Source organism: Agrobacterium vacciniicorymbosi (assembly GCF_040427045.1).
In the GTDB taxonomy this organism is placed as follows: domain Bacteria; phylum Pseudomonadota; class Alphaproteobacteria; order Rhizobiales; family Rhizobiaceae; genus Agrobacterium.
Map to the genome: position 1 here is coordinate 499,358 of NZ_JBETMF010000002.1, position 45,295 is coordinate 544,652.

Sequence of the window (45,295 nt, forward strand, 5' to 3'; positions counted from 1 at the left end):
ATGAAGAAGGCGTGCGCCGTGCCCTGACCGCGCTGCGCCGTTTTCACGCGCTGTCCGAGCAGGCGCAGGCACATAAGCTATATGTGCTGGCCACCGCTGCCGCGCGTGAGGCTGAAAACGGACCCGATTTCATTCGTGAAGCAGAAGCCATTCTCGGCTGCGAGATCGAGGTTCTCTCCGGTGAAAAGGAAGCGCTTTATTCCGCATATGGCGTTATCAGCGGTTTTCACGATCCTGATGGCATTGCGGGCGATCTGGGTGGCGGCTCGCTGGAACTCATCGACGTGAAGGGCGGCGATTGCGGCACCGGCATAACCTTGCCGCTTGGAGGCCTTCGCCTTTTCGAGCAATCCGGCGGCTCGCTGGACAAGGCCACGAGCTACACGAAGAAACAGGTCAAAGGCGCTAAGCTTCTATCGAAGGGCGAGGGCCGCACCTTCTATGCCGTGGGCGGCACATGGCGCAACATCGCCAAGCTGCACATGGAAATCACCAATTACCCCTTGCATATGATGCAGGGTTACGAGGTCCCGCTCGCGGAAATGCTGAGCTTCCTCGAAGAGGTCATCGCCTCGAAGGACAGCAAGGACCCGGCCTGGCAGGCCGTTTCCAAAAACCGCCGCTCACTGCTTCCCTTCGGCGCCATCGCTTTGCGCGAAGTGCTGGAAGTCATGAAGCCCGCCCGGATCGCCTTTTCGGCGCAGGGCGTTCGTGAAGGCTATCTCTACTCCCTTCTGTCGGAAACCGAACGTGAGAGCGATCCGTTGTTGGTCGCTGCCGATGAACTGGCGATTCTGCGCGCTCGCTCGCCGGAGCATGCACGCGAGCTTGCCGATTGGAGCGGTCGTGTTTTCCCGGTCTTTGGTATCGAGGAAACACCGGAAGAGAGCCGTTACCGGCAGGCAGCCTGCCTCGTGGCAGATATCAGCTGGCGCGCTCATCCCGATTATCGCGGCTTGCAGGCGCTCAACATCATCGCCCACTCGTCCTTCGTGGCCATCACCCATCCGGGCCGTGCCTATATTGCGCTGGCCAATTATTATCGCTTCGAAGGTCTGAACGATAACGGCATGACGGACGGTCTGGCCAAGATCGCCACGCCGCGCATGATGGAGCTTGCGAAACTTCTGGGTGGCCTTTTGCGCGTGGCCTATCTGTTCTCGGCATCCATGCCGGGCGTGGTGGATCACCTGCGCTTCCGCAAGTCCGAAAATCCCGATTACGATCTGGAATTCGTGGTGCCGCACGACTATTGCGATTTCGCCGGTGAACGCCTTGAAGGGCGGCTTCAGCAGTTGTCGAAGCTGACGGGCAAGAAGCTGGCTTTCGTGTTCGAATAACAAGCGCTTGCTATACCGTTTGTGAAAACCGCCATGGCGTAAACCATGGCGGTTTTTGTTTGTCGGACGTTTACTTCGCGTCCAGCAGGTCCTTCACCTCAAGCAGAACGAATTCATTGTCGTCTGCCTTGTCCAGTGCGCGGCCAGCGGAGAAGGGCAGGTTGTTGTCGTTGCCGACGATGATATGCGTGGCATCGACGCGATCGACATTTTCGATGGTGACGAATGGCATCGTGTAGACGCCATTATCGCTGCCCTGCTTTGCCTTCTTGTCGGGGTCCGCAATCTTCATCAGGTCGATGTAGCCGATCTTGCGGGCGGCCTTGCCGACATTGGCATCGTTGATTTCGATCTTGTAGATGCGCTTCAGCTTGGCGGGAACGGCAAAGCAATTGGCTTCCGGCTTCTTCGGGTCGGCGCAGGCCTTGTCGGCGGTTCCGGCGCCATTGTCGCGCTCGATGACCAGAGCGGTGCTGTCATCCAGCATGTTGAAGTCACCAATGGCTTCGCCGGTTTCCGCCAGCGGGTAGAGCCATGTGCGGCCTGTCCAGCTCTTGGAGGCAACATCGAGCTCAATGATGCGCAGGCCGGTTGCGCCGTCTTCGGTCTTTTCGACTTGACCTTCGGCATTATAGAGCGGGCCTTCCAGAAGACCGTAAAGCTTGGAGCCATCCTTGGACATTGCCAGGCCTTCATAGCCGCCGGAGCGCTTCAGGTTGAAGGCAGGCAGTTTCTGCGTCGGGTTGCCGGGCAGCGTCAGAGCCGGATGGTCAGGCGACTTGACGTCGATCTCGCCAGCCTTTGTTGCGACCACATCCGTCAGCTTGCCGTCACGGGTGAATTTGAGGATGTAGGGGCCGAATTCTTCGCCGACCCAGAAGCCGTCAGCAACCGGCTGGATGGATTCGACATCGAAATCAGCGCCGGTCAGATAGCGCTTATCGGAACCTTCCATGACGATGGGGAAGGGTGCCTTCTTGTCCGGGTCGGACAGGAACACGGTTTCAAGCGCGTTGACCTTGCCTGCATCCCACTCGAACTTCAGGTGGTGCAGCATCAGCATCGAGTCGCTGGAATTGGTCTTCGAGCCGAAACCATTGTCGGAAAGGCTCCAGAACGTGCCGTCTTCCGTGGTCTTGATGCCGGAAAATCCCTGCATGGCCTGACCTGCGAAAGGCATGGAAAGACCCGTCATGCGGACGCCATCCTTGCCGGGAACGGTGCCGAGGCCTTCGGCCCGCTTGCGATCCGCCGTCGTGAACTTGGCGGATGTCTTGAGGTGTTCCGGTGCGTCTGATGGTGCCGGAATGATGGTGTTTGCCGGAAGCACAGCCTGAGAAACGAGCTTTGCGGGAAACTCCTTTTCCGCGGCAAAAGCTGAAATGGTGCCGAGGGCAAGAATTGCGGCGGAGGCGAGGAGGGTCTTTTTCATGAAACACCTGTCGGTTTGCATCTGTAACGCAGGACCGTTAGGCAGACTTCATGACAGGGGCGTAATGTAGCGTTGACGGTTTGATGAAATCTTTTCAGGCCGCCGCTGGCTGGCGGCTGAGTGCGCAGACGCCGAGCGTTTGCCCGCGACCCTTCACGGCATGTTCGCCCAGATATTCGCTTTTCACACCCTTCGGCAGCAGCAGTTGATGCGCGAGATCGGAAGAGATGAGAACGGGATAGCCTAGCATTTTGCTCAGCGATTCCAGCCGGGCGGTGGTGTTTACCGTATCGCCGAAATAGGTGATCTTGTGGTGGTCGACCCCGATTTCCGCCGTGATGACCGGCCCGCCGTGGATGGCAAAGCGCAGCTTCGGCACGGTGCCGAAGCGCGACAGCCATTCGGCACGGTCGTTTTCTATCGTCGTTAGAATGTCGAAGACACAGTTGATGCAGGCAGCACGGCGAATGGCCTGATGGTAAGGCCATGTGATGATGGCCGCGTCACCGATATAGTCATCGATCACCCCGCCGTGGCGCCGCACGGGCCCGGCATAGGTGGAAAACAACTCGCCGAGATATTCCTGCGCTCTCAAGTCCCCATGGGTTTCGGCAAAGGATGTCGATCCGACCAGATCGATGAAGAGGAACACGCGCTCCTCACTGACCGGGCGGCGGTAACGACCCAGAATGAGGTCGATGAAAATATCGCGGCCCAGAAGTTCGCGCACCCGCATGATGAAGACGATGATGGCACAGACACCGAGTGTGAAGAGAAGCGTCTGCATTTCCGCATGCACGGCGCGCCGCCAGCTGACGGGAAAAATGCCGGTCGCCCACAAAATCGTGCCGCCGAGACCGAAACCGCAAAAGACCAGAATGGCGTAGACGATGAGGCCGATGGAAATATAGGCCGGTGTTGGCAGCATGCTGATGCGGCGCGCAAGACCCGGCATGATGTAACCGCGCTCGAAGGCCAGAATGGGTGCGCAGGCAAACAGGGCGTAGGTCGCGCCAATCAGCGCCCCGCCACCATATTCCAGAAATGCATAGGCCACGCCGCTGCCGGCAACCGCCAGAAACAGCACGACATAGTCCAGCATTGCGAGAATTTTTCTCATGTCTGCTCTTTGCTTGCAATGCGGTTGATAGGACACCGCGATCCACCGGCGAATGCACCGTGATTCCCGCCGGTTGCGACTTTATTGTGGAAGGCGCGGGTCAAAAAGTGATGTTTCGGTAATGTAAGACCAATGGCCGCAGCTGTGGCCGACTTGCATCGGTCACGGTCTGCGGCATCAACTGGTTGATCATAAGGCCGATCTACGGTGCCCGGCCTTTAAAGTAGAGCTAGGCTTGTTGCGGCAGTTCCAGTGCTTCGACCTTCTTGCCAGCAAAACGAAGCGCCACTTCACCGCGGATCAGCTTCAAAGCCGGTTCACCGAAAAGGTCGCGACGCCAGCCGGAAAGGGCAGGGACTTCGGCGCTCTCACCTTCGGAGGCAATCTTGTCGAGATCTTCACTGTTGGCGATGACCTTGGCGGCGACGCCGTGCTTGTCAGCCGTCAGCTTCAGCAAAACCTTGAGGAGTTCGACCGCAGCACCATTGCCTTCCGGAGAATGGCTCTGGCGTGGCGGGTGCGGCATATCGGCTTTCGGCAAAGCGAGCGCTGCATTGACGGTTTCGATAATGGCGGTGCCGGAAGTCGAGCGCTCCCAGCCTTTGGGAATGGTGCGCAGGCGCGACAGCGCGTCGGCATCTTTCGGCTGCTGCTGGGCAATCTCGAAAATCGCATCGTCCTTCAACACGCGTGAGCGCGGCACGTTGCGCGAACGCGCTTCCCGCTCCCGCCACGCGGCGACGAATTTGAGGATGGCAAGTTCGGTCGGCTTGCGCAGGCGCGATTTCAGCCGCAGCCACGCATCATCAGGATGCATGTCGTAGGTTTCAACGGACTCGAGAATGTCCATCTCTTCCTTCAGCCATGAAGAACGGCCTTCGCGCTCCAGCTGGGCTTTCAGCGCAAGATAGACATCGCGCAGATGGGTCACGTCGGCCAGCGCGTAATCCAGCTGCTTTTCAGTCAGCGGACGGCGGCTCCAGTCGGTGAAGCGCGAGGATTTGTCGATCTGGACATTCTTGATCTTCTGCACGAGCTGATCGTAGGAGATCGAGTCACCGAAGCCGCAGACCATCGCTGCAACCTGCGTATCGAAGATGGGGTGTGGGATGAGGCCGCCCAGATGGTGGACGATTTCAATGTCCTGACGCGCGGCATGAAAGACCTTGATGACACTGGTATCGGCCATCAGCTCGAACAGCGGCGTCAGATCGATATCTTTGGCAAGGGGATCGACCAGCACTTCCAGCGTCGGGCTTGCCATTTGAACCAGACAGAGCTGAGGCCAGAAAGTCGTTTCGCGCAGAAATTCCGTATCGATGGTGATGAAATCGGATTTCGCCAGTTCCTTGCAGGCTTCGGCGAGTGCTGTAGTCGTCTCTATCATTGTTTTTTTGCCGCTCATGGAAAGTATCAAACTTACTTTCCCTTTGAAGCGCCCATGTCAATACAATCGCGACTGTTCTTGGGTCTCTGTCCCATCTTTCCAGGGTATATGAGAGTGTTATCAGTCTTTTTTATTCTGATCGGACGGTGGAGGGGCCGCCAGCTTGCTGAAATAGGCTGACGTGCGCAAAAGCGGGCGGAAGCGCCAGTTTCGCTCTTCCGGCGGCACTGCAGCCCGCACGGTCAGCCGGTAAATCGTGTAGATCATGAAGACGACCTGGATCGAAGCCGTGTAGGCAAACAGCGCCTTGGGGCCGAAAATTTGCATGAAGACGGAAGCCAGCAGCGGTCCCACCGTGGCGCCTAGCGACCAGAAGAACAGAAGCCCCGCCGACATCATGGCGTGCTCTCCATCCTTGGCGTGGTCGTTCCCATGGGCGGAACTGAGCGAATAAAGCGGCAGTGCGAAAGCACCGAAGATGAACACGCCGATGACGTTTCGGAGCTCATCGCTTCCGGCAAAGAAGGACAGAAACAGACCCGTGATGACGGAGCCAGCGGTGGTGGCGAGGATGATGATGCGGCGGTCGTAACGATCGGAATAGACGCCCAGCGGATATTGCAGCACGACCCCTCCGATGATGCCTGCGCTCATGAAGGTCGCAATCGAAGTGACGGAGAGGCCGATCTGCTCGGCATAGATGGGGCCGATATTGCGGAAGGCCGACATGCTGAGACCCACCGCGATACAGCCAATGACCGCCAGCGGCGAAATGCGCCACACGGCAAAGAGATCGAACGGCACCTGCTTCGGCGGCGCGGGGTTGGATTTATCCGCAAGCGAGATCGGCACCAGCGAGAGCGTCAGCGCCATTGCGATCAACGAGAAGATCGCAGGCCCCTCGATGCCAACAGCCGGAATGACATATTGCGCCAGCGTCACCGCGCCCAGATCAACAAAGCGATAGATGGATAGCGTCCGTGCCCGGTTGGAATTCGTCACCTGCGCGTTGATCCAGCTTTCGATGGTGGCGAAGAGGCACGCAACGGCGACGCCGATGATGAAGCGCATAGCAAACCAGAAGAAGGGATTGGTGATTAAAACCATGGTGATGGAAGCGGCGGATGCGATGGCCGCCATGGCGGCGAAGACACGGATATGGCCGATCTGCCGAAGAAGGCGCGTGACGTTGACGCAGCCAAGCGCAAAGCCCAGACTATAACCAGCGCTGATAAGGCCAATGGTGCTGGCCGAAAATCCCTCCGACAATCCGCGCAGCGCGATGAATGTGCCTTGCAGGCCATTTCCGCCGATCAGAATGCCTGCCGTCAGCAGCAGCGGAAAAAGGGGTCGTAACTGGCTCATGCGTCACACATCGCGTGTCTGGAGGGCGGTTGAGAAGGCTGCACCATGGATAACCGATTCTTTGCCGTCAAATACGCCTAAAGGCGGCGCAATACGGGACAATATTGCGCTTTGCCTTGACAAATCAGGCAGGCCATGCGCTTTTCCGCCCGATTTAGAATATGCGATCCATGTGCTGATCGCCGCTATGTTTCAGGATAACAAAATGCATCGTTACCGCAGCCACACCTGTGCCGCTCTCCGCAAGTCCGACGTTGGCGCGACTGTCCGCCTCTCTGGCTGGGTCCATCGCGTGCGAGATCACGGCGGCGTTCTCTTCATCGACCTTCGCGACCATTACGGCATCACGCAGGTGGTGGCAGACCCGGATAGCCCGGCGTTCAAGCAGGCGGAACTGGTTCGCGGCGAATGGGTCATCCGTATCGATGGTCTGGTCAAGGCCCGTTCGGAAGACACGGTCAACAAGACTATGGCGACCGGCGAAATCGAGCTTTATGCGCAGGAAATCGAAGTGCTGGCCGCTTCCAAGGAACTGCCGCTGCCGGTCTTCGGTGAGCCTGACTATCCGGAAGACGTGCGCCTGAAGTACCGCTTCCTCGACCTGCGCCGTGATACGCTGCACAAGAACATCATCAAGCGCACGCAGATCATTTCCGACATGCGCCGCCGCATGGGCGATATCGGCTTTGCCGAATATTCCACACCGATCCTGACGGCCTCGTCGCCGGAAGGCGCGCGTGACTTCCTCGTGCCGAGCCGCATTCATGAAGGCAAGTTCTTCGCGCTGCCGCAGGCACCGCAGCAGTACAAGCAGCTTCTGATGGTGGCCGGTTTCGACCGCTACTTCCAGATCGCTCCCTGCTTCCGCGACGAAGACCCGCGTGCAGACCGTCTGCCCGGCGAATTCTACCAGCTCGATCTCGAAATGAGCTTCGTGACGCAAGAAGACGTCTGGGAAACCATGGAGCCTGTCATTCGCGGTGTGTTCGAGCAGTTTGCCGAAGGCAAGCCTGTAACGCAAAACTTCCGCCGCATCGCCTATGACGATTCGATCCGCACCTACGGCTCCGACAAGCCGGACCTGCGTAACCCGATCGAGATGCAGGCTGTGACCGACCATTTCGCCGGTTCCGGCTTCAAGGTCTTCGCAAACATGATCGCGTCCAACCCGAAGGTCGAAGTCTGGGCAATCCCGGCCAAGACCGGCGGTAGCCGCGCATTCTGCGACCGCATGAACGCATGGGCGCAATCGCAGGGCCAGCCGGGCCTCGGTTACATCTTCTGGAAGGAAGAAGACGGCAAGGTTGTCGGTTCCGGCCCGCTCGCCAAGAACATCGGCGAAGAGCGCACGGAAGCCCTGCGCGTTCAGCTTGGTCTGGAAGCAGGCGATGCGTCCTTCTTCGTGGCGGGTGATCCTGCCAAGTTCTACAAGTTTGCAGGCGAAGCCCGCACCCGCGCAGGCGAAGAGCTGAACCTCGTTGACCGCGATCGTTTCGAGCTGTGCTGGATCGTCGACTTCCCGTTCTTCGAATACAACGAAGAAGAAAAGAAGATCGACTTCGCCCACAACCCATTCTCCATGCCGCAGGGCGGAATGGACGCGCTGGAAAATCAGGATCCGCTGACGATCAAGGCCTACCAGTACGACATGGTCTGCAACGGCTACGAAATCGCCTCCGGCTCCATTCGTAACCAGTCGCCTGAACTGATGGTCAAGGCGTTCGAGAAGGTTGGTCTCAGCCAGCAGGACGTGGAAGACCGCTTCGGTGGCCTCTACCGCGCCTTCCAGTACGGCGCACCTCCGCATGGCGGCATGGCTGCCGGTGTGGACCGCGTGGTAATGTTGCTGACCGGCACGAAGAACCTGCGCGAAATCACGCTGTTCCCGATGAACCAGCAGGCACAGGATCTGCTGATGAACGCACCGGCCCCGGCCACGCCAACGCAGCTTCGCGAACTGGCACTGCGCGTCGTTCCGACGCCGAAGAAAGACTGATAGGGATGCTGCAAGGGCTGCTTGATCGCGCTCGTGCAGCCTTCACCCATGTATTGGCGGCGGCTTTGGCTGCCGCCTTTGCTTTTTGGGTGGCTCGCCATCTGCTGGGCCATCCGCAGCCGGTCTTTGCGGCCATCACCGCGCTGATCTGCCTTGCGCCTAACATTCCCAATCATTTCACGCAGGGCATCAACCTGCTCATAGGCGTCACCACCGGCATCGTCATCGGTGAAATCGCGCTGATGTTTCCCTATGAAATGGGTGAGGTGAGAATGGCCGTGGCCATCTTCATCGCCATGATCATCGCCGCTTCCCTCAACAAGGCACCCATGGTGGCGATACAGGCGGGTGCCTCCGCCATGCTCGTTCTTTTGCTGGGGCCACAGAGCGCCGGTTTTGTTAGATTGCTGGATGTTCTGGTGGGCGTGGCAACCGGTATTTCGGTCGCTTTCGTGTTCTTTCGCAGAAAGCCGAATTCATGATGCTTCGCAGAATTGAAAAGACACGGCTGTTTCGTAAAATGCGTTTAAAACACTGTTTTTACGTCATAAAATAATAATATGGTTGTCATCAAAGATTGAGTTTTTCTTAACGTTTGATGGCGATTTGTTGGGGTCCAACAATAGGGATCTCATATGTCTTCAGTTCTTCCCGGTGCGTTGCGGATTTCCCATCGCGTCTTTCTCCTCGCCCTCGTTGCCCTCATGGGGTTGGCCGTGGTCGTCGGCACGTTTCTTTTTCAGCGCCATCTGGAGGCTGGCTACAAGGCATCCGCGACTGCGGTTGCTGAGAGGCAGGCCGCCGTTTCCGCTCTTGCCACGGATTTGCAGCAGGCGCAGCTTCACCAGAAGGATTTCCTTCTCGGCAAGCAGATGGGGGCTGTCGAGCACTTCGATGACGTGGTGGCAGATGCCGCATCACGGCTTGAGACGCTGCGTGCAAATGCCAGCGCAGAAACGGCGGCGAAGCTGGAGGGACTTGCGACTGCGCTTGAAGCTTACGCCCAGTCGGTAAAAAGCCTTGTTGCCAAAAACACCGAGCTTGGTTTGGAAGCGTCGACCGGATTGGCAGGTGCCATGCGGGGCGCAGTCCATAGCATCGAAACTCTTGTTTCCGGTCTGGAAAACGCTGAAATCCGCGCAAGCATGCTGATGATGCGCAGGCATGAGAAGGATTTCATCCTGCGTCGGGATGCGTCTTATGTGGAGAAGCATCGCGGTGAAGTCGAAACCTTCAAGGTGCTTGTGAAGAAGGAGTTCCGGCCCGGTGCAGAGCGTCAGCGCATCATGGATGCGCTGGACGTCTATACGGCGTCCTTCCGGCTTTATGCCGAAGCGGCCATTCAGGAACAACAGTTGCGCAGCACCACCGAGCAGGCTTATGAGGCCATGCAGCCTTTCGTTCAGGATGTGCTGTCCTATTACGACAGCGCTTTGACGCAAAATGCCACAGCCAATGCTGCTGCGGAGCAATGGACCATCCGCATGGTCATCGGCTTCGTTGTGCTGACAGTTTTCAGCCTTGTTATCAGTGTGTATCTGATTGGACGTTCAATCAGCCGCCCTGTTGCGGCCATGACCGGCGCGATGCGCAGTCTGGCCGATGGCAAAACGGCGTTGACGGTACCGGGGCTTTCTCGCCGGGACGAGTTCGGCGCGATGGCGCAGGCGCTCGAGATTTTCCGGCAGGCGGCAATCGCCAAGGACAAACTCGAGGCCGAGGCGACCGAAGCCAGAAGCCGGTCTGAGGCTGAGCGTGAGCGCCTTCAGACGCAGGCACAAGAGCAGGCCCGTGCGCTGATGATGGAGGCCACGGAAGGATTTGCGGGGGCGCTGAAGCGTCTGGCCAGCGGCGACCTGTCCTTCCAGTTGACCGCGCCTTTCTCGCCGGATTTCGAGGCGCTACGACATGATCTCAACCGGACGCTTCAACAGCTGAACGAAGCGATGGGCGGCATTGCCGAGTCGGGATATTCCATCGATGGCGGCGCGCGAGAGATCAGCCAGAGTACCGATGATCTGGCACGCCGGACGGAGCAGCAGGCCGCGTCTCTGGAACAGACCGCAGCGGCTCTTGACGAACTGACCGCCAATGTCCGGCTTTCGGCAGAGCGTGCATCTCAGGCGCGTGATCTGGCGACCAGGGCTGGAAGCGATGCGGAACAGACAACGGCTCTTCTGGATGACACCATTGCCGCAGTCGCACGCATCGAGCGGTCTTCCGAAAAGATAGGCAGCATCATTACCGTGATCGATGAAATTGCGTTCCAGACCAATCTTCTGGCGCTCAATGCCGGCGTCGAGGCTGCCCGTGCGGGCGAAGCCGGTCGCGGCTTTGCGGTCGTAGCGCAGGAGGTTCGCGAACTGGCCCAACGTTCGGCCAAGGCGGCGGGAGAAATCAAGGCCTTGATCAACGTGTCTGGAGCAGAAGTGAAGGAAGGCGGTCGTTTCGTGCGTGAAACCGGCAATGCCCTTTCCCGGATCGGCGGCTCGATGGTCGATATTCGCGAGCACGTCAACGCCATCGCCGCGGCGTCTCGGGAACAGGCGATTGGCCTGGGCGAAGTCAACAGTGCCATCAACATTCTCGATCAGGCCACCCAGAGCAATGCCGCCATGGTGGAAGAGAACAATGCCGCCAGCGCCGTTCTATCGCGCGAAGTGGCACGGCTGTCCGAACTGCTGCAAATGTTTCGCCTCAACTCGCAGGCATCGGCGAGTGGAGACTACCACGACGCGCGACACGCAGCGTGAGTTGTTGATGTCAGAACCCAACAAAAAGCCCCGGAGCATCGCTGCGCCGGGGCTTTTTTAGACCAAAAGACGACTATTCGTTGGCCGTAACCGTTACACCCAGAACCTGGGGAATGGTGTTCGGCGCGCCCATGGCCGCACCCATGATCATGGGGAAGGGGACGGGCTTCGCCGGTTCGGCAGAGATGGTGAAGTTCTTGGGGTCATCGATATAGGCGTTGACGGCTGCGGAAACCGCGTTTTGCAGTTCCGGTACGTTCAGCTGCGCCATCATCAACGGTACCATGCCCTTGATGGTCTGAGACAGCTGCTCGCCCGTCATGTTCTGTTCGCCAGCCGCATAATCGATGGCGCGCTTGGTGATGCTGGCATCTTCGAAGCTGATTTCCGCGCTGATGAAGCTCAACTGCTGGACAAGACCAAGCATGGCCAGACCGGCTGCCTGATCCGCCTGTTCCTTGTTGGGGTTGGCGGCCTGTGCCTTGACGGCTTCCTGCATGGACTTGATGAAGTTCAGCGTATAGCCGGAGAAGCTGAAGGCCATGTTGAGGCGGCCGACATCCTTGAGGTCGATGGCATATTCATCAACCGTCAACGTGCCGGGCGCGAGTTCCCAGGAACCGTTCATCGTCAGGTCGCCGGTCAGCGTCTGCACCTGCAGCTTGTCGATGGCGTCCTTGGTCTTTGGGTCGGTCACGCCGCTGAGATCGGCCTTGAAGCCGTTTGCGTTGAGATCGAAGCTGACGGTGCCTTCATCTTCGCTCTTGCTGATCGTCGTGGTGGTTTCCGCAACGGAGAAGCTTTCCTTCTCACCCATCTTGACGGTGACAGGGCCGCTATGGGCCTCTTCGTAGAACAGCATCGAGTCCAGTTTGCCGGTGGTGGTATCGGCAGGGACGGTGACGCCGGTCATGTAGATGTCGCTGGCATCGACGGCGATGCCTTCCTGCGCGAACTTGATGTTGTCGAAGCTCATCTTTTCAATGGTGTAGCCACCGTTGTTTTCTTCGACGCCATCCAGCGTAACATTACCGACCGGGATTTTCTGCGAAGGATCGGCTGCCGTGCCGAAGGTCACACCGCTCAGCGTGACCGTGCTGCCATCGACAGCAATCGATTTTGCTTCGACAGCCGCGCCCTGTACGCTGTAGGCCGCATTGATCTTCTTCAGCACATCTGCGCCGTCGAGTGCGAATGCCGGTGATGCAAATGCAAACGCCGCGGCGCTGGCAAACAGAAACTGCCGGGTGGATTGAAGTCTCATTCTGTCTCTTCCCTCGTAGGTATGAAAAACTGGCGATCGACAACTGGATTTGTGCATTTATATCCGGGGCATAGCACCCGTATATTCCATTCGTAGTTTGTAACGAATGGCTGAATTGCGGCATAAAAACAAGATTAACGAAAAATATACGTTTGGCCACCGTCATCCACAGCGGAAAAGTCCTGATTCCTTGCTGGAAATCGGCATTTCCGCTAGTCAAGCAGCATGGGAAAAAATCTTCTTCCTCCGTCCGGCGGAGACGACGACCACGTATTGCCGATTGACCTCAAGGCCGCGCTTGAAGAGCGCTATCTGGCCTATGCGCTATCGACCATCATGCACCGTGCGCTGCCGGATGTGCGCGACGGCCTCAAGCCCGTGCATCGCCGCATCATTCATGCCATGAGCGAGATGGGCATTCGCCCCAACTCGGCCTTCAAGAAATGCGCGCGTATCGTCGGTGACGTCATCGGTAAATTCCACCCGCATGGTGACCAGTCGGTCTATGATGCGCTGGTGCGTCTGGCGCAGGATTTCTCGCAGCGTTACCCCATCGTGGACGGCCAGGGCAACTTCGGCAACATCGATGGCGATGGTGCCGCCGCCTATCGTTACACCGAAGCGCGCATGACCGAAGTGGCGGCCCTGCTGCTGGAAGGCATCGAGCAGGACGCCGTCGATTTCCGCCCGACCTATAATGAGGAAGACGAAGAGCCGGTCGTCATGCCCGGCGCGTTTCCCAACCTTCTGGCAAACGGCACCTCCGGCATCGCCGTGGGCATGGCCACCAGCATTCCGCCGCACAACGCCCATGAGCTGTGCGATGCGGCGCTGCGGCTGATCAAGAACCCCGATGCGACCGTCGAGGACTTGATGTTCGACCCGGCGCATCCCGAGCGTGGCGGCATCGAGGGACCGGACCTTCCCACCGGCGGTATCATCACCGAAAGCCGCGAAAGCATGCTGGAGGCCTATCGCACCGGCCGCGGCGGCTTCCGCGTGCGGGCGAAGTGGGTTGTCGAAGACCTCGGCCGTGGCGGATACCAGATCGTCATCACCGAAATTCCCTATCAGGTGCAGAAATCCCGCCTGATCGAAAAGATTGCCGAGCTGCTTCTGGCGCGCAAACTGCCGCTGCTAGAAGATGTGCGCGACGAATCCGCCGAAGACGTTCGCGTCGTGCTGGTTCCCAAAAACCGGACAGTGGATGCCACGCTGCTGATGGAATCGCTGTTCCGCCTGTCGGACCTCGAAAGCCGCATTCCGCTCAACATGAACGTTCTATCCATGGGCCGTATTCCCAAGGTCATGGCGCTGAACGAAGTGTTGAAGGAATGGCTGGACCACCGCCGCGACGTGCTGGTGCGCCGCTCGCGCTTCCGCCTTGCTGCTATCGACAGACGCCTGGAAATTCTGGGCGGCTTGCTGGTTGCCTATCTCAACATTGATGAGGTCATTCGCATCATCCGCGAAGAGGATGAGCCGAAGCCTGTGATGATGGAGAAGTGGGGGCTGACCGATATTCAGGTCGAAGCCATTCTCAACATGCGTCTGCGCGCCTTGCGCAAGCTGGAGGAAATCGAAATCCGCACGGAGTTCGATGGCCTGAGCAGCGAGAAGGCGGAAATCGAATCGCTTCTGGCATCCACTGACAAGCAGTGGCAGACCATCGCCTGGGAAATCGGCGAGACGAAGAAGAAATACGCCAAGGCCACCAAGCTGGGCGAGCGCCGCACGCAGTTTGCCGATGCGCCGACCGCCGATATGGACGCCATTCAGCAGGCGATGATCGAGAAAGAACCTGTCACCATCGTCATCTCGCAAAAGGGCTGGATCAGGGCGCTGAAGGGTCACATGACCGATACCTCGGCGCTGACCTTCAAAGAAGGCGATGGCCCGAAGCTGGCTTTCCCGGCGCAGACGACCGACAAGCTGCTTTTGGTGACGACGGGCGGCAAGGCCTATACGCTGGGTGCGGACAAGCTGCCGGGCGGGCGTGGCCATGGGGAGCCGGTGCGCATCATGGTCGATATGGAAAACGATCAGGATATTCTGACCGCCTTCGTCCACGACCCCTCGCGCAAGCTGCTTCTGGCATCGACCGCCGGCAACGGCTTCGTTGTGGCGGAAACGGAAATGGTGGCCAATACCCGCAAGGGCAAGCAGATCATGAACGTGGCCATGCCAGATGAGATGAAGCTGGTCGTGCCTGTCAGCGGCGACCACATCGCCGTGGTTGGCGAAAACCGCAAGATGCTGACCTTCCCAATGGCACAGGTGCCGGAAATGTCACGCGGCAAGGGCGTGCGCTTGCAACGCTACAAGGATGGCGGCATTTCAGACGTCAAATGCTTTGCACTGGCAACGGGCCTGACATGGGAAGACAGCGCCGGGCGCTCCTTCTCCAAGGTGGGTGACGAGCTGCTGGAATGGATGGCTGACCGCGCCACCGCAGGCCGCACCGTGCCGAAGGGTTTCCCACGCAGTGGTAAGTTCGGCGGGTAAGCATGCATAGGGCGAGGACGGAGGGCTTCGACACTCTCTTCTTCGTCATCCTCGCCATATGCCGAGGATTTGGCCACATCATTCCCAGGCACAACATGGCAACTATCGTCCATAGGCTCTGCGCTGCCATAAAGGCTCAAACAAAAAGCCCACCGACGATTGGACGAACCAACTGTCGGTGGGCTTGAAGACTGGCGGATATTAGCCGCCTATCTGGATGAATCAATCGTCCAGCTTGTCATAGTCCAGCTTCGGAGCGTTCGTAAGCGCGTCCTTCGTTGTGTCTACATAGGCCTTCCATGTGCCGTTATCATTGTTGATGGCAACGGAAGCAGGGTCGAGAACGACATAGCTCTTGTCGATGCCCAGGAAGCCGCCAACGCTGGCAACCAGACCGATCACGGACTTGCCATCGCCAATCACGACATCTTCAATTTCACCGATATTTTCGTTCTGGGCGTTGTAGATATCCAGACCCTCAAGCTGCGAGGCAGTGAGGTCTGTCTTCTGCACGTTGACGAACTTCAAAGGGCCATTTGCCTTGGTGCCCATGGTGATGCCCGGACCCGACAATGTTGCATCCGCGCCAGAAGCCGCAGGGGCGGCTGGAGCCGGTGTCGACGTCTGCGCATAAACAGCGGAGGCGGACAAAACTGCGGCGGCAGCGAGTGCGAAAACCTTGTTTTTCATAATGTTTCTTCCCTTTCAGTATCGGACACGGTGTCCGGGGGAAGAACGGGCTGGGGTGGGTTTGGTTCCTAGATTATTCGGTAGATTTATGCGCTATAAGAATCAACTAACCGTCTTTTTTTCAATGTAGTAAGCAAGAATGAAGATAAGACCAGACACTAACAGTCCGAACAGTGCGCACATTGCCACTTGGTGCATTTTTGTGTCGCTGTTCACAATGTCCATGTAAAAAGAGTTATCCGAAATTTTTATAGAGGAGATTTGAGGCATGCCAAATGCGCTTGCTGACGCAGAAAAAAACAAAATCGCTGTAAGTGTTTTACAGATTCCGGCGGTGACACGCACCGGTTTTAGATCGAAATAAAACCAGTAGATGTAGAGACCTAAAACTAAAAGTAGTAGCCAAGACAAAGTAAATAATACAACTCTCGCTTCTATGCTTCCTATAAGGTTGATCACGCTGTTTGGCATGTATATTGCTACTGCAGCAGATGCGGATGCAGTAAGGATCACAATCCAAAAAATAGTCCGTATCAACTTTCTGCCCCCTGGCTGAGCTTTTTTTCTATAGCGCGTGATATGATGTATAAAGGTATCATTGTGATAGCTATGATGGAGTAGATAGACGCAAAAAAAAGTGAATCTGCCCATTCTGTAAATATTTTATACGATAAAAAAAATATAAAAGATCCTGTCGCTGTCGGTAGAATTTTTGATGCTAAAATTAGGCACTGATCAGGATATGCATTTTTGAATGCAATATTGTCGTTGCTTGAAAGATTTTCTTTGGAAAATGCCTCGTCAAAATCTCTTCTAAGATCAGATAATTTTTTTTCTAGTTCCAAAGTATCTACAGAAGAGATTCTAGAGTTATAAAATATTCTTTCATCTCTTCTTCTATGTGAGACGAATTTAGACGTTCGATTCTTTACGCTTTTTATGTAAGCGAAACCCTCTTCAGTTTCAGAAAGCTGAAACTGCGTTGATGGATTTCGCTTGGGAAACTCGATCGCGTCAAGGTTTGATGACATTATATTTTCACCTCACCTACTACAATGCAGTTTTCATTGGTTCCAATATTTGAATTTGAGCGAATAGATTTTATTTTATTTATTATTTCCCCTAGAATGTCCAATGTAAGCGCTATATCGGATTCATCCATTACTATCGACATATTTTTCATTTCCGAGTTAGCTACATCATAGAATGACAATTTAATGGATGGGAGAATGATACTGCCAATTATATCGCTTTTCTCGTTGTCAAATATAGGCCGAATATCAACCAAAGAGGAGATGGATTGAAATAGCATCCCAGCATCAAACCCGAGGAACGCAGCTTTAGAGATAGCACCCATCAGTCTAGAGTTAACAATACCCAGGATTAGTTTCTTTTTCTCTTCTGAAAAGTCCGCTAGTTCTTCATCCCTTAACAGTAAGTTCTCTAACTGGAATTGGTTATTCTCTCTTTTTGTATGAAGTATAGATATAGAAAAATTAAATAATTCGGAAATATAATCTTCTGATATCTTGTCGGATAAATCTTTTTTTACAGTCTCAATTTTGATCGAGCTTATTTTTTTTTTCGAAAAATAACCGTATATATAGTTAAGATTTTCCTCGCTTTGCTTAAATAGTTTATTAATATTTTTTTTGTGTTGTTTGGTGCCATATCCTTACTCCTGCAAATCACGTATAGCGTGTATAAGCGACGCTTACAATATGTTTTCGCCGTTGATGAGCTCTTCTTTTAACCTTAAAGGTCTGAGAGTTCGCATTTACTAGCACTAGCCGTTCACTTACGTAAAATTTGGCATTCGATTCCTTTAAAAAATGATAAGCGACTTCCAATTAGTCTCTCCATTAAAACAAGTCGATTTTTTCGGCTTCTATGGCGGCGTGGATCAGTATCACAAGTTTTTAACTCTTTTTGATATTCTTTAAAGGTGCTTGCAGATATCTCCCAATCATTCCTGTTCAGATTTGAGACTGCCTAACGCTTATTATTCAACTACGGCATGTTGTTGTCACTTGAATGGGCCAGTTCCCCATCCACAAACTTCAACGCATCAATAATCGACACTTTCCACACGTCCCAAACATGGTCCCCATCCGTAATCCGCAACTCGGATTTACGGTTGTCGGCTTGCAGGGTTTCGTGGAGGGCGACGGCGCCGCGCCATAGGGAGAAACCGTCATCGTCGCCGACGGTGAGATAGGTGGCGGGCAGGTCCTGGGCTTCGGCGACGTGTTGGGCAACTGTCGTGAAGACGTTCTTTTCGTTGAACAGTCTTGCATCGAAGGGAGTGCCGAAGGCGCCCGAGAAGTGGTCGCCGGTGGAGGGCAGGACGATGCCGCTGGTGACGGTGGTGCGGTCGAGGCGGTGGAAGAAGGCGCTGTCCTGAATGAGTTTCAGCTCGGCGGGCGTCTTGTCCAGATCGGGGGCGGGCACGTTCTGCCAGATTGCGCCGGAAAGGCTGGCGAGGGCGGCGTAGAGGTCCTCATGGGAATAGGCCAGATGCAGTGCGCCGAAGCCACCCATGGAAAGGCCGATGATGGCGCGGCCAGCGCGATCCTTGCGGACGGGCATTGTGTTTTCCACCTGCCTGCGCAAATCCACCGTTAGTGCCGTCTCATAATCGCCGGGACCGCCCACCGCGCTCGAATCCACATACCAGCTGTTCTTCACGCCCGGCATCACCACAACCAGTGGGCAGATGGTGCCGGCCGCAATCATCGCGTCCAGTGTCTTTTCGATGTTGCCGAGATCACGCCAACTGTTCTGATCGCCATCATGCCCGTGCAGCAGATACAAAACTGGCCAGCCATTCTCTGGCGGATCGCCATCCGGGCGGTAGATATTGACCGCCAGATCGGCATTCAGGGCATTGCTATGAAAGGTCGCATCCTTGAGAGAACCAGCGACACCGCCGCCAGCCGTCAAGACGAACAACAAGAGCGATGTTGCGATGATCTTTGCGCGCATTGTTTCCTGTCTCCCTCTGCCGGTTGCAATGTTTCGACAACGCGCGTTTTCACGTGAGGTTCCGAACGAATGGGGTCGGATTCGCCGGGAGGTGTTACGCGTTGGTCAAAGGTCGAAGCTCGGTTTGCGCAGAGAGATGACGCCCTGCGGCAAACAAGCGATGAACCAGAGCGCTGGTGTTACCGCCCCGGTCTTCCGGTCTTGCCCTTCGTCCGTCCCTTGCGCTTCTGCTCGCCGGGGTCTTCGTAGGAGCCTACGCCGACCTTGCCGCGTGCGACGGGGCGGGGGTCGTCCTTGCCGCCTGTAGCGCGTTCGGGCTGGCCTTCCAGCAACGGTGAAAAACGTTTGCCGGGTTCCGTTACCGGTTTCGGCGGGACGTTGCCTTTGACGGGCTTTTCGGTGCGGCCAACGGTCATTTCGTCGAGGGAGTTTTTGCGGAACAGGGGCTTGGCGGTATCGGTGCCGGGGCCCATGTTGTCGAGGGTGGGTTTGGCGAAGAGGGATTTGGCGGTGCCGCCCTCGTGGTTCTCGTGGTTCGAGACGGCCCCCTGGGCCTCCTCACCATGAGGTTCTCCGACAGCGCCGTTTTCGTCAGAAGCACCGCCCTCATCCTGAGGCGCGGAGCCCGTAGGGCGGAGCCTCGAAGGATCCTTCTTTGCACCCTTCTTGCCGCTGCCCTCCAGCGACTTCGCCTCTTCCTTGGCGATTGGGTCGTCCATAGCCGCGAGTTCGGCGGCTTTGAGGCGTTTGATTTCGTCGCGGAGGCGGGCGGCTTTTTCGAAGTCGAGGTCGGCGGCGGCGTCGCGCATGGATTTTTCCAGCGCGTTGAGGTGAGCCTGAAGATTGTTGCCGACCATGTGGCCGCCATCCGCAAAGCCCTTGCCGGATGTGCCGGAGATATCGGCGCGGACGTGGTCGCGCTCGTAGACGCTGTCGAGAATATCCGAGATGCGAGCCTTGACGGATTCGGGCGTTATGCCGTGTTCGGTGTTGTAGGCCACCTGCTTTTCGCGGCGGCGGCTGGTTTCTTCCATCGCCCGCTTCATGGAGCCGGTGATGTTATCGGCATAGAGAATGACCTTGCCATCGACGTTACGCGCCGCACGACCGATGGTCTGGATGAGCGAGGTTTCCGATCGCAGGAAGCCTTCCTTATCGGCATCGAGAATGGCGACGAAGCCGCATTCGGGAATGTCGAGACCTTCGCGCAGCAGGTTGATGCCGACGAGAACGTCGAACGCGCCGAGGCGCAGATCGCGGATGATTTCGATGCGTTCCAGCGTGTCGATATCCGAGTGCATGTAGCGCACGCGCACGCCCTGTTCATGCAGATATTCGGTGAGGTCTTCGGCCATGCGCTTGGTCAGCACGGTCACGAGGGTGCGATATCCGGCCTGCGCCGTCTCGCGGATTTCGCCCAGCACGTCATCCACCTGGCTGCGGGCAGAGCGGATTTCGACCGGCGGATCGATGAGGCCCGTAGGGCGGATGACTTGTTCGGCAAAGACGCCGCCGGACTGTTCCATCTCCCAATTGCCCGGCGTGGCCGAAACGGCAACCGTTGGCGGGCGCATCGCATCCCATTCTTCGAAGCGCAATGGTCGGTTGTCCATGCAGGATGGCAGGCGAAAGCCATATTCGGCCAACGTCGCCTTGCGCCTGAAGTCGCCCCGGTACATGCCGCCAATCTGGCTGACGGAAACGTGGCTTTCATCGATGAACAGCAGGGCGTTGTCGGGGATATATTCGAACAGGGTCGGCGGCGGCTCGCCGGGGTTGCGGCCGGTGAGATAGCGTGAATAGTTCTCGATGCCCGCGCAGGAGCCGGTGGCCTCCAGCATTTCGATATCATAGCGAGTGCGCTGCTCCAGCCGCTGGGCTTCCAGCAGGCGTCCGGCCTTTTCCAACTCGGCCAGACGGCCTTTCAGCTCTTCCTTGATGGAGCGGATGGCGCCGTTCAGCGTGGGGCGTGGGGTGACATAGTGCGAGTTGGCGTAAATCTTGACCGATTGCAGGTCACCGGTTTTTTGGCCGGTGAGCGGATCGAACTCGGTGATCGAGTCGATCTCGTCTCCGAACATGGAGATGCGCCATGCGGCATCTTCCAGGTGGGCAGGGAAGATTTCGATGGTATCGCCGCGCACGCGGAAGGAGCCGCGCTGGAAATCCATATCGCGACGTTTATATTGCTGGGCCACGAGGTCGGCCAGAAGCTGGCGCTGATCCAGCCTGTCGCCAATGGCCATCTGGAAGGTCATGGCGGTGTAGGTTTCCACCGAGCCGATACCGTAAATGCACGATACGGAGGCCACGATGATGCAGTCATCCCGCTCCAGCAGCGAGCGGGTGGCGGAGTGGCGCATGCGGTCGATCTGTTCGTTGATCGAGGATTCCTTCTCGATGAAGGTATCCGAGCGCGGCACATAGGCTTCCGGCTGGTAATAATCGTAGTAGGAGACGAAATATTCTACCGCATTGTCGGGGAAGAAGTTCTTGAACTCTGAATAGAGCTGCGCCGCCAAAGTCTTGTTAGGCGCGAGAATGACGGCGGGCCGCTGGGTGGCCTCGATGACCTTCGCCATCGTAAAGGTCTTGCCCGAGCCGGTGACGCCGAGCAGCACCTGAGAGCGCTCGCCGGAATTGATACCCTCGACCAAGTCCTTGATGGCGGTGGGCTGATCGCCCGCCGGTTCGAAATCCGAGGCCATGCGGATGGTAATCCCGCCTTCGGACTTGGCCGGACGGGCAGGGCGGTGCGGCGTCCACATCTTGCCGTCCTTGAACAGCGGATTGCCGCTTTCAATCAGTGCCGACAGCGCCTCGACCGTGGCCGTCACCGCGCCGGTGGCGAGGTTTTCGGCATCCTCAAGGCTGACATCCATGCCCGCAACGGGGTTAAGACCGGCAGCGGCACGGGTCTTCGGATCGTTGGATGCACCGATGGACACGCCGCGCGATGTCTTCTGGGCGGTCGCCTTCTTATTGACGCTGCCGCCGCTCTTGGCCTTCTCGGCCTCTTCGATGGCCTGTTTGCGCGCCTCGATCTCGATCTTCTTGCGGTGCTTGCCCGCCTTCGACGCGACCTCGCGCTGGGTCTCCACCGAAGACGCTTCGGCCTCGGCCTCCAACTGCTTCACCCAATCGGATACGCTGCCGGAGAGCGGCGCGCCTTCGAAAGGGGCTTGCGGCATTTCTGCGAAGCCATCGGAGCGGGAGGTTTTGTCGGAGGGTTTTTTCGGTGATCTGGCCATGGTCGGAATATGGAGAGAGTCCAGTTGAAAGTGAAGGGGCGGGGCCTAAAATATGAGTACAAACAGGAAACGTTGGGCGCGTCGGAACAAGTTGGAAAGTTTTGCGTTCTTCACGCGCCCTCACCACCCGGTAAAGGGCGCGTCAAAATCCTGTTCCTGTTTGCTGCATCCTGCGCTAAGCAATACGTCGCAAGCCGGAACAGGTTCCCTCTTGCACCAACATTCCCTCCCATTTTCAAAGGTCCGTCATGCCTTTTTCCATAACCCCTGCGCACATCTGGCCGGTTGTCATGCTGATTGCCTCGAATGTCTTCATGACCTTCGCCTGGTACGGCCACCTCAAGCACAAGGGCAGCGCGCTTTTCCTCGCCATTCTCGTCAGCTGGGGCATCGCTCTGTTCGAATATTGCCTGGCCGTGCCTGCCAACCGCATGGGTTCCGAAGTCTATTCGACGGCACAGTTGAAGACGATGCAGGAAGTCATCACGCTGACGGTGTTTGCGCTGTTCTCAGTGTTCTGGCTGAAGGAAAGCCTGACGATCAACCATGTGATCGGATTTGCGCTGATCGCGTTCGGGGCTTCGTTCTTGTTCCGGTCTTGATGGTGGATATGCGCCATCTTGAAAGACCTGTTTAGAGTGCTATTATAAGCACGCTAAATAGCGTTCCGAGGTTCAAAGATGACGCATGTTGTTCTGGCTGAAATGACGGCGAGTGTTTCCGAACTCAAGAGAAATCCCATGGGGACTGTTGCCGCCGGCGAAGGCGCCGCGGTTGCGATTCTCAATCGCAATGAGCCTGCTTTCTATTGTGTGCCCGCCAAGGCTTACGAGGCGATGATGGAGCGGCTTGACGATATCGAGCTGAACGCAATAGCCGACGCCCGTTCCAGCGATGCCGTTATTCGCGTCAAGCTCGATGAACTATGAGCTAGGTTTTCTCGATGCCGCGCTGAAGGAATGGCGAAAGCTGGACAGCAACACGCGTGAGCAATTCAAGAAAAAGCTGGCGGAACGTCTGGAAAATCCACGTGTGCCATCGGCCAAGCTTTCCGGACACAACGACCGATACAAGATCAAGCTGCGCGGTGCGGGTTATAGGCTGGTCTATGAGGTGCGCGACGCGCAGATACTTGTCGTGGTGATTGCCGTGGGCAGGCGTGACCGAAGCGAGGTTTATCGGCTCGCGGAGCGGCGATAGGACATTTCCAAATATCACAGGAACTGAACGATGATGATCAGACCCGCCACCCCATCCGATGCCGAAGGCATGAAAGCCGTTCACGACGAGATATTTGCCGCTGGCCTTCGCAAGGTTCCAGGTGATCTTGCGCAGGTGCGGGCAAACTACATCGAGGCGGAGAACCGCATCGATTGTTTCGTGGCTGTGGATGACGAAGGACGGATCCTGGGCTTTCAGTCTCTGCGGCATTCATGGTCCGACAATCCCTACGGTGTAGCAGAGGGCTGGGGCATCATCGGCACCCATGTCAGCCCGCGCGCTGCTCGTCAGGGTGTTGGCTCGGGGCTGTTTCGTGCGACCCTGGCTGCTGCCAAGGCTGTGGGGCTTGAGAATATTGATGCGAGCATCGGTGCGGATAATCCGCTGGGGCAGGCCTATTATGAGGCGATGGGGTTTCGGACCTATCGGACGCCGGATGGACTGGTTTGCAAGGTGTACCGGGTCGATCATACTTAAGGTATGAAATACAAGCCAGCGAACACGGCTATAGGGAGCGCATTAACGCGGCTGAGTAAAGGGCCACGGTGGCTGATGGTCAAAAGCTTCGCTAACATGTGATATGGCAAATAGAGCGCTATGTACCAGCCCAAAAGTGTCGCAAATCCCTCTAATCCGTGAAGCCAGCCGACATCCTCGACAGACGAGCGGCGGATTGTTCCGTTGATTGCCCCAAAGCCCGTTAGAAGGACTACCATAATGGGTACTATGAAGTAGCGTCTATCCGGTGCCGGTCGCTCCGAAGAAGGCATTTGAAAATACCGCCACGCCTCTATTGCGTAAAAGCTTAAGATAGGGGTCACGATAATCAGCGCAATTTTTGCGATTTTCAGTGTTTTTGAATTTGGTAAACGCCAAATGCGGGTTGTGTACTGAATAATCCATAATAGATGCGCGGAGACGAGTACGCCCACCGTCAACAGGACGAAGAGCATGTAAAATATGAAAGATGGAGTGATATTCCAGAACACATCTGCCTCCTGCGCGAAACAGCTTTACCGTTACCGCCTGCAGACATAGGTTTCCATTGAAGTTTTAACAGCTCAGGGCTGTGTTTCTGGAGGAGTATCATGCGTTTGAAAACGATTCCAGTCCTATTGCTGAGCGCAATTGTGTCCGTTTTTCCGGTCAACGGAGGTTTCGCGCAGATGACTGAGACAATCCAGCTTCCGCAATCACGTGACGACCTTACCAGTCGATTGAAGCAGGCAGGGATTTCTGTCGCTGGCACCAAAAGTATCGTGACGCTGGCGAGAGACGCGCAGGTTCTGGATACGACATCCGAAGATGAGAGCCGAATTCCGATTGGTGCGAGCAAATTCGGTGGGCGGCCCGACTTGCCGGACACTATGCCATGGCCGGTGCGACCTGCGTATGAAGATGGTATGGAGATGGCACGTGAACTGGAGACGGATGCCGCCAATCTTTATGCCGATGCAGGCCTCGTACCGCCCTGGATGGGGAAGGAGGGGCAAGCTTTTCTCGAGGCACGAAAGAGATTTAACAAAGAGGTGAATGCAGGGACGTTGGCACTCTTCAAGGAGGCAGACGTTGATCTGAAAGGAGTCGATCTAGACAAGATATTTCAGCGTTCATCCGAAGGTGTAAAAGAGGCAGCAGATGAGTTGCGGGCAAAAGCTGATGCCGTTGCCGAGCCATTCCCACTGACTTTCATCGCGCAGATCGATCTTGAAGTCATGGCGCAGAAGCGGGGGTTCGCCTCAGATCTGCCGAGGAAAGGCAGGTTGCTGTTTTTCTACGACCTGCCGCAGATACCGGCGGGCTTTAAGCCACAGTCTCGGGTCGGATGGCAGATCATTTACGATGAAACCCCGCGCGAAAAGCTCAAACGGGTCGATGTTCCATCCGTGCTGATGGATTTCCCGGCTGTAGCGGCTCTTTATCCCATGTCTGTGACGAGCCGGGCGATCGTCAGCACCATTCCGATTGCCAGTACCTCATGGGACGTTCTGCAACCCGCATCAGGTCATGACGAACAAACCTATCATGAGTGGCTGTATTCTCTGGGGTGGCCCACCGAGGAAGGTGGCGGCAATCATCAACTTGGCGGTTGGCCCCGCGCCATTCAGTCCAGCATGCAATCCCAAAGCCAGCTAGCGTCGAATGGTATCTATGCCGGGACATCTGATGCTTATGATACCGATGCCGCCAAGGCTCTCCTCACACACGCAGACGACTGGCAGCTGGTTCTTCAAATTGGAAGCGATAAAGCCGCAGGAAACGATTTGCCCGGAGCCATCTATGTGCTGATGAAAAAGGACGATCTGAAAAACCGTCACTTTGAGAAGGCATGGGTCGTCTACGAACAGGATTGAGCGTTTTGTCGCTGTATTGAAATGGCCGGGATTGCTCCCGGCCTTTATTTTATGCGGCTTTGTGCCGGCTGAATTTTTGCACCGCTAAATCCAATCCCAGCATTACCACCAAACTCACGCCCACCAGCGGGAAAATCATGCCGCCGATGGCGAGCAAGACGATGAGGCCGTGAAGGACGCGCTTTTCTTGTGGCAGGGGCGGGACGCCTAGCGAGCCTTTTGGGCGGCGTTTCCACCACATGACGCCGCCGGAGACTGCGAGCAGAATGATGCCGAGGCAGGCGAGGGTGAGGATGATCTGGTTGGCAAGGCCGTATTCTTGGCCCATGTGGACGTTGATGCCCCATTCCAGACCTTTGCCCAGCGGGCCGTAATCGGCGTAACTCATGTCGATCAGGGGTGCGCCGCTATATTGGTCGAGATGGACGACGCGCTGCTTTGACAAATCGTCCGGATAGACAGAGCCGCTATAGACGCCGGTTGTTGTCGTGGGCAGGGCTACGGTGTAGCCGGGCTGGAGGCCTAGCTGGTTGAAGCGGGCGATGGCGTTGTCTATGCCGATGGGCGGCATGGTCGGGTCGATATCCATCGGGGCCATGGCATCGCCATGGTCCATATGCTGGCCGTGATCATGGGTGCTGGATTGCGGGATCTGCGCTTGCTCCAGCGACCATGAGGTTTTGGCCACGTCATTCAGATGCTGCCCAGACATGGGGACATCCACCCGCACGCCAGCCGGGTAACCGAAATTATTGCCGTTGGCCCATTCATTGACCTTGGCACCCCAGACGCCGGACCATGGCATGCCTGTTATGGCGAGGAAGACGATGAAGACGCCGACGAAGATGCCTGTGACGGCATGGGTATCGCGCCAGAAGACGCGCTTTTTCGGCGTGCCGCGCACGGTGATGACACCGCCTGTCTGTTTGCGTGGCCACCAGAGATAGATGCCCGTGGCCACAAGAAGAATGGACCAGCCAGCCGCGATTTCGATGAAGTAGCGCGCGAAAGTGCCGAAATATTTGAGGCTGTGGATATAGCGCACCGTCCACATGACGGTGCCGCGATCCGGCAGGGAGCCGAGGGTTTCGCCGGTGTAGGTATTCACATAGACGGCACGCTTGCCATCCGCCGTGTTGACGGTGATCTCGGTCGAAGCGCCAGGGTCGGCAGCTGTCGTATATTTGACGGCTGTGCCGGGAACGGCTGATAGTGCGGATGCGATGATGGCGGATGGGCTGGCTTGCGGGGCGTTCTGCACCATTTCGATGCGTTTCAAATCGGCATGGATGATGCCGTCGATCTCGTCCTTGAAGAGATACAGCGCGCCGGTGATGGCCAGCGAAATCATAAAGGGCAGAACGAAGAGACCGGCATAAAAATGCCAGCGCCAGACGGCGCGGTAGAGGTTGATGGAAGAAGATTGCGCGGCCTGGCGCTCCCCTTCGAAGGAGGTGGTGACGGACATGATATGTCTCCGCTAGACAATGAGGTTTGACGGCCAAACTGCGCAACAGCGGTTGCGTGCGTGCTTCAGGCCGAGGCTTTTCTCAGAGTTGCTAAGCGAAGGGAGGGGCGCGGGGCTGGGATTCGCGGTTGGGCGGCTGCGGCGATAGTTTCGCTTCGGCGTGCTGGAAGCGGCCTTCGATTGCGAGGGCAAAGCTGCTGACCGGCTCAGTCGGCGAATCCGGAAGGATAATGGCAGCGGCGGTTGCAAGGCGACAGAGCGTGCCGCAACAGTTATTGGCGAGTTTGCCAGCGGGGTCCTGCTTGCCAGATGCACCTTCCGGCATGTGGCTGGAACAGATGATATCGCCAGCCGCCAGTGCCACCGAGGCCATATTGCCATTGGCAACACCGTTGACGAGGCCTTGTAGCAAAAACAGCAGAAGCGTCAGCGTGGCGATAGCGCCAGCCGAACTCCTGTCCTGCATGATTTTGCGAATGAACCTCATGATTTTTGACGTGCCACAGTTTTTCCCCATTGTCACTGCGACAAGCTGTGCATCGCGGCTGAATTACAAATTGTCCATGTCGGAAAAACGCCACGATTTTGCAACCTTTTCGCCGGAATTGGCTGTGATTCTCCTGCGCATATTACTGTTGGCAGGAGTGGCGAAGAATGGCTCCTTTTTCTCCAACGATGGCGGCGATCCGCTATGGCTATGGGCTCTCGCCCGGCCAGGTCCTAAACCGAAACGCAGACGATCTTTTAGTCCAGCTGGCTGATGCGCCGCTGAAAGACGCTTTCTTCCCGATGGGCGGTGCATTCGAGGCGCGGCAGCGGGCGGATGATCTGGCCGAGGGGCTGATTGCCATTCGACCCGTCAATAATGACGGCGAGCGGGACCGGGATGCCCGTAAAATCTTGCAGCAAAAAGCCGAGCAGAGCTTTCAGCGCGATAGCATGGCGCGGGTCATGCAAGCGGTGTTTTCTCCCTATGGTTTCCATGAGCGGCTGGCGTCCTTCTGGACCGACCATTTTTCCGTCAATGCCCGCAAAGCCCTGCCCATGCGAGCCATCACGCCGCTTTACGAGGTGGAAGCGATCCGCCCGCATCTGGCCGGGCCATTTCGCGATCTGTTGCAGGCGGCGGTGTTGCACCCGGCCATGCTGATCTATCTGGATCAGAACCGTTCTGCCGGACCGGAATCCGCTGCTGCGGGAAACCGAAAAGCCGGATTGAATGAAAACCTCGGGCGAGAATTGCTGGAGCTGCACACGATGGGTGCGGGCAGTGGTTACACGCAGGACGACGTGCGTTCTGCCGCGCTGGTCTTGACCGGCATGACGGTGGATGACCGCTACGAAATGCTGTTTCGTCCGCGCATGGCCGAGCCCGGCCAGATCAAGGTGCTGGGTGTCTCCTATGGTGGGCGCAAGCGCACGGCGGATGACTGCCTGTCCATGCTGGACGATCTGGCCACGCGGCCTGAAACCGCCATGCATGTCTGTCGCAAACTCGCGACGCATTTCGTGGCCGATGAAGCGCCACCTGAACTGGTGACGGCCATGGTGAACGAGTGGAAGGCGAGTGGCGGACATCTGGTGAAAGTCTATGCCGCCATGCTTGACCACCCGCGCGCATGGGCCGAGCCGGGCCGCAAGATGAAGCTGCCTTTCGACTACGTCGTGTCCGGTCTGAGGGCCTTCGGCATCAACCAGAAGAACTGGCAGGATCGTCTGTCTCCGGCTGGTGACGACGAGGCCGCCCTACCAACTGCTGCTCCGCAATCCGCCATGAAGGATGGAGATGAGCCTGCCGCCATGAAGCCTGATGGCGGAGAGATGGTGATGGAAAAGCCAGCACAGGCAATGACGCCCGATGTCGCTCAGATGCAAAAGCCGAAGAACAAGCAGAGCCTTGCGCGGACGCTGACGCTCGCTTCGTTGCGCCGCATGGGCCAGCCGGTCTGGCAACCGCCAAGTCCGGCGGGTTTCGAGGAAGGCGTGGCCTCCTGGCTCTCCCCCAGCCAGATGAGCGAGCGCATTTTGTGGGCGCGCAAGGCGTCTGATTCACTGGGTGGTGACATGGAGCCGAAACGGCTTCTGGAAGTCGCCATGGCCGATATGGCGCGGGACGATACGATCCGCGTCGTCAGCCAGGCTCCCAACCGTGTGAGCGGCATGACGCTTGCGCTGTCTTCGCCAGAATTCAACAGGAGATAGGATCGATGGCCTTCTCTCAGGATATGCTCATCAGCCGCCGCAGTTTTCTGGCCACCGCGTGCTGTGCGGCGGCGGTGCCTGCTTTCTCGCCAGTCAGTTTCGCCGCAATGCCGGGCGACAACCGCTTCGTGACCATCGTTCTGCGTGGCGCGATGGATGGGCTGGATCTCGTACAACCCTATGGCGACGCCGCCTTTGCGGGCTTTCGTCCGACACTGGCGCTGACGCCGGATACGGGACTAATCGATCTCGACGGTCATTTCGGGCTCAACCCTGCCGCCCAGCCGCTGATGCCGCTTTGGCAGGCAAAAGAGCTTGCCTTCGTGCATGCGGTCTCCACGCCCTATCGTGACCAGCGCAGCCATTTCGATGGTCAGGATATGCTGGAAAGCGGTGCTGAACATGTCCACGCCGAACGCACCGGTTGGTTGAACCGCGCGCTCTCCTCCATTCCGCGTTCGGATGACCGCAAGGCCATCGACATCAACACATCGATGGAGCTGATCCTGTCCGGGCCGAACGAAGCCGATGTCTGGGCATCGACTTCCAATATGACCATGGCGGCGGATGATGTCGGTTTCTTTAAACGCCTTTACGCCAACGATCCGGATTTCAACCGCGTGCTGGCAGAAGCCTTGCGCACGGACATGTCTGCGGAACAGTTGTTTCAGGATGAAAAGCGCGGGCAGGGCATTCGCGATGTTGCCAAGCTCGCTGGTGGTTTGCTGCGGGAAGATTACCGCATCGCCAGTTTCTCCGTCGATGGCTGGGATACGCATGCGGGCCAGAAAGCGCAATTTGCCCGCACGGTCAAAGACCTGACCATTGCGCTGACGACGCTGAAGGACGCGCTGGGACCGGATGTCTGGAAAAAGACCGTGGTGCTGGCCATGACGGAGTTCGGGCGAACCGCGCGTGAAAACGGCACCGGCGGCACGGACCATGGCACCGGCGGCGTGGCCATTCTTGCCGGTGGCGGCATTGCTGGCGGTCGTGTGTTGGGCAACTGGCCGGGGCTAGGTGACGGCAAGCTTCTGGATGACAGAGACTTGATGCCGACCGGCGACGTACGCGAACTCGCCGCCGCCATGCTCTACCGCCAGTTTGATGTGGGCAGTGAAGCGCTGACCAATGGAGTGTTCCCCGGCCTCAGCTTCGACAGGTCATCAACCTATCTGAAAGTGTGATCCGGGGTTTGCGACCCATCAACCCGCAGCGCTGACTTTATGAGCTTCGGTGCGCAGCGCTTCTTCAACGGCAATCTCTGCCATGGCAAGCGCTGCTTCACGGGTTGTGGCGGCGGCAATGAAGCGACCGTTGTGACAGAAGGTTGCGCCCTCCACACCGGATGCCGCTTCCAGATCACCATTCGTCAGACCGGCCCATGCGGCGGGCAGGTCTGCGCGAAGCTCGAAACCATCTTCAGCGCGCCGAATCCCGGTCAGGCACCAGTCCTTGTCGCGAGGATGGACGACGAAGAGCAGGTGATCGGCACCAGCTTTGACGATTGCCGGGCGGAAGGGCATGCCAATCGGCAGTTCCAGAACACGGCCTTCGCCCGTCGCTTCAATGGCCTTCAGCACCAGCGTTTCAGCGCGCAGCTTGGCGGCTTTCTTGCCAATGCTGGCTTCTACGAAACTGCGTGCAATGGCGAGTGCGGCGTGGAATGCGCGATCATCGGCTTCTGGGTCTTTATTATCGAAGGCAGGCTTTAATGTTTCCAGCAGGGCTGGCAAAGTCAGGCCTGCAAGCTGTCCCGCCGTGGAAGGGCTCAGTGCGCCATTGTCCGTGAGGTCAATGGGCAGCACGAAGCTGCTGTCGAAGGACGTATGAATCGCGTCGATATCGGATTGCGGAACGCCATAATCGGCAAGATAGGCGTGCCCGTAATGCTTCCAAACCAGACCGAAAGAGCTGTATGGCTGGCCGTCTTCACGCAGCGGCGCACCGCGCTGGTGGTGGTCGAAAATGCGCGCGTCCGCGTCATAGGCGCCGCCGACATCGTAAATGATGCGGTCGGAGCTTGATGTGATCCACTCGGGCGCACGGCTGCGAACGATTTTCGCTTGCGGGAAAAGGCGGGTGAGGATGACGCTGGACAGCAGTTCATCGGCATGAAAGCCACCGGAATGGGTGACGAGGAAATCCGCTGTCATGGAAGGACGGCCTTATTGTTCGTGGAGAGCGCTATTGACGACCAGATATCGTTTGTCAGCCATCCCCGCAAGCGGCCATCAGGCTATTGCGCTGATTTCCAGCTCTTCATCACCCAGGTTTACAAGGTCTCCCACCGCTTTTCCCAGAAGGGCGCGGGCTACCGGAGATACATAGGAAATCGTGCCCGCTTTCGGATCGGCCTCGTCTTCGCCAACGATGCGGTAGGTCTGCACGCGACCGTCCTCGCGGCTGAAAGTAACCTTGCTGCCGAAAGCCGCGACCTCGTGGCTCTCAGGTGCAGGCACCAGCTGTGCCGTATGCAGACGTTCGGAGAAATAGCGCAGATCACGCATGTGCGGCGCAGCCTGCCTTCGGCGCTCGTTGATGTCCTCGATGGCATTCGCCTCATCGAAAGCAGCGCGGGCTTCGCTGACCTGACGTTCAAGCGCTTTCAACCCCGCCTCGGTGACGAGGTTGGGATGTGGCGAGACAGGGCGATCCGGCAGCTGTGTTTCTGCTGCGGTTTCGGCACTCTCTTCTTTTACGAAAGCTACACTCACTGTCGAATTCCTTTATCCTGTTCTACTCATATGGAGAGTGCGAACAGGAAAGGCAACGGGGAGGCTTATTCGTGCCGCAGCGCTTCGATAGGGCTGAGGCTTGCGGCGCGTCTTGCCGGGAAGTAGCCGAAGATCACGCCGATGGCTGCAGAGAAAGCAAAGGCGAGCGCGATGATGGACGGGCTGGTGACGAAGGGGACACCGAGGAAACTGACGACGCTATAGGCAAGTCCAAGCCCGGTCAGGATACCGGCAATGCCTCCGAAAGCGGATAACATCACCGCTTCCACCAGAAACTGGGTCAGCACCTGCTTTTCCAGCGCGCCGATGGCAAGGCGAATGCCGATTTCGCGTGTGCGCTCCGTGACAGACACCAGCATGATGTTCATGATACCGATGCCGCCGACCAGTAGGCTGACGGCAGCGACTGCGCCCAGAAGACCGGTCAGCAAGGTCGTCGTGCCGGTCATGGCGGAGGCGATCTGTGCCATATCGTTGACGGTAAAATCATCGTCACGGCCAATGGCGATGCGGCGGCGCTCGCGCAGCAGGTTCTCGATATCCGACTGGACTTTGGAGGTGGAAACGCCATCCTGCGCCGAGACCATGATGCTGGAAATGGTCGTGGTGCCGCCAATGCGCCGCTGATGGATTTTCAGCGGCATGATGATCGTGTCATCCTGATCATCCCCCAGACCAGATTGACCCTTTCGCGCCAGAACGCCGATGACAGGGCAGGAAATGTTGCTGACGCGGATGGTCTGGCCGACGGGATTTGCGGCGCCGAACAGCTCCTGGCGCACGGTTTCGCCGATGATGCAGCCGATCTGGCCGCCACGATCTTCTGCAGGCAGAAACTCCCGCCCAAGCGCCAGCGTCCAGTCCTGCACGGTCAGGTAATCATTGGTGCTGCCGACGACGCTTGTGGAGTGATTCTTTCCGCCATAGATGACGGTTGCTGCCGAACTTCTGTTGAGCGGAGCGACTGCACGAATGCCACTGAGCTGATCGCGCATGGCCTGAATGTCGTGATCGTTGAAGCGCTTGGCCTCGGTGCTGGCACGCCCGGGCCCAAACTGGCCGGGACGGACGAACAGCATGTTGGTGCCAAGGCGCGATAGCTCGGATTTCACCTGCGCAGTCGTGCCATTGCCAATCGTCACCATGGCAATAACGGCGGCAACGCCGATGACGACGCCAAGGACCGTCAAGAAAGAACGCAAGATATTGCGGCTTATGGCGCGCAGAGCTAGGCGTGCGGTTTCAAGAAACATCGGCAGCCTCCAGCTTTTCCTCGGCGCTATCGGATGCCAGATGACCATCGACGAAGCGCAGCAGGCGGTTTGCATAGGCCGCAATGTCTTCTTCATGCGTCACCATGACAACGGTGATGCCCTTATCGCGGTTGAGCGAGGTGATCAGCTCCATGATTTCGGTGCTGGTTTTCGTATCGAGATTGCCCGTCGGCTCATCCGCCAGAAGCAAAGCGGGGCGGGTGACGATGGCGCGGGCAATGGCCACGCGCTGCTGCTGACCGCCGGAAAGCTCCTGCGTGGTGTGATGCTCGCGCCCGGTAAGCCCCACCTGAGCCAGCGCTTCCATGGCCTGCGGACGGCGCTCTGCCGCCTTCATGCCGCGATAGATCAGTGGCAATTCCACATTTTCCACGGCGGAAGTGCGAGGCAGAAGGTTGAAGCCCTGAAACACGAAGCCCAGCATATGGCGGCGCAGAAGCGTCAGTTGTTCATTGTCGAAGCCGCTGGTGGGCACGCCCTGAAACAGATATTCGCCGGCGCTCGGCGTATCCAGGCAGCCGATAATGTTCATCGAGGTCGACTTGCCCGAACCGGATGGCCCCATGATGGCAACGAATTCATGTTCGTTGATGGAGAGGCTCACACCATCCAGCGCACGAATGGTCGCTTCGCCAACGCCATATTGTTTGACGACCTTGCGAAACTCGATGAGGGGTTGGGCTGCCATTCGCGTCTCCCGCCTCACGTACTGCGCTGTGCGGCGTCGGTAATGACCTGATCGTCAGGGGCGATCTCTCCCGACTTGATGGCGGTAAACTGACCGTCGGTCGATCCTGTCTCGACCTGCACGGAAACCGGATTGTTGTTGCGCAACACCCAGACGCTGCGTTTGGCAGACGCCGCCTGGTCACCACTGCCGCGCTGACGGTTCATGCGGGGAGGGCGGAACAGGCCCATCAACCCGCCGCCACGCGATGCCGATTCGCGCGGAGGCGTGTAGCGAAGCGCAGCATTGGGAATGAGAATCGCGTCTTTCACCTGCTCGACAACAATATTGGCCGTTGCCGTCATGCCCGGGCGCAGCAGCAGTTCGGCATTATCCACCGTCAATATGCCCTTATAGGTCACGACGTTGGAAACGGTTTCCGATGCAAAGCGTACCGTCTCAATGGCGGCCGGGAAGCTTCGCTCGGGATAGGCATCCACATTGAATGTCGCGGTCTGGCCGTTCTCGACCTTGCCCACATCGGCCTCATCGATGGCCACCTGAAGCTCCATATGGCGCAGGTCACCGGCAATGGTGAACAGAACCGGCGCGTTGAGGGAGGAAGCAACCGTCGCACCCGGATCGACATCGCGTGTCAGCACCACGCCATCGATGGGCGACACGATCTTGGCCTTGCCGAGATTGAGTTCCGCCAACCGCAAATCCGCTTCCGATGACAGAACGGACGCGCCATTGACCTCCAGCGTCGCCGCCACCGCATCGTAATTAAACTGTGCGGCATCGAGATCCTGCTGGCTGGAGACGCGATTCTGCACCAGGGATTTCAGGCGGTCTAAAGATGTCTTGGCAGAACCGAGGTCGGCTCTCGCCTTCACGACGCTGGCCTTTGCCGAAGCGAGCTTGGCGCGCGCGCTCTGCACATCCGCTTCCAGCTTGTTGGTATCCAACTCCGCCAGAACGTCTCCGGCCTTGACCGGGCTGTTATAGGTGACGTTGACCTTGCGCACGGTGCCGGAAAGCTCGCTCGAAATATCCACCTGATCCGTTGGCTGAACGGAGCCGGTGGAGGTGACGATGACCGAGAGATCACCTTTCTTCACCGCCTGGGTCGTATAGGTGTAGGCAACCTGCGATCCGCCATAGACATAATAATAGCCGCCCAGGCCCGCCAGCACCAAAAAGCCGACCATCAGATAGGTGGACCGTTTCGATTTCTTTTTGCCGCTCTTGGCCGAAACCAGAATGTCCCGCAGGTCGGGCGGTGGTGATGGCTGAGATGGTGTCTGGTTGCTATCGTCGGCGGACTTCATTGTTTCTACCCATCAAGACAATGCTGCGGCCAGGTTTGCAAAAGCACAATGCATGCAAGCCATTAGCCCAGTTTGTCGTTAACCTCGTCTGTTCCGTCCGGCTTCGCATAGCTTTAAGGCAGGGTGAAGTGAAAACTTGGTAATATTGTCTTGAGGTTGCGTTTCCGGGACATTTCGACCCGCAAAGCGCTCCTCCACAAAAAAACAAAAGAAAGATGATTTTACCTGTTGCGGGGCAGGGGCGAACCGTGTATCTCCCCACCATCGAAAAGGCGGAGTGTAGCGCAGTCTGGTAGCGCATCTGGTTTGGGACCAGAGGGTCGGGAGTTCGAATCTCTCCACTCCGACCATTCGATGAGAAGTCAGTTTTTACAACGACTTCCACAAATTCCCTAAAGTGTCAGTTCAATATAGATCGCCAGCTTCAGGCTGCGATGCCAGAGGCATCGTGTTTCAGCCCAGGTACTGGAAGTAAGCCCAGGCAGCGACGAAGAACGCGACGACGCCAGCAATGATGGCGAGTTTGCGCAGTTGCGGGTTGGGTTTTCGCGGCTGCTTCGGTGGCTCCGGCTTGCGGAATTTGATGACATTTTCATTCATACTGGGCGTCCTTTGAATTGCGGGCCGATAAAATATGCTTCGTCCTTCACGCGCAAGATGGGCCTTGGCCTTTTCGACATCTAAGCCATTTATGGTTTCCGCAATATGCGCGCTTTCAGCGACTTGACTTCAGGGTTGAGTCGGTCCAATTGAGTTTTGCTATCGCGTTGTAATAAATCTATGATGCGTGATGGGTAGAAAAAGCGGAAGGCCGCTTGATCGCAAGACCGGAGCAGTTTGAGATGTCTGCAAAAATTTATCGTCCAGCCAAGACCGCCATGCAATCCGGCAAGGCAAAGACCAATCTTTGGGTGCTGGAATTCGATGCCGAAGTGCCGCGCAAGATCGATCCGATCATGGGCTACACGTCTTCGTCGGATATGAAGCAGCAGGTCAAGCTGACCTTTGAAACGCAGGAGCAGGCCGAAGCCTACGCCCAGCGCAAAGGTATCGAGTACCGCGTGATCCCGCCGCAGGAAGCGACGCGCAAGGTTGTGTCCTATACGGACAATTTCAAATACACCCGCACGCAGCCCTGGACGCACTAATTTCCGGATACGTGGAGGCCCCTTAGCTCAACTGGATAGAGCAACTGCCTTCTAAGCAGTAGGTCGCAGGTTCGAGTCCTGCAGGGGTCGCCAATTCAAACGCCCGCAGAAAATTTCTGCGGGCGTTTTTTGTTGTTTGTATCAGTCTACACTTTCACAGCCTCAATGAACGTTCAGCACATGTGCGTGATTGCTGGCGATCAGGAATGATTCGCGGGCTGTTTCCAGATCGCATTTACCAGCGATGGCCTCCAGACATTTTTGACGCGCTTCTTCGTATTCCGGTCCGTGGTCGTTGGGCCAGCGATACATCAGCATATCGAGAGCTATCAGCGGACTGTAGATTTCTAGTGCTGCGCACAGCGGCAAATGGATCGCGACTGGCTTGATCCATTGGGCGTGGTGGCAGGGTTCTGTACGGTGAATAAGCATTGGGATCCTCCTTCCCATCCTCCAGCGCGCAAACCGAAAACTCACGCTTTGGTTCCTGATCACGAAAAAAGTGAACACATTAGGGGTTTCTTTTTTTCAAGATGAATGGAAGATGAACAAATAAATGAACCGAAGATGAACGAAAACACCACTCAGGCGTTATACGCTCATGATGAAGGAGGCCCGATCATGTTCAACCTATCTGGAATTCAGGAAAGCTTTTTCGGCGAACGCATGGCTGGCGTATGCCAGGCCATCACGTCTGCTCTTGCATTTGAATCAGGCCTTGAAAAGTCGAGCATCTCGGCAATGGTCGATAACGATGTGATCTACCTTGAAGGCACAGCTGATTCGGTCGAAGCGATCGACATCGCCATCAATCTGGCATCATCCATTTCTAACTGCCGGATTCTTAGCCATATCGAGCCTTGCTACTAATATGGTATTTGTGCCGGGCGCTGGTCGCCCGGCTTTGCAACATTTATTTCGTGTTGCCGATCTGTTTGCTGCGAACCGTATCGCCGCTTTTGATTCCAAGATTTTTCGCCACGCCGCCATTCAGTTCTAATACATAGCGAACCGGGCCGCGTGAGCTGATAATGTCTTCCGAATGCGGAACCGCGTTCGGATGAACATGGGTAACTTTCCCCTCTTTAGAGATGAACACCATGTCCAGCGGGATGAATGTGTTCTTCATCCACATCATCACATCGCGATCTGTGCCAAAATCGAACAGCATGCCGTTCGCTGGCGCCATCGACTTGCGAAACATCAAGCCCTGCTGGCGCTGACCATCCGTGGTCGCAAGCTCGGCCTTGAATTCGTGGTTTTTCCCATCAGACGTCTGGACCGTCAGCGGCTCCGAGGAGAAAGTCTCCTGTGCGGCCAGCGGCGTTGTCGCGACAACAAAAAAGGTGAGCGCTGCGAAAGCACTCACCACGGATTTCGAGATAAATGAGCTGATCATCAGTGAGCCATGCCGATAGGCGCAGGATTGTCCGGATGGATTTCCGCAGCCATCAGGCCTTTGTCACCATCACCGAAGCGAACGAGAACAACCTGGCCGGGGCGAAGCTCCGCAAGGCCGAAGCGGCGAAGCGTTTCCATATGGACGAAAATATCCTCCGTGCCCTCACCGCGCGTCAAAAAGCCGAAGCCCTTTGTTCGGTTGAACCACTTCACGATCGCGCGTTCCAGTCCGCTGGATGGCGTGACCTGAACATGGGTACGAACCGGTGGCAGCTGTGATGGATGAATGGCCGTGGACTGGTCCATGGAAAGAATGCGAAAGGTCTGATAGCCACGGTCACGACGCTGGATGAGCGCAACGATGCGCGTGCCTTCCAGAATTGTCTGATATCCATCGCGGCGCAGGCAGGAAACGTGTAGAAGAACATCCTGCATACCGTTATCCGGTACGATAAAGCCGAAACCCTTGGCCACGTCGAACCACTTCACGACACCGGTGATCTCGATCAGGTCCACCGCTTCGCTCGAAAGGTCTTCGAAATCGACTATATTCTTCGACGACATTCTATCAGCCATTTCCGCCCAGCCCCTTTACGCACGCACCACTACCGGTCAACTGATTCCCTGAAGGTAGATTAACATCTTGGTAACGGTTTCGCGCAAGCCCTAGTTTTCGATTTATCCACCTGCTTTTATGTCTCTGGGCTTGCTCAGGGCTGACTTACCTGCCGTAACGGCAAGATTAAAACACGAAGGAGAAGTACATGCGATATCTGCACACGATGGTTCGCGTAAAAGACCTCGAGAAATCCCTGGAATTTTATGGCAAGGTTTTCGGGCTACAAGAAGTCCGCCGCATCGAAAACGATAAAGGGCGCTTCACTCTCGTTTTTCTTGCCGCAACGGATGACGTGACTGCCGCCCGCGATAACAAGGCGCCATGCCTGGAACTGACCTACAATTGGGATGCGGAAGATTACACCGGCGGACGCAATTTCGGCCACCTGGCCTATGAGGTCGACGACATCTACGTAACCTGCGCCAAACTGCAGGCCAGCGGTGTCACCATCAACCGTCCGCCGCGTGATGGGCATATGGCTTTCGTGCGCTCTCCAGACGGTATTTCCATCGAGATATTGCAAAAAGGCGCAAGCCTTGCACCAGCCGAGCCGTGGATATCCATGGAGAATACTGGCTCTTGGTAAGATGATTCCTTTTTAGGAGGTTTCATCACACCCTTGCGTAAGCGTCGCCGGATGGGTAGGTCTGTCATCGGACGAACATGCTCATCAAGTTTCGGCGATGCTGCGCAACGCGCTGGTCAGGTTGAAACGCATCTGCGGAGGCTTAGCCTTGAAAATCGTCAAAAGCACTTCGGCATTCCCGGCTCAAAGCTGCCTCGCTGCCGTATTCCTGCTGGCGCTTTCCGGCTGCGTTTCTGCCGTCTCCGAAGACAAGACCGCTTCTGCAACACTGACACCCGCCACTGCGACAGCACCAACCGCCGCTCCATCTCCTGAACAGGCGCATGCTACAGCGCAGGGGCAGGGCAGGGCTTATGTCGATCCGGCCATGGTCGCCGCGTCGTCGGCGCGCGTTGCACCCCAAGCTGCCACCGCACCACCGCAGCAGGGTACGCAGCAAGTCTATGGTCAGGCGCCGCAAATATCCGGCCTAACCACACAGCCAACCGGTATTTCGGCAAGCTCGCTCAGCATTTACGCGAATTCCCAGCCGCCAGCCGTGGCCAGCAATGCAGGCACGGCGCAGGCGGAAAACATGGCAACGGGCAGTGTTCCAGCCTACGCACCATCACCGAAGATTACGCCGGCGCTGAACAGCGTTTATTCAGCACCTGCCACCGTGCAACAGCCAGACCCGGCGCAAGCCGCGCAACAGCATTCCGTACATAGTGTGCCATCCGCTGCGACACAGGCGACAGCGCAGGCCTTGCCCGCAAAGCAGACACTTCCCGCCGAGCAGGCAGCCGTACCTATTGCGGCCTTTTTTGCGGGCGCTGCCAAAAAGCGCGGCGCAGGCGCGACTGCAGGTCTGACGCAGGTCGCTGCTTTGCCGATGAATGCAGGCGCGCGCCAGACCGCCGGTATCGCGCTTAATGGTCGTACATCCATGACCGATGAGTTCGACGATACGCATGTGGATGCGGATGACGATAAGCCTGCGGGATTAATGAAGCTCGCTTCTCTCTCCGGTCTCAGCCGAGTCGCGCCGAACGGGCTGCTCTTGCAGACGGAGCAGGTCAATGTCGGCTGTTTCAAGCCGGAAATGATTCGACGGATCAAGGAAGTCGAAGCCCATTACAGAAAACCGGCAATGGTGACATCAGGTTACAGACCGCCAAAGGCCACCACGCAGGGCTCCAAACATTATACCTGTGATGCCGCCGATATTCAGGTGAGCGGGGTTTCCAAATGGGAGCTTGCCAACTATCTGCGCTCCTTGCCGGACCGTGGCGGTGTCGGCACCTATTGTCACACGGAATCGGTCCACATGGATCTGGGCGAGCCCCGCGACTGGAACTGGCGCTGCCGCCGGACATCTGCCAGCAGCCTTTGATATCCCGATAATGAATCAGCGCCTCGCCACGATGTGACGAAGCGCTGATGTGCATCGCGCTGGATGTCGTCATGACATCCGCTGCCGAACCTCAACTTATGGCGTGGTCTGGTTTTGCGCAGGTGCATTCGGCGTTGCCGGAGCCGGTGTGGCCGGGGCAGGGGTCGCTGGTGCGGGTGCCGGTGTGGCAGGCTGAGTGGTCGTCGCTGGCGGCGGGCTCGGTGGCGACGCGGTCGTGCTTGTTGTTCTTGAGCCCGACATAAAATAGGCAATCGCCAGAATAACGACGATGGCCGCAATCACGATAGTCACAGTACGGTTATTCATGAGTGCTTCCTCCCAAATCACTCCCATGCCGATAATCGACAAGGCCGATGACCACATAACAATGTGGTATCAGCGTGATTGGTTGCAACTGGAAGCATAATCAGCCAAGCGCGCGCCTCACGCACACAGCTTCAGGCGGCAAGAAATGGTCCTGCCGCCATGGGATAACAGGCAAAGTGCTTTGGGTGACTTTACGCTTGCGCGATCGGAGTCGGTTTGCCATGCTCATCCATCGCGACCATGATGAATGTCCCAGCCGTCACTTTTTCCAGCGCGTCATAGCGGGAGCGTTGCGCCCATGCTTCGACGGTCAGGGTGATGGAGGTGCGGCCTACGCGGGCGATATTCGTGTAGATCGACAGCGTATCGCCAATCTTGACCGGCAGTTCGAAGGCCATTTCCTTGACGGCTGCGGTGACCACGCGACAGCGTGCCCGTTCTGCCGCGCGAATGCCGCTCGCCAAGTCCATCTGTGACATGACCCAACCGCCAAAAATATCGCCAGCCGGATTGGCATCCGCAGGCATGGCAAGTGTGCGAAGGGTGAGTTCGCCGGTTGGTTTGATCGACTCTGGCATTGTGGCCCCCAAAATGACTGACGTTGATTATCGCTTGGCTAAAAACTGACGGGTCGCATAAAGCGCAATGGCTGCGGCATTCGAGACGTTCAGCGACTTGATCTCGCCGGGCATATCGAGACGGGCGAGTGCAGAAACGGTTTCACGCGTCTTCTGGCGCAGGCCTTTGCCTTCGGCACCCAGCACAAGCGCAATCTTCTCACCGCTGAATGTTTCCTCGATGGGGGCGGGGCCTTCCGAATCGAGACCGATGGAGGTGAAGCCCAGCTTGTGCAATTCGCCAAGCGCATCGGCCAGATTGGTGATCTGGATGTAGGGAATCATTTCCAGCGCGCCCGAGGCGGATTTTGCCAGCACACCGGATTCGGTCGGGCTGTGGCGCATGGTGGTGATCAGCGCGCCAGCATTGAAGGCAACGGCGGAACGCATGACGGCGCCAACATTGTGCGGGTCCGTGACCTGGTCCAGCACCAGAATAAGCGGGCTATCCTTCAGCGCGGAAAGTTTGCGCACGGGCAGGGGCTTCGTTTCCAACATCACGCCCTGATGGATGGCATCCGGGCCGAGTATTTTGTCGATATCCTGCGGCGAAACCATTTCCACGGGGAAAGGCTGTTCTTCCGCGGTGCCGATTTCCAGCCGAGCCAGCGCATTTAGCGTCACTGACAGTTTGACGATCTGGCGTTCCTTGTTCGCGAGCGCTGCGCGCACGGTGTGAAGCCCATAAAGATGGACCTGATCGGGCGCCAGCTGTGGCGGTTTCCAATCCTCTCCACCTTTCGGCTTGCGCTTCTGAAACGCGGGCGTTGGAATTTCGCCACGCTCACGCTTGGCATCGCGCACCTGACGGCGCAGCGTTGCATAGTGGGTGTCGCGGGTGGATTTTTCGTTGGGATCGTCTTTGCTCATGGCGCCTTATATCTTTAGCGCCGCTCCAGCACCAGACCCCTCCAGCGCTTCGCTTTCTTTCCCGCAAGGTTGCTTCTGCACTTTCGCTGGCTAACAAGCGCAAAAGCCGGTGCGTGGCTTTGCACCATATCATCGGTAATCCACAGGCCTATGACTCTGTTCGAATTTTTCGTGAAATTTCGTCACACATCGTGTTGACAGACGCGGCGAGGGCAGTCATATACGCGGCCACAGACGACGAAACGGCAACGCGCCGGGCCGGAAATCTGATGAAGCTTGGTCGCTTGATCCTCGCAGAATACTGGAGGAATGCCCGAGTGGTTAAAGGGGACGGACTGTAAATCCGTTGGCTCAGCCTACGTTGGTTCAAATCCAACTTCCTCCACCATTCTGCACGGATCAAAACCACCGCCGCGGGTATAGCTCAATGGTAGAGCAGCAGCCTTCCAAGCTGAATACGCGGGTTCGATTCCCGCTACCCGCTCCATTTTAAAGTCATTTCAAATAGTGTTTGCGCGTTTGTTCGCTTCCTGATTTGCTTTACACATTTATTACGTGAAGCAAGATACCATCGTAATATCGTTAAAGATCATGCTTAAGCGTCCTAAGATATAAAGTCACATCCGTATTCTCACTTAGACAATAAAGTTTTTTCTCCGGAGAAGTTTTTTCGGGGGAACTAATTCTAATATTCCGAATTGTCCGAAATAATCACGATTTTGTCGCTTTGTGCGGTTTCCTGATACCGCATGATCAGGCATATTGAATGAGAATAAATGCAGGATCAAACATGCCTGAAAATACACGCCTCCAACGTTACGTTGCTATGAATCTCGGCGGGTTTTATGTGTGGGATGTTCATCAAAACCTGTTCTGGGCTGACCAGAGGTTTGCCGATATCATGGGGTTTTCTCTGGAAGAACTGAATGTTGGCTTACCTGCCGCGCGCATGATGGCACTCATTCATGAGGATGACCGCCCGCACGTCGCAGAGGGCATTGAGAATTCCGTGCTGTCAGGCGAGTCGTTTGAGATGGTGTATCGCGTTCGCCGGGGCGAAGGCTTTACGAAGATCACCGAGATGGGAAAGTGCTATCGTTATGTGGATGGGGTGGCGACGCTTTTCTCAGGTGTCGTCTTCGAAAGCTGCCCTTACGCCGACGACTCGGATGCGTCCAATATCAACGTACCGGTGCTTGCGAAGTAGGCTATCAGCCCGCAGCGTTGAACGAAATCCCGAAGAATGATTGCACGAAAAATGCCACGAGTAGAATTGCGCCGACGGCCAATCCCAATTTGAGTCGGCGAAAACGGCGAGTGCGCCCGCCGGACCAGTCATAAGCCATTGTTCAGACAGCCTTTATAGTTATTAATTATGTCTAAAGTAATGGCTGTCTAGGCTTGTGTGAAGCTGACGGCAACCATCAAAAGGTACCAGCAAGTTTTACGACTTGCGGTCTATGCCGTAAATTATTTTGCACTGCGGAATCAATGAGGTGGATAGTAGACACAAAAAATCCCGGAGATCGGCGACCTCCGGGATTTTGATACGTGACGCTGATTAGGCGTTTCAGCCGAAATATGGCTGGATATAGGGCCAGACCTCGACAAAGCCGTGATAGAGCATGTTCAGCGCCACATAGACGATGACCAGCAGGCCGACATAGGAAATCCAGCGGTAGCGGTGCAGCAGTTTGGCAACATAGTTTGCGGCAAGGCCCATCAGCGCGATGGAAACGACCAGACCAATGATAAGGACGGTAACGTGGTCCTGTGCAGCGCCGGCCACGGCTAGAACGTTATCCAGCGACATGGAGACGTCGGCGATGACGATCTGGGTGGCGGCCTGGAAGAATGTCTTCTGACCCTTGGTCAGATCGGCCTCTTCATCCTTGACCTCACCCGTGGCGTTATGCTGCTCGCGCAGTTCGCTCCACATTTTCCAGCAGACCCAGGCGAGAAGCAGGCCGCCGAAAAGCTGCAAGCCGACGATGGCGAGAAGCTGCACGGTCAGGGCCGCGAAGGCGATGCGCAGCACGGTTGCGGCAATGATACCGACGAGAATTGCCTTACGGCGAAGATGGGCGGGAAGGCCAGCAGCCGCGAGCCCGATAACGATAGCGTTATCGCCTGCGAGCACGAGATCTATTGCTATGACCTGAAGAAATGCCGTAAAACCGGCAGCAGTAAAAATTTCCATGGCAGATCCTGAAGCGGATTTAGAATGGGTGCCGTGGGAGAGAACGGCTTTAAAGGCGAGTATTCACGTATCGGCATAGGTGTGCCGACCGCCTTTCTCCTCCTGGCGATGTGCCGCCAATATGCCATGAATCATACCCTCGTAAAGGGCGTCGGCGGTTTATCCTTGGCAAATAAGGGCTAAGACCACGTTGAAAGCGTGAAATAATCACCCCATATGATGGCGATCCTGTCGCTTTTGGCTGCGCAACGGGCGCGGCGACAATTAAGTCTTGCGCATTCGCTTGCAAAGCCTTAAACGGCGACACCAAACCGGTTCGCCGGGGAAACTACTTCACGTTCACAGGAAGCAATTCACATGGCAAAGAGCAAGTTTGAGCGCAATAAGCCGCACGTCAACATTGGCACGATCGGTCACGTTGACCACGGCAAGACGTCGTTGACTGCTGCGATCACGAAGTACTTCGGCGAGTTCAAGGCGTATGACCAAATCGACGCTGCACCGGAAGAAAAGGCCCGCGGTATCACGATTTCGACGGCTCACGTTGAATATGAGACGCCAAACCGTCACTACGCGCACGTTGACTGCCCCGGCCACGCCGACTACGTGAAGAACATGATCACGGGTGCTGCCCAGATGGACGGCGCGATCCTGGTTTGCTCTGCAGCTGACGGCCCGATGCCACAGACCCGCGAGCACATCCTGCTTGCTCGTCAGGTTGGCGTTCCGGCTCTGGTCGTGTTCCTCAACAAGGTTGACCAGGTTGACGACGCAGAACTCCTGGAACTGGTAGAACTGGAAGTTCGCGAACT

At 56.8% G+C, this 45,295-nt stretch carries 44 protein-coding genes and 4 tRNA genes (1 of these 48 only partly in view); 22 read left to right on the forward strand and 26 right to left on the reverse strand.

Annotation, left to right across the window (positions count from 1 at the left end):
* Positions 1-1,340: the 3' portion of an exopolyphosphatase gene (ppx, locus tag ABUK73_RS05740; protein WP_353576409.1), read on the forward strand. 181 nt of this gene lie to the left of the window's left edge; 1,340 of the gene's 1,521 nt are visible here — the last part of the coding sequence; the start codon falls outside the window, past its left edge; the stop codon is at positions 1,338-1,340.
* A 70-nt stretch (positions 1,341-1,410) separates the two neighbouring features.
* Here ppx and ABUK73_RS05745 read toward each other — a convergent pair whose 3' ends face one another.
* From ABUK73_RS05745 to ABUK73_RS05760, 4 genes are all read right to left on the reverse strand, one after another.
* Positions 1,411-2,772, reverse strand: coding sequence for an esterase-like activity of phytase family protein (locus ABUK73_RS05745; RefSeq protein WP_353576410.1), 1,362 nt, complete (start codon positions 2,770-2,772; stop codon positions 1,411-1,413).
* 94 nt (positions 2,773-2,866) lie between these two features.
* Complete coding sequence (locus ABUK73_RS05750) at positions 2,867-3,892, reverse strand: adenylate/guanylate cyclase domain-containing protein (RefSeq protein ID WP_353576411.1); 1,026 nt, start codon at positions 3,890-3,892, stop codon at positions 2,867-2,869.
* A 229-nt stretch (positions 3,893-4,121) separates the two neighbouring features.
* The gene (rnd, locus tag ABUK73_RS05755; protein ID WP_353576412.1) at positions 4,122-5,279 is read right to left on the reverse strand and encodes a ribonuclease D; all 1,158 of its coding nucleotides are present in this window, start codon (positions 5,277-5,279) and stop codon (positions 4,122-4,124) included.
* Positions 5,280-5,399: 120 nt separating this feature from the next.
* Entirely contained in the window at positions 5,400-6,644 is a 1,245-nt protein-coding gene (locus tag ABUK73_RS05760; RefSeq protein ID WP_353576413.1) for an MFS transporter, read from the reverse strand.
* A 205-nt stretch (positions 6,645-6,849) separates the two neighbouring features.
* On the opposite strand from ABUK73_RS05760, the gene aspS reads away from it, so the two are divergent.
* The 3 genes from aspS to ABUK73_RS05775 all read left to right on the forward strand — a co-directional run bounded on the left by aspS (position 6,850) and on the right by ABUK73_RS05775 (position 11,393).
* Positions 6,850-8,640, forward strand: coding sequence for an aspartate--tRNA ligase (aspS, locus tag ABUK73_RS05765; RefSeq protein WP_353576414.1), 1,791 nt, complete (start codon positions 6,850-6,852; stop codon positions 8,638-8,640).
* Between the two features lie 5 nt (positions 8,641-8,645).
* Positions 8,646-9,122 (forward strand): FUSC family protein, encoded by a 477-nt coding sequence (locus tag ABUK73_RS05770; RefSeq protein ID WP_353576415.1) that lies wholly within the window; start codon positions 8,646-8,648, stop codon positions 9,120-9,122.
* A 153-nt stretch (positions 9,123-9,275) separates the two neighbouring features.
* Positions 9,276-11,393 carry a methyl-accepting chemotaxis protein gene (locus ABUK73_RS05775; RefSeq protein WP_353576416.1) on the forward strand — a complete coding sequence of 706 codons (2,118 nt, stop codon included), beginning with the start codon at positions 9,276-9,278 and terminating at the stop codon, positions 11,391-11,393.
* Positions 11,394-11,466: 73 nt separating this feature from the next.
* Here the strand turns inward: ABUK73_RS05775 and ABUK73_RS05780 are convergent, their stop codons facing one another.
* Positions 11,467-12,657 (reverse strand): hypothetical protein, encoded by a 1,191-nt coding sequence (locus tag ABUK73_RS05780; protein WP_353576417.1) that lies wholly within the window; start codon positions 12,655-12,657, stop codon positions 11,467-11,469.
* 225 nt (positions 12,658-12,882) lie between these two features.
* On the opposite strand from ABUK73_RS05780, the gene parC reads away from it, so the two are divergent.
* Positions 12,883-15,162, forward strand: coding sequence for a DNA topoisomerase IV subunit A (gene parC, locus ABUK73_RS05785; protein ID WP_353576418.1), 2,280 nt, complete (start codon positions 12,883-12,885; stop codon positions 15,160-15,162).
* Positions 15,163-15,384: 222 nt separating this feature from the next.
* Here the strand turns inward: parC and ABUK73_RS05790 are convergent, their stop codons facing one another.
* From ABUK73_RS05790 to uvrB, 5 genes are all read right to left on the reverse strand, one after another.
* A complete protein-coding gene (locus ABUK73_RS05790; protein ID WP_113086911.1) occupies positions 15,385-15,852 on the reverse strand; it encodes a PRC-barrel domain-containing protein in 468 nt (155 codons plus the stop codon).
* A 102-nt stretch (positions 15,853-15,954) separates the two neighbouring features.
* Positions 15,955-16,389, reverse strand: coding sequence for a hypothetical protein (locus ABUK73_RS05795; protein WP_353576419.1), 435 nt, complete (start codon positions 16,387-16,389; stop codon positions 15,955-15,957).
* Positions 16,386-16,883: a hypothetical protein gene (locus ABUK73_RS05800; RefSeq protein ID WP_353576420.1), complete on the reverse strand. Its 498-nt coding sequence runs from the start codon at positions 16,881-16,883 to the stop codon at positions 16,386-16,388. The genes ABUK73_RS05795 and ABUK73_RS05800 overlap by 4 nt, the downstream gene beginning before the upstream one ends.
* Before the next feature lie 979 nt (positions 16,884-17,862).
* On the reverse strand, positions 17,863-18,837 hold the full coding sequence (locus tag ABUK73_RS05805; RefSeq protein ID WP_353576421.1) for an alpha/beta hydrolase: 975 nt from the start codon (positions 18,835-18,837) through the stop codon (positions 17,863-17,865).
* A gap of 179 nt (positions 18,838-19,016) precedes the next feature.
* Positions 19,017-22,088: an excinuclease ABC subunit UvrB gene (gene uvrB / locus ABUK73_RS05810; protein ID WP_353576422.1), complete on the reverse strand. Its 3,072-nt coding sequence runs from the start codon at positions 22,086-22,088 to the stop codon at positions 19,017-19,019.
* Between the two features lie 248 nt (positions 22,089-22,336).
* Between uvrB and ABUK73_RS05815 the strand changes: the two genes are divergently transcribed.
* The 4 genes from ABUK73_RS05815 to ABUK73_RS05830 all read left to right on the forward strand — a co-directional run bounded on the left by ABUK73_RS05815 (position 22,337) and on the right by ABUK73_RS05830 (position 23,786).
* Positions 22,337-22,690 carry a DMT family protein gene (locus ABUK73_RS05815; RefSeq protein WP_353576423.1) on the forward strand — a complete coding sequence of 118 codons (354 nt, stop codon included), beginning with the start codon at positions 22,337-22,339 and terminating at the stop codon, positions 22,688-22,690.
* A gap of 78 nt (positions 22,691-22,768) precedes the next feature.
* Positions 22,769-23,017, forward strand: a complete 249-nt coding sequence (locus ABUK73_RS05820; RefSeq protein WP_353576424.1) for a type II toxin-antitoxin system Phd/YefM family antitoxin — start codon at positions 22,769-22,771, stop codon at positions 23,015-23,017.
* Complete coding sequence (locus tag ABUK73_RS05825; protein ID WP_353576425.1) at positions 23,007-23,288, forward strand: type II toxin-antitoxin system RelE family toxin; 282 nt, start codon at positions 23,007-23,009, stop codon at positions 23,286-23,288. Before ABUK73_RS05820 ends, ABUK73_RS05825 begins: the two co-directional genes overlap by 11 nt.
* A 30-nt stretch (positions 23,289-23,318) precedes the next feature.
* Positions 23,319-23,786, forward strand: a complete 468-nt coding sequence (locus ABUK73_RS05830; protein ID WP_353576426.1) for a GNAT family N-acetyltransferase — start codon at positions 23,319-23,321, stop codon at positions 23,784-23,786.
* Here ABUK73_RS05830 and ABUK73_RS05835 read toward each other — a convergent pair.
* The gene (locus tag ABUK73_RS05835) at positions 23,783-24,298 is read right to left on the reverse strand and encodes a hypothetical protein (RefSeq protein ID WP_353576427.1); all 516 of its coding nucleotides are present in this window, start codon (positions 24,296-24,298) and stop codon (positions 23,783-23,785) included. The genes ABUK73_RS05830 and ABUK73_RS05835 overlap by 4 nt on opposite strands.
* Before the next feature lie 99 nt (positions 24,299-24,397).
* Here ABUK73_RS05835 and ABUK73_RS05840 point away from each other — a divergent pair, with 99 nt between their 5' ends.
* Positions 24,398-25,663, forward strand: coding sequence for a DUF1963 domain-containing protein (locus ABUK73_RS05840; RefSeq protein WP_353576428.1), 1,266 nt, complete (start codon positions 24,398-24,400; stop codon positions 25,661-25,663).
* A 49-nt stretch (positions 25,664-25,712) separates the two neighbouring features.
* On the opposite strand, the gene ABUK73_RS05845 is transcribed toward ABUK73_RS05840, so the two are convergent.
* Together ABUK73_RS05845 and ABUK73_RS05850 are read right to left on the reverse strand one after the other, a co-directional pair.
* A complete protein-coding gene (locus ABUK73_RS05845; protein ID WP_353576429.1) occupies positions 25,713-27,131 on the reverse strand; it encodes a PepSY-associated TM helix domain-containing protein in 1,419 nt (472 codons plus the stop codon).
* 91 nt (positions 27,132-27,222) lie between these two features.
* Positions 27,223-27,618 (reverse strand): DUF2946 family protein, encoded by a 396-nt coding sequence (locus ABUK73_RS05850; protein ID WP_353576430.1) that lies wholly within the window; start codon positions 27,616-27,618, stop codon positions 27,223-27,225.
* A gap of 167 nt (positions 27,619-27,785) precedes the next feature.
* On the opposite strand from ABUK73_RS05850, the gene ABUK73_RS05855 reads away from it, so the two are divergent.
* Together ABUK73_RS05855 and ABUK73_RS05860 are read left to right on the forward strand one after the other, a co-directional pair.
* On the forward strand, positions 27,786-29,333 hold the full coding sequence (locus tag ABUK73_RS05855) for a DUF1800 domain-containing protein (RefSeq protein WP_353576431.1): 1,548 nt from the start codon (positions 27,786-27,788) through the stop codon (positions 29,331-29,333).
* Between the two features lie 5 nt (positions 29,334-29,338).
* Positions 29,339-30,520, forward strand: a complete 1,182-nt coding sequence (locus ABUK73_RS05860) for a DUF1501 domain-containing protein (RefSeq protein WP_353576432.1) — start codon at positions 29,339-29,341, stop codon at positions 30,518-30,520.
* A gap of 18 nt (positions 30,521-30,538) precedes the next feature.
* On the opposite strand, the gene ABUK73_RS05865 is transcribed toward ABUK73_RS05860, so the two are convergent.
* The 5 genes from ABUK73_RS05865 to ABUK73_RS05885 all read right to left on the reverse strand — a co-directional run bounded on the left by ABUK73_RS05865 (position 30,539) and on the right by ABUK73_RS05885 (position 35,343).
* Positions 30,539-31,489: an MYG1 family protein gene (locus ABUK73_RS05865; RefSeq protein WP_353576433.1), complete on the reverse strand. Its 951-nt coding sequence runs from the start codon at positions 31,487-31,489 to the stop codon at positions 30,539-30,541.
* A gap of 78 nt (positions 31,490-31,567) precedes the next feature.
* A complete protein-coding gene (gene greA, locus ABUK73_RS05870) occupies positions 31,568-32,050 on the reverse strand; it encodes a transcription elongation factor GreA (RefSeq protein WP_113086925.1) in 483 nt (160 codons plus the stop codon).
* A 65-nt stretch (positions 32,051-32,115) separates the two neighbouring features.
* The gene (locus ABUK73_RS05875; RefSeq protein WP_113086926.1) at positions 32,116-33,324 is read right to left on the reverse strand and encodes an ABC transporter permease; all 1,209 of its coding nucleotides are present in this window, start codon (positions 33,322-33,324) and stop codon (positions 32,116-32,118) included.
* On the reverse strand, positions 33,314-34,033 hold the full coding sequence (locus ABUK73_RS05880) for an ABC transporter ATP-binding protein (RefSeq protein ID WP_353576434.1): 720 nt from the start codon (positions 34,031-34,033) through the stop codon (positions 33,314-33,316). Before ABUK73_RS05880 ends, ABUK73_RS05875 begins: the two co-directional genes overlap by 11 nt.
* A 14-nt stretch (positions 34,034-34,047) precedes the next feature.
* A complete protein-coding gene (locus ABUK73_RS05885; protein WP_353576435.1) occupies positions 34,048-35,343 on the reverse strand; it encodes an efflux RND transporter periplasmic adaptor subunit in 1,296 nt (431 codons plus the stop codon).
* A gap of 273 nt (positions 35,344-35,616) precedes the next feature.
* Between ABUK73_RS05885 and ABUK73_RS05890 the strand changes: the two genes are divergently transcribed.
* Positions 35,617-35,693 (forward strand) — tRNA-Pro (locus tag ABUK73_RS05890).
* Positions 35,694-35,796: 103 nt separating this feature from the next.
* Here the strand turns inward: ABUK73_RS05890 and ABUK73_RS05895 are convergent.
* A complete protein-coding gene (locus ABUK73_RS05895; RefSeq protein ID WP_353576436.1) occupies positions 35,797-35,943 on the reverse strand; it encodes a hypothetical protein in 147 nt (48 codons plus the stop codon).
* Between the two features lie 242 nt (positions 35,944-36,185).
* Here ABUK73_RS05895 and ABUK73_RS05900 point away from each other — a divergent pair, with 242 nt between their 5' ends.
* Together ABUK73_RS05900 and ABUK73_RS05905 are read left to right on the forward strand one after the other, a co-directional pair.
* Entirely contained in the window at positions 36,186-36,491 is a 306-nt protein-coding gene (locus ABUK73_RS05900; protein WP_113086929.1) for an ETC complex I subunit, read from the forward strand.
* Positions 36,492-36,507: 16 nt separating this feature from the next.
* Positions 36,508-36,584: transfer RNA gene (locus tag ABUK73_RS05905), tRNA-Arg, on the forward strand.
* Between the two features lie 69 nt (positions 36,585-36,653).
* On the opposite strand, the gene ABUK73_RS05910 is transcribed toward ABUK73_RS05905, so the two are convergent.
* Positions 36,654-36,923, reverse strand: coding sequence for a DUF982 domain-containing protein (locus tag ABUK73_RS05910; protein ID WP_113086930.1), 270 nt, complete (start codon positions 36,921-36,923; stop codon positions 36,654-36,656).
* Positions 36,924-37,058: 135 nt separating this feature from the next.
* Between ABUK73_RS05910 and ABUK73_RS05915 the strand changes: the two genes are divergently transcribed.
* Entirely contained in the window at positions 37,059-37,361 is a 303-nt protein-coding gene (locus tag ABUK73_RS05915; RefSeq protein ID WP_353576437.1) for a BON domain-containing protein, read from the forward strand.
* A gap of 43 nt (positions 37,362-37,404) precedes the next feature.
* Here ABUK73_RS05915 and ABUK73_RS05920 read toward each other — a convergent pair whose 3' ends face one another.
* Both ABUK73_RS05920 and ABUK73_RS05925 read right to left on the reverse strand, forming a co-directional pair.
* Positions 37,405-37,890: a DUF192 domain-containing protein gene (locus tag ABUK73_RS05920; RefSeq protein ID WP_353576438.1), complete on the reverse strand. Its 486-nt coding sequence runs from the start codon at positions 37,888-37,890 to the stop codon at positions 37,405-37,407.
* Positions 37,890-38,468: a cold-shock protein gene (locus ABUK73_RS05925; RefSeq protein WP_113086932.1), complete on the reverse strand. Its 579-nt coding sequence runs from the start codon at positions 38,466-38,468 to the stop codon at positions 37,890-37,892. Before ABUK73_RS05925 ends, ABUK73_RS05920 begins: the two co-directional genes overlap by 1 nt.
* Before the next feature lie 188 nt (positions 38,469-38,656).
* On the opposite strand from ABUK73_RS05925, the gene gloA reads away from it, so the two are divergent.
* Together gloA and ABUK73_RS05935 are read left to right on the forward strand one after the other, a co-directional pair.
* Positions 38,657-39,097, forward strand: a complete 441-nt coding sequence (gloA, locus tag ABUK73_RS05930; RefSeq protein ID WP_353576439.1) for a lactoylglutathione lyase — start codon at positions 38,657-38,659, stop codon at positions 39,095-39,097.
* A 148-nt stretch (positions 39,098-39,245) separates the two neighbouring features.
* Complete coding sequence (locus tag ABUK73_RS05935) at positions 39,246-40,469, forward strand: YcbK family protein (RefSeq protein WP_353576440.1); 1,224 nt, start codon at positions 39,246-39,248, stop codon at positions 40,467-40,469.
* Positions 40,470-40,565: 96 nt separating this feature from the next.
* Here the strand turns inward: ABUK73_RS05935 and ABUK73_RS05940 are convergent, their stop codons facing one another.
* From ABUK73_RS05940 to ABUK73_RS05950, 3 genes are all read right to left on the reverse strand, one after another.
* On the reverse strand, positions 40,566-40,796 hold the full coding sequence (locus ABUK73_RS05940; RefSeq protein WP_113086956.1) for a dynamin: 231 nt from the start codon (positions 40,794-40,796) through the stop codon (positions 40,566-40,568).
* A gap of 191 nt (positions 40,797-40,987) precedes the next feature.
* Positions 40,988-41,374, reverse strand: coding sequence for an acyl-CoA thioesterase (locus ABUK73_RS05945; RefSeq protein WP_113086935.1), 387 nt, complete (start codon positions 41,372-41,374; stop codon positions 40,988-40,990).
* 27 nt (positions 41,375-41,401) lie between these two features.
* Complete coding sequence (locus ABUK73_RS05950; RefSeq protein ID WP_353576441.1) at positions 41,402-42,283, reverse strand: TrmH family RNA methyltransferase; 882 nt, start codon at positions 42,281-42,283, stop codon at positions 41,402-41,404.
* A 303-nt stretch (positions 42,284-42,586) separates the two neighbouring features.
* On the opposite strand from ABUK73_RS05950, the gene ABUK73_RS05955 reads away from it, so the two are divergent.
* The 3 genes from ABUK73_RS05955 to ABUK73_RS05965 all read left to right on the forward strand — a co-directional run bounded on the left by ABUK73_RS05955 (position 42,587) and on the right by ABUK73_RS05965 (position 43,490).
* A tRNA-Tyr gene (locus tag ABUK73_RS05955) sits at positions 42,587-42,671 on the forward strand.
* A 25-nt stretch (positions 42,672-42,696) separates the two neighbouring features.
* Positions 42,697-42,770: transfer RNA gene (locus ABUK73_RS05960), tRNA-Gly, on the forward strand.
* Between the two features lie 303 nt (positions 42,771-43,073).
* Positions 43,074-43,490, forward strand: coding sequence for a PAS domain-containing protein (locus ABUK73_RS05965; RefSeq protein WP_353576442.1), 417 nt, complete (start codon positions 43,074-43,076; stop codon positions 43,488-43,490).
* A 363-nt stretch (positions 43,491-43,853) separates the two neighbouring features.
* Here ABUK73_RS05965 and ABUK73_RS05970 read toward each other — a convergent pair whose 3' ends face one another.
* Entirely contained in the window at positions 43,854-44,483 is a 630-nt protein-coding gene (locus tag ABUK73_RS05970) for a TerC family protein (protein ID WP_353576443.1), read from the reverse strand.
* A 357-nt stretch (positions 44,484-44,840) separates the two neighbouring features.
* Here ABUK73_RS05970 and ABUK73_RS05975 point away from each other — a divergent pair.
* The coding region (locus ABUK73_RS05975) for a GTP-binding protein (protein ID WP_353576444.1) at positions 44,841-45,295 on the forward strand (455 nt) is incomplete at its 3' end.

Bases quoted from the DNA above. Each gene is read 5' to 3' on its own strand.
- ABUK73_RS05745 (WP_353576410.1), bottom strand. From the start codon at position 2,772: ATGAAAAAGACCCTCCTCGCCTCCGCCGCAATTCTTGCCCTCGGCACC.
- ABUK73_RS05750 (WP_353576411.1), bottom strand. From the start codon at position 3,892: ATGAGAAAAATTCTCGCAATGCTGGACTATGTCGTGCTGTTTCTGGCG.
- rnd (WP_353576412.1), bottom strand. From the start codon at position 5,279: ATGATAGAGACGACTACAGCACTCGCCGAAGCCTGCAAGGAACTGGCG.
- ABUK73_RS05760 (WP_353576413.1), bottom strand. From the start codon at position 6,644: ATGAGCCAGTTACGACCCCTTTTTCCGCTGCTGCTGACGGCAGGCATT.
- aspS (WP_353576414.1), top strand. From the start codon at position 6,850: ATGCATCGTTACCGCAGCCACACCTGTGCCGCTCTCCGCAAGTCCGAC.
- ABUK73_RS05770 (WP_353576415.1), top strand. From the start codon at position 8,646: ATGCTGCAAGGGCTGCTTGATCGCGCTCGTGCAGCCTTCACCCATGTA.
- ABUK73_RS05775 (WP_353576416.1), top strand. From the start codon at position 9,276: ATGTCTTCAGTTCTTCCCGGTGCGTTGCGGATTTCCCATCGCGTCTTT.
- ABUK73_RS05780 (WP_353576417.1), bottom strand. From the start codon at position 12,657: ATGAGACTTCAATCCACCCGGCAGTTTCTGTTTGCCAGCGCCGCGGCG.
- parC (WP_353576418.1), top strand. From the start codon at position 12,883: ATGGGAAAAAATCTTCTTCCTCCGTCCGGCGGAGACGACGACCACGTA.
- ABUK73_RS05790 (WP_113086911.1), bottom strand. From the start codon at position 15,852: ATGAAAAACAAGGTTTTCGCACTCGCTGCCGCCGCAGTTTTGTCCGCC.
- ABUK73_RS05800 (WP_353576420.1), bottom strand. From the start codon at position 16,883: ATGTCATCAAACCTTGACGCGATCGAGTTTCCCAAGCGAAATCCATCA.
- ABUK73_RS05805 (WP_353576421.1), bottom strand. From the start codon at position 18,837: ATGCGCGCAAAGATCATCGCAACATCGCTCTTGTTGTTCGTCTTGACG.
- uvrB (WP_353576422.1), bottom strand. From the start codon at position 22,088: ATGGCCAGATCACCGAAAAAACCCTCCGACAAAACCTCCCGCTCCGAT.
- ABUK73_RS05815 (WP_353576423.1), top strand. From the start codon at position 22,337: ATGCCTTTTTCCATAACCCCTGCGCACATCTGGCCGGTTGTCATGCTG.
- ABUK73_RS05820 (WP_353576424.1), top strand. From the start codon at position 22,769: ATGACGCATGTTGTTCTGGCTGAAATGACGGCGAGTGTTTCCGAACTC.
- ABUK73_RS05825 (WP_353576425.1), top strand. From the start codon at position 23,007: ATGAACTATGAGCTAGGTTTTCTCGATGCCGCGCTGAAGGAATGGCGA.
- ABUK73_RS05830 (WP_353576426.1), top strand. From the start codon at position 23,319: ATGATGATCAGACCCGCCACCCCATCCGATGCCGAAGGCATGAAAGCC.
- ABUK73_RS05840 (WP_353576428.1), top strand. From the start codon at position 24,398: ATGCGTTTGAAAACGATTCCAGTCCTATTGCTGAGCGCAATTGTGTCC.
- ABUK73_RS05845 (WP_353576429.1), bottom strand. From the start codon at position 27,131: ATGTCCGTCACCACCTCCTTCGAAGGGGAGCGCCAGGCCGCGCAATCT.
- ABUK73_RS05850 (WP_353576430.1), bottom strand. From the start codon at position 27,618: ATGAGGTTCATTCGCAAAATCATGCAGGACAGGAGTTCGGCTGGCGCT.
- ABUK73_RS05855 (WP_353576431.1), top strand. From the start codon at position 27,786: ATGGCTCCTTTTTCTCCAACGATGGCGGCGATCCGCTATGGCTATGGG.
- ABUK73_RS05860 (WP_353576432.1), top strand. From the start codon at position 29,339: ATGGCCTTCTCTCAGGATATGCTCATCAGCCGCCGCAGTTTTCTGGCC.
- ABUK73_RS05865 (WP_353576433.1), bottom strand. From the start codon at position 31,489: ATGACAGCGGATTTCCTCGTCACCCATTCCGGTGGCTTTCATGCCGAT.
- ABUK73_RS05875 (WP_113086926.1), bottom strand. From the start codon at position 33,324: ATGTTTCTTGAAACCGCACGCCTAGCTCTGCGCGCCATAAGCCGCAAT.
- ABUK73_RS05880 (WP_353576434.1), bottom strand. From the start codon at position 34,033: ATGGCAGCCCAACCCCTCATCGAGTTTCGCAAGGTCGTCAAACAATAT.
- ABUK73_RS05885 (WP_353576435.1), bottom strand. From the start codon at position 35,343: ATGAAGTCCGCCGACGATAGCAACCAGACACCATCTCAGCCATCACCA.
- ABUK73_RS05895 (WP_353576436.1), bottom strand. From the start codon at position 35,943: ATGAATGAAAATGTCATCAAATTCCGCAAGCCGGAGCCACCGAAGCAG.
- ABUK73_RS05900 (WP_113086929.1), top strand. From the start codon at position 36,186: ATGTCTGCAAAAATTTATCGTCCAGCCAAGACCGCCATGCAATCCGGC.
- ABUK73_RS05910 (WP_113086930.1), bottom strand. From the start codon at position 36,923: ATGCTTATTCACCGTACAGAACCCTGCCACCACGCCCAATGGATCAAG.
- ABUK73_RS05915 (WP_353576437.1), top strand. From the start codon at position 37,059: ATGAACGAAAACACCACTCAGGCGTTATACGCTCATGATGAAGGAGGC.
- ABUK73_RS05920 (WP_353576438.1), bottom strand. From the start codon at position 37,890: ATGATCAGCTCATTTATCTCGAAATCCGTGGTGAGTGCTTTCGCAGCG.
- ABUK73_RS05925 (WP_113086932.1), bottom strand. From the start codon at position 38,468: ATGGCTGATAGAATGTCGTCGAAGAATATAGTCGATTTCGAAGACCTT.
- gloA (WP_353576439.1), top strand. From the start codon at position 38,657: ATGCGATATCTGCACACGATGGTTCGCGTAAAAGACCTCGAGAAATCC.
- ABUK73_RS05940 (WP_113086956.1), bottom strand. From the start codon at position 40,796: ATGAATAACCGTACTGTGACTATCGTGATTGCGGCCATCGTCGTTATT.
- ABUK73_RS05945 (WP_113086935.1), bottom strand. From the start codon at position 41,374: ATGCCAGAGTCGATCAAACCAACCGGCGAACTCACCCTTCGCACACTT.
- ABUK73_RS05950 (WP_353576441.1), bottom strand. From the start codon at position 42,283: ATGAGCAAAGACGATCCCAACGAAAAATCCACCCGCGACACCCACTAT.
- ABUK73_RS05965 (WP_353576442.1), top strand. From the start codon at position 43,074: ATGCCTGAAAATACACGCCTCCAACGTTACGTTGCTATGAATCTCGGC.
- ABUK73_RS05970 (WP_353576443.1), bottom strand. From the start codon at position 44,483: ATGGAAATTTTTACTGCTGCCGGTTTTACGGCATTTCTTCAGGTCATA.